The 55,073-nt window shown below is 65.9% G+C and carries 59 protein-coding genes (2 of these 59 running past the window's edge); 51 read left to right on the top strand and 8 right to left on the bottom strand.

Translation table 11 applies throughout. The annotated features are described in order from the left end of the window. From ACP159_RS08065 to murD, 43 genes are all read left to right on the top strand, one after another. Positions 1–192, top strand: the 3' portion of a protein-coding gene (locus tag ACP159_RS08065) for a holin-associated N-acetylmuramidase (protein ID WP_425099157.1). The gene continues 432 nt to the left of window position 1, outside the view; only the last 192 of its 624 coding nucleotides appear in the window; its start codon lies off the left edge, out of view; its stop codon occupies positions 190–192. Further along, positions 183–740 carry a 3TM-type holin gene (locus ACP159_RS08060; protein ID WP_425099156.1) on the top strand — a complete coding sequence of 186 codons (558 nt, stop codon included), beginning with the start codon at positions 183–185 and terminating at the stop codon, positions 738–740. The genes ACP159_RS08065 and ACP159_RS08060 overlap by 10 nt, the downstream gene beginning before the upstream one ends. 16 nt (positions 741–756) lie before the next feature. Continuing rightward, a complete protein-coding gene (locus tag ACP159_RS08055) occupies positions 757–1,104 on the top strand; it encodes a hypothetical protein (RefSeq protein ID WP_425099155.1) in 348 nt (115 codons plus the stop codon). Continuing rightward, complete coding sequence (locus ACP159_RS08050) at positions 1,101–1,430, top strand: DUF2730 family protein (protein ID WP_425099154.1); 330 nt, start codon at positions 1,101–1,103, stop codon at positions 1,428–1,430. Before ACP159_RS08055 ends, ACP159_RS08050 begins: the two co-directional genes overlap by 4 nt. Before the next feature lie 3 nt (positions 1,431–1,433). Further along, positions 1,434–1,733: a hypothetical protein gene (locus tag ACP159_RS08045; RefSeq protein ID WP_425099153.1), complete on the top strand. Its 300-nt coding sequence runs from the start codon at positions 1,434–1,436 to the stop codon at positions 1,731–1,733. 3 nt (positions 1,734–1,736) lie between these two features. Next, on the top strand, positions 1,737–2,303 hold the full coding sequence (locus ACP159_RS08040; protein WP_425099152.1) for a phage protein Gp27 family protein: 567 nt from the start codon (positions 1,737–1,739) through the stop codon (positions 2,301–2,303). Beyond that, the gene (locus ACP159_RS08035) at positions 2,300–2,527 is read left to right on the top strand and encodes a hypothetical protein (RefSeq protein ID WP_425099151.1); all 228 of its coding nucleotides are present in this window, start codon (positions 2,300–2,302) and stop codon (positions 2,525–2,527) included. The genes ACP159_RS08040 and ACP159_RS08035 overlap by 4 nt, the downstream gene beginning before the upstream one ends. Further along, positions 2,503–2,820, top strand: coding sequence for a DUF6527 family protein (locus ACP159_RS08030; RefSeq protein ID WP_425099150.1), 318 nt, complete (start codon positions 2,503–2,505; stop codon positions 2,818–2,820). The genes ACP159_RS08035 and ACP159_RS08030 overlap by 25 nt, the downstream gene beginning before the upstream one ends. Continuing rightward, entirely contained in the window at positions 2,820–2,996 is a 177-nt protein-coding gene (locus tag ACP159_RS08025) for a hypothetical protein (protein ID WP_425099149.1), read from the top strand. Before ACP159_RS08030 ends, ACP159_RS08025 begins: the two co-directional genes overlap by 1 nt. Beyond that, positions 2,993–3,271 (top strand): hypothetical protein, encoded by a 279-nt coding sequence (locus ACP159_RS08020; RefSeq protein ID WP_425099148.1) that lies wholly within the window; start codon positions 2,993–2,995, stop codon positions 3,269–3,271. Before ACP159_RS08025 ends, ACP159_RS08020 begins: the two co-directional genes overlap by 4 nt. Continuing rightward, positions 3,268–4,908, top strand: a complete 1,641-nt coding sequence (locus tag ACP159_RS08015) for a hypothetical protein (protein ID WP_425099147.1) — start codon at positions 3,268–3,270, stop codon at positions 4,906–4,908. Before ACP159_RS08020 ends, ACP159_RS08015 begins: the two co-directional genes overlap by 4 nt. A gap of 13 nt (positions 4,909–4,921) precedes the next feature. Then, entirely contained in the window at positions 4,922–5,308 is a 387-nt protein-coding gene (locus tag ACP159_RS08010; protein WP_425099146.1) for a DUF7681 family protein, read from the top strand. 11 nt (positions 5,309–5,319) lie between these two features. Continuing rightward, entirely contained in the window at positions 5,320–6,945 is a 1,626-nt protein-coding gene (locus ACP159_RS08005; RefSeq protein ID WP_425099145.1) for a DUF935 domain-containing protein, read from the top strand. Beyond that, a complete protein-coding gene (locus tag ACP159_RS08000; protein WP_425099144.1) occupies positions 6,938–7,756 on the top strand; it encodes a phage minor head protein in 819 nt (272 codons plus the stop codon). Before ACP159_RS08005 ends, ACP159_RS08000 begins: the two co-directional genes overlap by 8 nt. Then, the gene (locus ACP159_RS07995; RefSeq protein ID WP_425099143.1) at positions 7,753–8,283 is read left to right on the top strand and encodes a phage virion morphogenesis protein; all 531 of its coding nucleotides are present in this window, start codon (positions 7,753–7,755) and stop codon (positions 8,281–8,283) included. The genes ACP159_RS08000 and ACP159_RS07995 overlap by 4 nt, the downstream gene beginning before the upstream one ends. Positions 8,284–8,338: 55 nt before the next feature. Then, entirely contained in the window at positions 8,339–9,373 is a 1,035-nt protein-coding gene (locus ACP159_RS07990) for a phage protease (protein ID WP_425099142.1), read from the top strand. Positions 9,374–9,376: 3 nt separating this feature from the next. Next, the gene (locus ACP159_RS07985) at positions 9,377–9,811 is read left to right on the top strand and encodes a hypothetical protein (protein ID WP_425099141.1); all 435 of its coding nucleotides are present in this window, start codon (positions 9,377–9,379) and stop codon (positions 9,809–9,811) included. Positions 9,812–9,823: 12 nt separating this feature from the next. Then, positions 9,824–10,717, top strand: a complete 894-nt coding sequence (locus ACP159_RS07980) for a Mu-like prophage major head subunit gpT family protein (protein WP_425099140.1) — start codon at positions 9,824–9,826, stop codon at positions 10,715–10,717. A gap of 3 nt (positions 10,718–10,720) precedes the next feature. Then, a complete protein-coding gene (locus ACP159_RS07975) occupies positions 10,721–11,134 on the top strand; it encodes a hypothetical protein (RefSeq protein ID WP_425099139.1) in 414 nt (137 codons plus the stop codon). 95 nt (positions 11,135–11,229) lie between these two features. Further along, positions 11,230–11,658 (top strand): gp436 family protein, encoded by a 429-nt coding sequence (locus tag ACP159_RS07970; protein ID WP_425099138.1) that lies wholly within the window; start codon positions 11,230–11,232, stop codon positions 11,656–11,658. Then, positions 11,658–12,092, top strand: coding sequence for a phage tail terminator protein (locus ACP159_RS07965; RefSeq protein WP_425099137.1), 435 nt, complete (start codon positions 11,658–11,660; stop codon positions 12,090–12,092). Before ACP159_RS07970 ends, ACP159_RS07965 begins: the two co-directional genes overlap by 1 nt. Continuing rightward, positions 12,089–12,232 carry a hypothetical protein gene (locus tag ACP159_RS07960; RefSeq protein ID WP_425099136.1) on the top strand — a complete coding sequence of 48 codons (144 nt, stop codon included), beginning with the start codon at positions 12,089–12,091 and terminating at the stop codon, positions 12,230–12,232. The genes ACP159_RS07965 and ACP159_RS07960 overlap by 4 nt, the downstream gene beginning before the upstream one ends. 3 nt (positions 12,233–12,235) lie before the next feature. Next, positions 12,236–13,168, top strand: coding sequence for a phage tail tube protein (locus ACP159_RS07955; protein WP_425099135.1), 933 nt, complete (start codon positions 12,236–12,238; stop codon positions 13,166–13,168). Positions 13,169–13,183: 15 nt separating this feature from the next. Further along, positions 13,184–13,492, top strand: a complete 309-nt coding sequence (locus tag ACP159_RS07950; RefSeq protein WP_425099134.1) for a hypothetical protein — start codon at positions 13,184–13,186, stop codon at positions 13,490–13,492. A 101-nt stretch (positions 13,493–13,593) separates the two neighbouring features. Continuing rightward, the gene (locus tag ACP159_RS07945) at positions 13,594–13,842 is read left to right on the top strand and encodes a DUF1799 domain-containing protein (protein WP_425099133.1); all 249 of its coding nucleotides are present in this window, start codon (positions 13,594–13,596) and stop codon (positions 13,840–13,842) included. A gap of 1 nt (position 13,843) precedes the next feature. Further along, positions 13,844–16,234 (top strand): phage tail length tape measure family protein, encoded by a 2,391-nt coding sequence (locus ACP159_RS07940; protein ID WP_425099132.1) that lies wholly within the window; start codon positions 13,844–13,846, stop codon positions 16,232–16,234. Further along, the gene (locus tag ACP159_RS07935) at positions 16,231–16,650 is read left to right on the top strand and encodes a hypothetical protein (RefSeq protein WP_425099131.1); all 420 of its coding nucleotides are present in this window, start codon (positions 16,231–16,233) and stop codon (positions 16,648–16,650) included. Before ACP159_RS07940 ends, ACP159_RS07935 begins: the two co-directional genes overlap by 4 nt. Then, a complete protein-coding gene (locus ACP159_RS07930; RefSeq protein WP_425099130.1) occupies positions 16,647–17,171 on the top strand; it encodes a hypothetical protein in 525 nt (174 codons plus the stop codon). Before ACP159_RS07935 ends, ACP159_RS07930 begins: the two co-directional genes overlap by 4 nt. Further along, positions 17,168–17,569: an NlpC/P60 family protein gene (locus ACP159_RS07925; RefSeq protein ID WP_425099129.1), complete on the top strand. Its 402-nt coding sequence runs from the start codon at positions 17,168–17,170 to the stop codon at positions 17,567–17,569. The genes ACP159_RS07930 and ACP159_RS07925 overlap by 4 nt, the downstream gene beginning before the upstream one ends. Continuing rightward, positions 17,566–20,856: a TipJ family phage tail tip protein gene (gpJ, locus tag ACP159_RS07920; protein ID WP_425099128.1), complete on the top strand. Its 3,291-nt coding sequence runs from the start codon at positions 17,566–17,568 to the stop codon at positions 20,854–20,856. The genes ACP159_RS07925 and gpJ overlap by 4 nt, the downstream gene beginning before the upstream one ends. 9 nt (positions 20,857–20,865) lie before the next feature. Further along, the gene (locus ACP159_RS07915; protein ID WP_425099127.1) at positions 20,866–24,144 is read left to right on the top strand and encodes a phage head spike fiber domain-containing protein; all 3,279 of its coding nucleotides are present in this window, start codon (positions 20,866–20,868) and stop codon (positions 24,142–24,144) included. Continuing rightward, entirely contained in the window at positions 24,144–24,899 is a 756-nt protein-coding gene (locus ACP159_RS07910; RefSeq protein ID WP_425099126.1) for a hypothetical protein, read from the top strand. The genes ACP159_RS07915 and ACP159_RS07910 overlap by 1 nt, the downstream gene beginning before the upstream one ends. Beyond that, positions 24,900–25,208, top strand: a complete 309-nt coding sequence (locus ACP159_RS07905; RefSeq protein WP_425099125.1) for a hypothetical protein — start codon at positions 24,900–24,902, stop codon at positions 25,206–25,208. Positions 25,209–25,297: 89 nt separating this feature from the next. Beyond that, positions 25,298–26,122, top strand: coding sequence for a DUF5131 family protein (locus ACP159_RS07900; RefSeq protein WP_425099124.1), 825 nt, complete (start codon positions 25,298–25,300; stop codon positions 26,120–26,122). 16 nt (positions 26,123–26,138) lie between these two features. Continuing rightward, positions 26,139–27,035 (top strand): three-Cys-motif partner protein TcmP, encoded by an 897-nt coding sequence (locus tag ACP159_RS07895; RefSeq protein WP_425099123.1) that lies wholly within the window; start codon positions 26,139–26,141, stop codon positions 27,033–27,035. Between the two features lie 735 nt (positions 27,036–27,770). Further along, positions 27,771–28,283: a division/cell wall cluster transcriptional repressor MraZ gene (gene mraZ / locus ACP159_RS07890; protein ID WP_425099122.1), complete on the top strand. Its 513-nt coding sequence runs from the start codon at positions 27,771–27,773 to the stop codon at positions 28,281–28,283. Continuing rightward, positions 28,283–29,260, top strand: a complete 978-nt coding sequence (gene rsmH / locus ACP159_RS07885) for a 16S rRNA (cytosine(1402)-N(4))-methyltransferase RsmH (RefSeq protein WP_425099121.1) — start codon at positions 28,283–28,285, stop codon at positions 29,258–29,260. Before mraZ ends, rsmH begins: the two co-directional genes overlap by 1 nt. Before the next feature lie 3 nt (positions 29,261–29,263). Further along, positions 29,264–29,608 carry a cell division protein FtsL gene (ftsL, locus tag ACP159_RS07880; RefSeq protein ID WP_425099120.1) on the top strand — a complete coding sequence of 115 codons (345 nt, stop codon included), beginning with the start codon at positions 29,264–29,266 and terminating at the stop codon, positions 29,606–29,608. Further along, positions 29,605–31,410, top strand: a complete 1,806-nt coding sequence (locus ACP159_RS07875) for a peptidoglycan D,D-transpeptidase FtsI family protein (protein WP_425099119.1) — start codon at positions 29,605–29,607, stop codon at positions 31,408–31,410. The genes ftsL and ACP159_RS07875 overlap by 4 nt, the downstream gene beginning before the upstream one ends. Before the next feature lie 70 nt (positions 31,411–31,480). Further along, positions 31,481–32,995, top strand: coding sequence for a UDP-N-acetylmuramoyl-L-alanyl-D-glutamate--2,6-diaminopimelate ligase (locus ACP159_RS07870; protein ID WP_425099118.1), 1,515 nt, complete (start codon positions 31,481–31,483; stop codon positions 32,993–32,995). Further along, complete coding sequence (locus tag ACP159_RS07865) at positions 32,992–34,428, top strand: UDP-N-acetylmuramoyl-tripeptide--D-alanyl-D-alanine ligase (protein WP_425099117.1); 1,437 nt, start codon at positions 32,992–32,994, stop codon at positions 34,426–34,428. Before ACP159_RS07870 ends, ACP159_RS07865 begins: the two co-directional genes overlap by 4 nt. Before the next feature lie 11 nt (positions 34,429–34,439). Further along, positions 34,440–35,522, top strand: coding sequence for a phospho-N-acetylmuramoyl-pentapeptide-transferase (gene mraY, locus ACP159_RS07860; RefSeq protein WP_425099116.1), 1,083 nt, complete (start codon positions 34,440–34,442; stop codon positions 35,520–35,522). A 191-nt stretch (positions 35,523–35,713) separates the two neighbouring features. Further along, positions 35,714–37,111, top strand: coding sequence for a UDP-N-acetylmuramoyl-L-alanine--D-glutamate ligase (gene murD / locus ACP159_RS07855; protein ID WP_425099115.1), 1,398 nt, complete (start codon positions 35,714–35,716; stop codon positions 37,109–37,111). A gap of 117 nt (positions 37,112–37,228) precedes the next feature. On the opposite strand, the gene ACP159_RS07850 is transcribed toward murD, so the two are convergent. The 3 genes from ACP159_RS07850 to ACP159_RS07840 all read right to left on the bottom strand — a co-directional run bounded on the left by ACP159_RS07850 (position 37,229) and on the right by ACP159_RS07840 (position 42,656). After that, entirely contained in the window at positions 37,229–39,805 is a 2,577-nt protein-coding gene (locus ACP159_RS07850) for a putative PEP-binding protein (RefSeq protein WP_425099114.1), read from the bottom strand. 264 nt (positions 39,806–40,069) lie between these two features. Next, a complete protein-coding gene (locus ACP159_RS07845; protein WP_425099113.1) occupies positions 40,070–40,612 on the bottom strand; it encodes an SF0329 family protein in 543 nt (180 codons plus the stop codon). 247 nt (positions 40,613–40,859) lie between these two features. Continuing rightward, positions 40,860–42,656: a serine protease gene (locus ACP159_RS07840; protein ID WP_425099112.1), complete on the bottom strand. Its 1,797-nt coding sequence runs from the start codon at positions 42,654–42,656 to the stop codon at positions 40,860–40,862. Between the two features lie 466 nt (positions 42,657–43,122). Between ACP159_RS07840 and ACP159_RS07835 the strand changes: the two genes are divergently transcribed. From ACP159_RS07835 to glyS, 4 genes are all read left to right on the top strand, one after another. Next, on the top strand, positions 43,123–44,052 hold the full coding sequence (locus ACP159_RS07835) for a glycine--tRNA ligase subunit alpha (RefSeq protein ID WP_425099111.1): 930 nt from the start codon (positions 43,123–43,125) through the stop codon (positions 44,050–44,052). Continuing rightward, positions 44,049–44,567: a DUF6446 family protein gene (locus tag ACP159_RS07830; RefSeq protein ID WP_425099110.1), complete on the top strand. Its 519-nt coding sequence runs from the start codon at positions 44,049–44,051 to the stop codon at positions 44,565–44,567. Before ACP159_RS07835 ends, ACP159_RS07830 begins: the two co-directional genes overlap by 4 nt. A 69-nt stretch (positions 44,568–44,636) precedes the next feature. Beyond that, positions 44,637–45,494: a DUF1206 domain-containing protein gene (locus tag ACP159_RS07825; protein ID WP_425099109.1), complete on the top strand. Its 858-nt coding sequence runs from the start codon at positions 44,637–44,639 to the stop codon at positions 45,492–45,494. 90 nt (positions 45,495–45,584) lie between these two features. Next, positions 45,585–47,993: a glycine--tRNA ligase subunit beta gene (gene glyS / locus ACP159_RS07820; RefSeq protein WP_425099108.1), complete on the top strand. Its 2,409-nt coding sequence runs from the start codon at positions 45,585–45,587 to the stop codon at positions 47,991–47,993. Positions 47,994–48,029: 36 nt separating this feature from the next. On the opposite strand, the gene ACP159_RS07815 is transcribed toward glyS, so the two are convergent. The 4 genes from ACP159_RS07815 to ilvC form a co-directional block, all read right to left on the bottom strand. Continuing rightward, a complete protein-coding gene (locus ACP159_RS07815) occupies positions 48,030–48,935 on the bottom strand; it encodes a DMT family transporter (RefSeq protein WP_425099107.1) in 906 nt (301 codons plus the stop codon). 42 nt (positions 48,936–48,977) lie between these two features. Beyond that, positions 48,978–49,622: a hypothetical protein gene (locus ACP159_RS07810; protein ID WP_425099106.1), complete on the bottom strand. Its 645-nt coding sequence runs from the start codon at positions 49,620–49,622 to the stop codon at positions 48,978–48,980. 104 nt (positions 49,623–49,726) lie between these two features. Then, a complete protein-coding gene (locus tag ACP159_RS07805; RefSeq protein ID WP_425099105.1) occupies positions 49,727–50,320 on the bottom strand; it encodes an N-acetyltransferase family protein in 594 nt (197 codons plus the stop codon). An 88-nt stretch (positions 50,321–50,408) separates the two neighbouring features. Continuing rightward, positions 50,409–51,431, bottom strand: a complete 1,023-nt coding sequence (gene ilvC, locus ACP159_RS07800) for a ketol-acid reductoisomerase (RefSeq protein WP_425099104.1) — start codon at positions 51,429–51,431, stop codon at positions 50,409–50,411. A 137-nt stretch (positions 51,432–51,568) separates the two neighbouring features. Between ilvC and ACP159_RS07795 the strand changes: the two genes are divergently transcribed. Beyond that, positions 51,569–52,024, top strand: a complete 456-nt coding sequence (locus ACP159_RS07795; protein WP_425099103.1) for an Lrp/AsnC family transcriptional regulator — start codon at positions 51,569–51,571, stop codon at positions 52,022–52,024. Then, positions 52,021–52,476, top strand: a complete 456-nt coding sequence (locus tag ACP159_RS07790; RefSeq protein WP_425099102.1) for an Lrp/AsnC family transcriptional regulator — start codon at positions 52,021–52,023, stop codon at positions 52,474–52,476. Before ACP159_RS07795 ends, ACP159_RS07790 begins: the two co-directional genes overlap by 4 nt. A 100-nt stretch (positions 52,477–52,576) precedes the next feature. Here ACP159_RS07790 and ACP159_RS07785 read toward each other — a convergent pair whose 3' ends face one another. Continuing rightward, entirely contained in the window at positions 52,577–53,347 is a 771-nt protein-coding gene (locus tag ACP159_RS07785; RefSeq protein WP_425099101.1) for a hypothetical protein, read from the bottom strand. A 150-nt stretch (positions 53,348–53,497) separates the two neighbouring features. On the opposite strand from ACP159_RS07785, the gene ACP159_RS07780 reads away from it, so the two are divergent. After that, positions 53,498–54,625, top strand: a complete 1,128-nt coding sequence (locus ACP159_RS07780) for an aminotransferase class V-fold PLP-dependent enzyme (RefSeq protein WP_425099100.1) — start codon at positions 53,498–53,500, stop codon at positions 54,623–54,625. Positions 54,626–54,733: 108 nt separating this feature from the next. Continuing rightward, positions 54,734–55,073: the start of an FAD-binding oxidoreductase gene (locus ACP159_RS07775; protein ID WP_425099099.1), read on the top strand. The gene runs 1,079 nt beyond the window's last position; only the first 340 of its 1,419 coding nucleotides appear in the window; it begins with the start codon at positions 54,734–54,736; its stop codon lies off the right edge, out of view.

Genomic DNA, 55,073 nt, shown 5'->3' with positions numbered 1-55,073 from the left:
CGGGACATCTACGGCATCGCCCGTCGCAGCTATTACCTCTCGCTCGCTGACAAGCGCCCAGCGTCCCGCAAGTACGCCCGAACCCGTGCAGGCGGCAAAGGTGGCTGGATCAAGCGGGCCGAGGAGTTCATCGATCCGCGCTACCACATGACGGACGCCGAGTTTCAGGCGCGGGTGGCGGCATGGGGCTGACAGCGATCCTCGCCAGCCTGTTCGGCGGCAATCGCAATGTCGTGCGCGAGGTCGCCGAGGTGTTCAAGGTCAACGCCGAGGCGGCGGATGCCAGAGGCAACAGCCTCGACAGCGCGGCGTTGGAGCAGTTCGCGGCCGAGTTCGCGGCGCGGGCCAATCGCACTTGGTGGGACAGTCTGGTGGACGGCCTGAACCGGCTGCCGCGCCCGATCATGGCGCTCTGGGCGATCTGGGTTCTGGCCTGGACGCCGGTCAACCCGGCCTTCATGTCGGAAGTCTTCGCCGCCTGGGCCATCATTCCGAACGTGGTTTGGGGCGTGATCCTGACGATCGTCACCTTCTTCTTCGGTGGACGCAATCAGGTCAAGGACATCGACTTCCAGCGTGAGGTGATCGGGCAGGTCGCGACGACGCAGGCGGTGATCGCCCGTCGTGCCGAGCTTCGGGAGATCGCCGAGACACCCGAGACCATCCCCGACCCCGAGCCAATGGACGACGGCGATCCGGATGCCAATGCCGCGCTCGATGCCTTCCTCGCAACCCGCTGACCAAAGGAGCACCCTGATGTCCTGGACGAGACAATTCCTCACCGCTCTAGCCACTTTCGGGCTGTTGCTCTGGCTGGCGCTTTGCATCCTGCTCGCCGTGCTGCCGCTGCCTGCCGCCGCCCAGGGCGCCCAGGGCGCCCCGCGGGACATGGTGATTTCCCGCCTAGCCGAGAAATACGGCGAGACGCGTCAGTCCATGGGGCTCGGATCGAACAACAACATGATGGAAGTCTTTGCTTCCTTGGCGACCGGGAGCTGGACGATCACCGTGACTACCCCCCAGGGCGTGACCTGCCTGGTGGCCAGCGGCCAAGCATACGAGGAACTCGCCGAAGTGCTGCCGCCGAAGGGTGACCCGCTGTGAATTACTACGAACTGATCAAGATCCTGCTGGATGGCGGCTCATTCTTCCTCGCGATCGCAGCCATCATCATTGCGTTCTTTCGCACCCGGCAGTCGAAGATGGACGAGCGTCTCAAAGCTGGGTCCGACCGCATGGACCAACACGAAGGCCGGATCAAGGACCTGGAGAACCAGGTGCGCCAGATGCCGACGAAAGACGACTTCCACGCCCTGGACAAATCCGTGCAGCACTTCGGCTCGATCATGGAGGCCAACCAGGAGCGGATGGCCTCGATCGGGGCGGCGCTGACCCGGATCGAAGATTACCTCCTGAAGGCGAAAGGCTGAGCAATGAGCTACGCGAAAGAACTGCAAGAGCACGCCCGGCTCAGCATCCTGCGGATGCTGGAGGATGCCCCGCGCTATACCTCGAACGTGTCGATCATGACCGACCTGCTGCCCCAGTTCGGGATCAGCTACACCCGCGACCAGGTGGTGACCGAGGTCCACTGGCTGCGGGAGCAGGGCATGGTCGAGCTGGAAGAGTTGCCGGGCGGCTTCATCGTTGTCACCGGCACCACGCGCGGCGTCGAAATCGCCCAAGGCATCGCCAAGCATCCCGGGATCCAGCGTCCTCGGCCGAGGAGCTGATCCATGCCCTCTCCCAAAAAGCTGGACCTGATCCCGGAGGAATTGCGCCGGTGGCTGGCGGAGGAGCTGCGCGACCGCGGCTTTGCGGACATCCTGGCGGTGACCGAGGCCCTGAACTTCCGCCTGCAGGAGGAGGGGCTCGAAGTTCGTGTCGGCAAGACTGCCGTCGGTGACTTCTCCAAGGCGCTGAAAGATCAGCGTGAGGCGTTTGCAATCGCCGAGACGCTGCTCTCGGACATGGACATCGAGCAGGAAGGCGAGCTGCACAAGGTACTGATGCAGATGATCGCCACAAGCGCGATCCAGATGATCAACGCGGTGCGGGCAAAAGATGGTCACCTCGATCCGAAGGACCTGATGAGCCTCGGCCGCATGCTCAAGGACCTGATGAGTTCCGCCGGTATGCGAGAGAAGCTGCTGGCGGACGAACGTGCGCGGATCGTGCGCGAAACCCGGGAGCAGGCCGAGGCCGAGATGGCAGAGGCTCTGGAGGTTACAGCCAAGCAGGCCGGTCTCGACAATGCCATGCTTGATCGGCTCCGCAAGGGCGTGCTGGGGCTGCGGTCATGATCGCCAACCGCCGCCCGCCCGACCTCGAAAACGCCGTCCTGCTCGTCGGAGATCACAACTGGCGCAAGGGTCCGAAGTGGAAGGCCGCGCTCGCCTGGCTGTTCGGGGAGCGGGAGCTGTTCCGCACGCACAAGGGCGACGTCGCCGAACTCTCCTGGTGGCGGGGTGAGCCGTTCCTGATCACATTGGAGGATGACCCATGGGCGATCTCGTCCGCGCCATAGCCTTCGACAGCCGCAAGGCACAGCGCGAGGCGAACCTGCCCGGGTCCGTGTTCTTCACCGATCCAGGACAGGGCCGGGTGTCGGCCATGTGGTTCCTGTGCCCCTGTGGCTGCGGCCTCGTCCAGCGCATCACGGTGGGGATCGGCTTCAAACCCGTCCTCAGCACGCCGACATGGAACTGGAACGGGTCGATCATGGCGCCGACGCTGGACCCTTCGGTCAACATCCCGAAGACCACGATTTGCCCGGGCTGGCACGGCTGGCTGCGCGGTGGCTATTGGGAGGAGTGCTGATGCCCCGGGTCGATTTGCGATCAGCCATCGCCGAAAAGGAAGAAAGAGACGGCGACATTTGCCGTTCGTGTTCCGCGTCGGCGGACCCCGAGTGGGAGCCGTACTGCTTCCAGTGCGGCAGCTATTGGCGTGATGTCGATGACGGTCTCTTTGCGGACCAGGAGTTTGAACATTGACCGCCAGCCCCGCCCAAATTGCCAACGACATGGCCGCGCATGCGGACTACTGGGAGAAGCGTGACAAGCACATCGCGCGGACCTGCCGGGATGCGCGAGATCAGATCCGCGCCCTGCTGGCGGGTGAGCACGTCGATGGACGGAGCTGGGGCGGATTGCATCGCCGCTTGCTCAACTGGGAAACACAGGAAGGTGCCCGGCACTATCAGGGCTTCCCGCAATTCTGTCGCGCCCGTCTTTGCCTGGAACAGCTGCGCCGGGAGGCTGGCCTGTGACCTCTCCCGTCCTTTCCCGTGACCCGAACCAACTTCCCGATGACCTGCCCCGCGGCGGTGAGCTGCCCGATGACCTGAACCCGCTCGAAGACGGCATTCTGATGGAGCATCAGAAGACCTGGCTGGAAGACGAGAGCGAACTGAAGATATGTGAGAAGGGTCGCCGGACCGGGATCACCTTCGCGGAGATGCTGGGGCAGACCCTGATCGCCGCCGCCAGTCGCGACGCGGGTGGGCAGAACTGCTTCTACATCGGCGATACCAAGGACAAGGGGCGCGAGGCGATCGGGTACGTTGCCCATTTCGCCAAGGTCATCGCAGGCGAGACCGGCAAGATCGAGGAGTTCATGTTCCCGGACGAGCAACCGGACGGCTCGACCAAGTTCATCAGCGCCTACCGCGTCCGCTTCGCCAGCGGTTTCCGTGTCGAGGCGTTGAGTTCAAACCCAGCGAACATTCGCGGCCTTCAGGGTACCGTCTGCATCGACGAGGCGGCGTTCCACAAGGACGTGCGCGAAGTGATCGACGCAGTCAACGCCATGCTGATCTGGGGCGGCCGGGTGCGGATCATCTCGACCCACAATGGCCACCTGAACCCGTTCAACGAACTGGTCCGGGAAGCGCGGGCAGGCAAGAACGCCTACGCCGTCCACCGCTACACGTTTCACGATGCTGTCGAGAACGGTTTGTTCCATCGCGTTTGCCTGATGAGGGGTGTGCCGTGGACGCAGGAGGCGCAGGACGCCTGGGAGGCCAAGCTGCGCGGCTCCTACGGCGCACGCACGGCTGCCATGGAACAGGAGCTCGACGCGGTGCCGTCCGAAATGGCCGGGTCCGCGCTGACCCGCGTCCAGATCGAGGCCTGCCTCGTCGACGGGATACCGTTCATCCGGATGGTCAAGCCCGATGCCTTCAAGGACGCCCCGGCCGAGACCCGCGAGAACGAAGTGAAAGACTGGATCGAAGAGCACTTGAAGCCAGTGTTCAAGACGCTCGAACCGAACCGCCAGCACGTCCTCGGCGAAGACTTTGCCCGGAATGGTGACGCCACGGACATCGTCGTTCTGGAGATCGGGGAGGACCTGCGGCGGCGCTGCAAGATGATCGTCGAGCTGCGCAATGTGCCCTTCGCCCAGCAAAAGCAGATCGCCTTCGCGATCGGGGATGCCCTGCCCAAGTTCCGCAAGGGGGCGGTCGACAAGACGGGCAACGGCGCCTACCTCGCCGAAGAGTTGGCCATGCGCTACGGCTCGAAGATCGAGGAGATCGCCTTCAGCCGCGCCTGGTACGAAACCGAGATGCCCCCTTACATCGAAGCCTTTGTCGATCGCTCGATCGAATACCCGCAGCACGAGGATGTCTTGCGCGACCACCAGGCGCTGCAGTTCGTCGACGGGATCATCCGGGTGCCGAAGGACTTCCGGTTCAAGGGCAGTGATGGGCTCGATCGACACGGTGACAGCGCCGTCGCCGGGGCTCTGGCCTTCTATGCGTCCAACCAAGAGGCTGAGGAGTTCGGCTATGAGCCAGTGCGAAGTGCCCGGCCGGGGGCACTCGACGCTCCTGACGATGATGACGAGAGCCGCGACTGGTGGCGACCGCCGCTGGGCGCGCGGCTTGCCGGACAGGTGATTTGAGGAGAGCCAAGACATGGCAGACAAGGCAGCCGATTTTCAGGAAGACGTCCGTCGCCGTCTGGCTGGCGCGATTGAGGCGTTGGCAATCGAAAGAGGCGTCACGCCGGAGGCGATGATGGCGACCGCCGCCCAGGTGCTCTCTGAAGCGCGGGAGGTGCCCAGTTCATCCGACGCCGGGACGGTGAACAACAGCGCCCGCCAGAATTACCGGGTTCCGAACGAGATGGAAAAGGCGCAGGTCGACGGCGTGAAGGAGCTCGGCGACATGTTCATCGACCTCTGCCACGAGATCGGCGGAACCGATCCGGACGGCGAACGAGCCGGATCCCGGAACTTGTCCCTCGCGATCACCCACATCGAGGACGCCGTGATGCGCGCCGTCCGCCACATCACGAGCTGAAGGAGCACCTTATGCCGGTCCTCGACCAATTCGGACGCCCCATGCGGACCCGCGAGCTGACGACGGAGTGGGCCGCGCCGACGATCTCCGGCGTGCGCTCGCCGCTTGCCGGGCATCCCGGCGACAATCTCGATCCGCGCCGCCTGGCGATGATCCTGCGCGAGGCCGAGGCGGGCGATCCGATCCGGCAACTTGAGCTCGCCGAGGTCATCGAGGAGCGCGATCCGCACTATCTCGGGGTACTCGGCACCCGGCGTCGTTCCGTCAGCCAGCTCGACGTCACGGTGGAAGCTGCGAGCGATGATGAGACCGACAAGAAGGCGGCGAAGGAACTGGAGACCTGGCTGCGCCGTGACGAGCTCGAAGACGAGCTCTTCGACATGCTGGACGCGATCGGGAAGGGCTACAGCTTCACGGAGATCATGTGGGAGCAGTCCATGGGCCAGTGGTGGCCCGGAAAACTGGAGTACCGCGACCCGCGCTGGTTCCGCTTCGATCGCCGCGATCTGACGACGCCGGTGTTGATCGGCGAGAGCGGCGAAGAGGTCGCGCTTCCGGCCTTCAAGTTCATTCATCCGCGCATCAAGGCCAAGTCCGGGATCACGCCACGGTCGGGTCTCAGCCGGACGATCATGTGGGCGTACCTCTTCAAGAAGTTCTCGGAGCGGGACTGGGCGATCTTCACCCAGACCTATGGCCAGCCGCTGCGCCTCGGCAAGTTCGGCCCGGGTGCCAGTGAGGCGGACCGGGCAACGCTGATGCGTGCGGTCGCCAATATCGCGGGGGACTGCGCGGCGATCATCCCGGAGGGCATGACGATCGAGTTCGTCCAGACGGGCAGCATCTCGGCCTCGGGCGATCTCTACAAGGATCGCTGCGAGTATCTCGACAAGCAGATCTCCAAGGCGACCCTTGGCCAGACCGCGACCACGGACGCCGTAACAGGCGGATTGGGATCGGGCGCCGAGCACCGCCTCGTCCAGGAGGACATCGAGCGGGCAGACGCGAAGGCCCTCACGGCCTCGATCAACCGCGACCTGGTCGCGCCGTTCATGCACCTGAACTATCCGGGGCACCCGCGCATGCCCCGGATCAAGATCGCCCGTCCGGAGGCCGAGGACCTCAAAGCCTTCGCCGACGCCATCAGCCCGCTCGTCGATCGCGGATTGCCGGTTTCGATCGCTGAGTTGCACCGCAAGTTCAACCTCAGCGCCCCGAAGGCAGGGGAGGCAATCCTGCGTCCGAGCGGTCCGTCCGGCGCTCCGATGCAGCCGGTAAGCGGGCGAACGGACGGGAATGGCTCTGGGAGCGCCGTTAAACCCCCTTTCAATACCCTTCCCGGCGATCCGGGGACAGTTGCCGCCTTGGCAGCCGAAGGCCCCTCAGCGGCGATTTCTGCGGCTCTTTCCGAAGCGGCGGATCAACTGGGCGAGAAGGCCGCTCCGGAAGTGGCAGCGATGATCACGCGGATCGAGGCGATGACCGCGTCGGCGGGATCGCTGGAAGAGCTGCGCGAGATGCTGGTCGCGGGCTTCGATGACATCCCCGTCGATGGTCTCGCCCGGATCATCGCAACGGGGATGATGGCGGCGCATGCCGGGGGCCGGACGGTGGTGAAGGAAGAAAGTGATGGCTGACGAGCTGGCGCTTACCTTCCGCCGTCCCTTCGCCGAGCAGATCGCCGCCTGGCGGTTGCGCATGGGAAACCTGATCCCGACGGCGCGCTGGGATGACATCTGGAAGGGGCAGCACGATCGCGGTCTAATGGTCGCCGGTGCGATGAAGGCAGACCTGCTGAATGATCTTGCCGAGGCAATCGACAAGTTCATCGTCGGGGGGCAGTCGCTGGACGAGTTCCGCCGCGACTTCCGCAAGATCGTCGAGGAGCGCGGCTGGCACGGCTGGACCGGCGAGACCAGCTCGGCCGGACAGGCGTGGCGGACCCGGGTGATCTACCGCACCAACATGCGGACCACCTACATGGCCGGTCGTCATGCCCAGCTCGTTGCCGGGAACTTCAAATACTGGGTGTACCGGCACGGCGGATCGGTCGAGCCGAGGATCGAGCACCTGGGCTGGGATGGTCTGATCCTCGAACCGGATCATCCGTTCTGGGCGACGCACTTCCCGCCGAATGGCTGGGGCTGCAGCTGCTACGTGGTCGGGGCACGCTCGATGCGCTCGGCAATCCGCCGCGGCGGCAAGGCCGATCTGAAGCTGCCGCCCGATTGGCGGGATCTGGACGGAAAGACGGGCGAGCCCGGAGGGATCGATCGAGGCTGGGGCTATGCGCCTGGGGCGAGCGTCGTCCAGGACATCAACCGGATCGCTCAGCAGAAATCAGAGGTCCTGCCTGATTTGCTTGGGGAAGCTCTGGCGCGCTGGGCCGCTGATCTCATAGCCGGAGACGGTCCAGCCGTCCCGCCGATCCCGGGGGGCACCGGATGAGCGATTACCTCGCGGTCAAGGTCACCACGGACAGCATCACAACGGCTCTTGCGGGTCTTGCCGCAGCCTACGACGATCTCATGCCGCTCTTTCATGACATCGGCGAGGAGATGGTCAACTCCAGCCTGGAGAACTTTCGCGAGGGCAGCGGTCCGGACGGCACCGTCTGGGCGCCCCGCAGCCAGACGACGCTGGATGCCTACGCACGCCGCAAACCGCCGTTCGTGCCCTCGGGTGGTCCCCTGATTGGCGAGAGCAAGTCTCTTTCGACGACGATCAGTTACGAGGCGACTGGCGACGGCGTGCTCTGGGGATCGAACATGATCTACGCCGCCGTGATGCAACTCGGCGCGAAACAGGGTGAGTTCGGCGCGCGGATCGGCAAGAACACCAAGGGCCGCGACTTTTTCATGACGATCCCCTGGGGCGATATTCCGCCACGGCCATTCCTCGGCATCGGGCCGGACGACGAGACGGCCATTCTGGAGATTGTCGAGGACTTCCTGGCGGATGCTGCCGGGGTTTGAGGGTTTGACAACCTCCGCTCCGTTTTAAGGGGTTTTCCGGGGGCATTTTGCCCCCATGAACAACTCGCTCAACACCGTTGCGCTCAGCGCCGTTGCTCTGCCGGATGCCGCCGTTGGCGCGGTACCCGAGTGGATCCGCCTTGTCCCGAAGGGCGGTGCCGTGGCCTATGACGGGCGCGGCGGTTTCACCTACCGCGATGCGGCCAAGGTGATCGAGGCCAGCTTCGCCTTCTCCCCGCGCATCCACATCGATGTGAACCACGCGACCGAGACGGCCGCGAAGGCCGGGCTCGCTTCCGAGGCGCAGGGCTACATCCTTGAGATGGTCGAGCGCGAGGACGGGATCTGGGGCAAGGTCGACTGGAACGCCTCCGGGCAGGCCCTCATGGCTGACCGGCGTTACTGGGGCGTGTCCCCGGTGCTGTTCCACAACAAGGACACCAAGGAAATCGTCGCGATCAAGAACGTCGCGCTGACCAATGACCCGGCGGAGCGTCGCCTGGTTGTATTTTCCGCAAAGGAGACTGACGGGATGGATATCCTCGCAGAACTGGCCGAGATGCTCGGCCTGCCGTCTGGCGCGTCCGCTGACGACGTCAAGGCAGCGATCAAGAAGATGAAGGGCGGCGGCGACAGTGAAGCCACAGCCGCCCTGCAAGCGGTGGCCACGGCGCTGGGTGCGCAGGATGGCGCAGGTCAGGCCGAGCTGGTGACGATGGTCGCCGCTCTGCAGGCCAAGACCGATCAAGTGGTCGCGCTGCAGGCCCGTGTCGAGCAGCTGGAAACCGACGGCAAGGCTGCGGCGTCCGAAGCCTGGCTGCAGTCCATGCTTCAGGCGGGCTACGGCATCCCCTCGACCCAGCACGACACGCTGCGCGATTTGCATGCCCAGGACGCGGCACGGGCCGATGGTCTGGCAAAGTCGTTCCCCAAGCTCGGCAAGGCGGAACTCGCCGCCCGCGCTGCGCCGCCCGCGACTGAAATCAGCGCGCTCAGTGCCACTCAGAAGGGGATCGCCCAGGCCATGGGCGTCTCCGAAGAAACCTATCTGGCGCGGCTGCAGGCCGAAGCCAAGGCAGAGGAGGTGTAAGCGATGGCTGCACTGACCAAAGACCGTAATACGGCTCGTTTCGAAGACGGGCTGCGCCGGGGCGACGTCGCCGCCGCGACCCTGATCTATGCCGGGGCGATCGTCATGCGCGACAGCTCCGGCAACCTGATCGAGGGCCAGACCGCCACCGGGCTCGTCGGTGTCGGTCGTGCCGAAGAGCGGGTCGACAACTCGGCGGGATCGGCAGGTGATCTGACCTGTGATTACCGGATGGGTGTCTTTGCCTACGCCAACTCGGCATCCGGTGACCTGATCACCAAGGCCGACATTGGCAACGTCTGCTACGCGGTCGATGACCAGACCGTGGCGAAGACCAACGGCTCGTCCACCCGCTCGCCCGCCGGGATCGTCGATTACGTCGACGCCCAGGGCAATGTCTGGGTTCGTTTCGACGAAGCCCTCACCAACGCATCGTAAGGAGGCTGACAGATGCTTGTGAACGCAGCAAACCTCAATGACCTGCGCGTCGGCTACTCCGCGGCGTTCCAGGGTGGGCTCGACCAGGCGGCAAGCCAGTGGCCCCGCGTCGCGACCGAAGTGCGCTCGACGCAGAAGGAGCAGAAGTACGGCTGGCTCGGCAAGATGCCGAACGTGCGCGAGTGGGTCGGTGATCGCGCGGTGCAGAACCTGCAGCAGCACGACTATGCGATCAAGGAGAAGAAGCTCGAACTGACCGTGGCCGTGGACAAGGACGACGTCGAGACCGACAACCTCGGTATTTATGGCCCGATGTTCACCGAAATGGGCCGCTCCTCGGGCAGCTATCCCGACACGCTGATCTTCGGGCTGTTGAAGCTGGGCTTCGCAACCGAGTGCTACGACGGCCAGTATTTCTTCGACACCGATCACCCGGTGCTGGACGCGGATGGCGACGAGATCACCGTCGCCAACACCGATGGTGGGTCCGGAACCCCGTGGTTCCTCATGGACACCTCCCGGGCGTTGAAGCCGCTGATCCTGCAGAAGCGCAAGGACTTCGTCTTCGTCGCCAAGGACAAGCTGACCGACGACAACGTCTTCGACAAGAACGAGTTCGTCTACGGCACCGATGCCCGGATGAATGCGGGCTTCGGTTTCTGGCAGATGGCTTGGGGCTCCAAGCAGACGCTGAACGCCGCCAACTACGCCACCGCGCGCGCCGCGCTGACCGGCATGAAGGGCGACTATGGCCGTCCGCTGGGCCTGATGCCGAACCTTCTGGTCGTTCCGCCGAGCCTCGAAAGTGCAGGTCGCAAGCTGCTCAACAGCGAGTACGCCAGCGGCGGCGAGACCAACGAGTGGAAAGGCACGGCCGAGCTGCTCGTCGTGCCGTGGCTGGCCTAAGCCATGGCCGGGAAGAGCAAGTCCCGCCAGGCGCTGGAGGCCAAGGCAACCGGGCTCGGCCTCGTCTTCGATGACGAGACCACCAGCAAGGATCTCGGCGACGCGGTGAAAGCCGCAGGGGAGGCACAGCGCTCGGCTGAAAAGCCGGACGCTCAGGGGGATAACCCGCCCGAGACGGTCGCGCAGAGCGACCAGCACCAGGAGGGGGCGGCGCAGGTCGCCCTCTCCGACCAGCCCGAACCGGGCGCAGAGGGCGCTCTGATCGTGATCGGTCCAAAGAAGGGCCGCTGGCGGGCCGGACGGCACTTCACGAAGGAGCCGGTGGTTGTCCTGGTCTCCGAACTCGAAGCGGGCCAGCGCGAGATGATCGAGGGTGACCCTGTCCTCCAGGTCGAGTTCCTCCCGCCCGAAACCTGATACTGCCGCCGCGCCTTCCATCACCGCGGGCGTGGCCACTTCCCCGGCGGCGGACATGGGCGCTGCCGGGGCCTTAATCCCACCCGGAGCCGATCATGGCCTACAGCACCCAAGCCGATCTCGAAAAGCACTACGGCACCGCCCTGCTGGTCAACCTGACCGACCGGGGTGAGCTGGCCAGTGGCGTGATCGACGCAGATGTGGTCACCCAGGCGATCGCCGATGCCGACGCCATGATCGATGGCTACATCAAGACCCGCTACACGCTGCCGCTGGACGGGGTTCCCGATCCGATCGGCGTCCTGTCGCGGCGGATCGCGATCTACAACCTGCATGTCTTCGAGCCGTCTTCGAAGATTGTGCGGGACTATGAGGGCGCCATCGCCACGTTGAAGGACATCGGCAAGGGCATCGTCCAGCTCGACGCGGACGGCGTGACGCCCGAGACCTCCGGTGGCGGTGGGGCGCAGCTGGCGGAAGGCATCGTTGCCGGGATCAAGTCCGATATGGGCGGGTTCGTCTGATGCTGGAGGCGGTCAAGACACGGCTGGAGACGCAGGTTCCGGAACTCTTCGGGCGCGTCGGGCTGGCGCTGGACTTCGCCAGGCTGCGCGAGAGCGGCGCAGCGCCCACCGCAGGGGTGACCTGTTTCGTGCTGCCGTCCGGCGTGTCTGGCCTGCCGGTCGAGACCATGGGCACCGGTCTTTTCATCCAGAATATCCGCCAGGGCGTTTCGGTGGTCACGATGCTGCAGTCGACCGATGCGACCGGCCAGCGCGCTCTGGGACGGATCGACGGGTTCCTGGGGGACATCCGGACCGCAATCTGTGGCTGGAGCCACGGCGACACCGTCGGGCTTTTCGAGCTTCAGGCCGAACGCCCGATACCCGGTGAGCGCGGCGTTCTGGCCTTCATCTCCGACTTCCGGATCAACGATCAGCTGAGGATCACGACATGACCAAACCGGTACTTCCGCAAGGTGGCGGGTCCTGGACCCGCGACGACAAGGGCGAGCTGAAGCAAGTGCAGGCTCCGACCAAACCGGCCGAGAAGGCGAAACCCGCCCCCAAGGCCCCCGCCAAGAAGAAGGAGGGCTGATCCATGGCCAAGTTCTGGCGCAAGAAGGTCGTGACCTTCAAGATCGAGAGTGCATACGGCACCAACGCCACGCCGACTGGCGCGGCCAACGCGGTCCGGGCGATGAACGTCTCCTGGAACCCGATGGAAGGTCAGGACGTGGAGCTCGGGCACGAGACGCCCTGGCTTGGCAATCAGGGCACCGTCGTGGCCGATCAGCATGCGACGCTGAGCTTCGAGCTTCCCCTTGTCGGCTCGGGTGCTGCAGGGACCGCGCCGGAATGCGGCCCGGTGCTGCGGGCCATGGGGCTGGCCCAGACCATCGTCGCCAGCACCTCGGTAACCTACAACCCGATCAGCTCCGGCTTCGAGAGCGCGACGATCCAGCTGGAGATCGACGGCGTCCTGTTCCAGACCGTCGGCGCCCGGGGCGACATGGACATCGTCGCCAATGCCAGCGGGATCCCGGTGCTGATGTGCCGGTTCACCGGCCTTTGGGTCGCGCCGAGCGATGCGACCATCACGTCGCCCGATATTTCGAACTGGCTGGACCCGAAGGTGGTCTCCAACGCCAATACGCCTGTGTTCACGATCGACGGCGACGATCACGTCATGCGCAGCTTCAAGCTGGCGCTCGGCAACGATCTGCAGACCCGCTTCCTGGTGGGCGTTGAGGAGATCGTCATCGTCGATCGCGCCGAGATGGTCGAGACGCAGATCGAGGCGACGGCGCTCTCGGTCCTCAACCCCTATACCCTCGCCGCGGCGGGCAGCGATGTGCCGATCGTCCTGCAGCACGAGGCGGTGGCGGGGCGGATCGTCACGCTCAATGTGCCCAAGGCCAAGATCATGCGCCCCGGCGCGCCGACCGAGGCGCAGGGCATCATGGAATGGCCGCTGAGCTTCAAGCCGCTGCCGGACACCGGCAACGACCAGTTCACCATCGTCTTCACCTGATCAAGGACCTCTCCCATGCCCCTGAAGATCTCCAAAACTCGCACCTTCACTCGGACCTGCACCGCTGCCGATGGCTCCACCTTCGAAGCGACCTTCAAGGCGCTATCCGATGACGAGGTCGATGGCCACGACTTCACCTCGCTGGCTGGCGAGAAGGCCTTCCTGCGGGACGTCGTGAAAGGCCTTGGCGACATCATCGATGACGAGGACAAGCCGCTGCCTTTCGAGGCCGCACTCGACTTCGTCCTCGGCGCGGCCGACCTGCGCAAGCCGCTGCTGGTGGAGTACCGCCTCGGCGTGATCGGTGCCCGCACGGGAAACTGACATGGGCCGGGCGGGCGATAGTCACGGGGCGCCTGTGGCAGGAGACCCGCCCGGCCGACGAACTGGACCAGGACGCGGCCTTCTGGGGCATCCCGCGAGAGATGCTGGGGCCGGTGGACGAACAGGACGGGCTCTGGGCCGAGCATATCCCGGCAGTGGAGGCCTACCTCGCGATCGGCAGTCAGTGGCGCACCTTGCCTCAGTTCGGCGCACCTCCGCGTTGGCTGGGGCTGGATTACACGGCGGCAGAGGCGGGCCTGCGCCTCGCCGGGTTCGCCATGACACCGGAGCTCTGGGCCGAGGTGCGGCTCATTGAACAGGGGGCCAAAGCGGCCTTGAACGGGGACTGACATGACCTTGCGGTTTCACGCGGAGCTCACGGCGGATGGCAAACAGGCCAAGGCCGAGGTGCGCGCGACAACCGAGGAGCTGCAGCGTCTCGACAAGGGGCTGAAGGACGTCAGGACCGACAGCCAGGGCACCGGCGCGGCACTCGACAAACTGACGACTGTGACGGACGGGGTCGGGCGCGAAGCGGACCAGGCGACCGAAGAGTTCGAGCAGCTTGGGCGGGAGCTCAAGGGCGTCAGCGTCAACGTGAACCTCGCAATCGACGGGTTCGAGAAGCTGAAGGCGCGGTCGGACAGCGTCGGTGCCGGGATCCGCAGAACGGGTGTCGATGCCCGCGCTGCCCGCAACGAGTATACCCTCGCGGCTGGCTCAGTCGGAAACCTGACATCGCAGTTCAACGACATTGGCGTCATGCTGGCGGCGGGTCAGAACCCGCTGCAGCTCGCCCTGCAGCAAGGTACGCAGATCACTCAGGTCTTTGGACCCATGGGTGCGCAAGCGGCGCTGAAGGCGACCGGCGCGGCAATTCTCAGCATGCTCAGCCCGATCAACCTGATCACGATCGGGTCCATCGCGGCGGGCGCGGCCTTGTTCAACTGGCTGACCAAGGCGGACGAGGCGACGGACAAGCTCAACGAGGGTCTGGATCGCGCCAGGGAGAAAGTCGACGACGCCAAGCTGAAGCTGCGCGTGAGGGAAGAGGGGGCGCTCGACCCGGAACACCTTGCACGGCTGGACGCTGAACAGGAGGCGCTGCGGAACCTTCAGATCGAGGAAGCCCGCCTTGCCAAGGCGAGGGGTTCGCAAATCCCCGCCATGGAGGAGCGCGTCGCCAGAGCCAAAGAGGAACTGGAGCGGCAGCGGGAACTCGTCGCGGAATACGAGAAGACCATCCCAGCTGCCGAGCGCCTCTCCCAGATCGACAAGGATCGCGCGACAGCAGGCGACATGCTGGAAAGCCTGCGCAACGAGATCGAGTTGCGCCGGATCGCCATAGTGCATGGCGAAGACGGCGTCGAGATGACGAAGGCGCGGGCCGATCAGGAGCGCGTCGCCTTCGAAGAGATGCTCGCGACGCTGGACGTGTCGGCCGAGCTTAAGGACGAGTTGCGCGCCGCCTTCGAAGAGGCGCAGTTGCTGGCATCCGTCGATGTGCAAAGCGGCCTCTGGGGCGCAGCTTCGGCGGCTTCCCAGCTTGCCGCGAACCTGTCCCGCGCAGCGGCTGAAAAGGCGGCGCTCGGGAGTATTTCCGGTTCGGTTGCCAGCGCGTCCCGCGCACGGATCATGCTTGACACGGTGGGCAACCCGGTTGGCAGGGCCGGGGCGCTCGCCGCTGATGACTTCCAGCGCGGGCTCGACGACGGCGGTTACGGCATGATTGCGTCCGGCCAGGTCGGCAAGCTCATGCAGATGGAAAGCAACGTCCGTCAGGCTGCCGAAGAGGCTGCCGCGCTGGAAGAGCAGGCGAAGGCTGCGGATCGTGAATACGCCAAGCTGCAGCGGACCCTCGCAGGCGGTGGGAAAGGCGGCAAGGGCGGCAAGGCCAAGAGCAAGACCCGGGAGGAACGGGACGAGGTCGAGGCGCTGATCAAACGGTACCAGGAGCAGCTCGACCTTCTGGAGGAGAACGATCCGGTCCAGAAAGAGATGATCCGCAACCGCGAGGCACTGAGGGACGCGACAGCGGCGGAGCGGGCGCAGGTCGAAGGACTGATCACCTCGATCGAGGCCGAGAAGCTGGCAAAGGAGCAAGCGGCCGAGGCTGGAGATTTCCTGCGCAGCAACGGCATGGACCTCATTCCGGCTCTGGTCCGGGGTGGCGATGACGCTGCCAGCGCCTGGGAGCGGTTCGCGCGGGCTCTGGAGGACGCGGCCTGGCAGGCGCTTCTTCTGGGTGAGGGGCCGCTCATGGCTCTGCTTGGGGGCGGCGGGGGTGGCTGGGCCACGGGCGGCGGGGTCTTCGGTTGGCTCGGTGGGCTGTTCGGTTTCGCGGACGGCGGCATGCACTACGGGCGCGGCGGCACCCGCGATGACAAGGAACTCGTGCGTGTCAGCCCCGGCGAGTTCCACGTCAACGCCGATGCCACCTCGAAGCACCGCGCGCTCCTCGAAGCCATCAACGCGGGGGCACCGCTGCCGGGCTTTGCGAATGGCGGCTATCACGGGACAGGCGGCTTCGCGACCGGCGTCACGATCAACCAGCAGTTCGTCGACAGGACCGGGCGCGGCGTCGATGTGACCACCCGCGAGACCGAGGGGCCCGACGGCTCGCGGCTCCTGATCCATGAGCTGGCGGATCGCGTCGGAGAGGTCCTCACGAAGCCGGGCAGCACCGCGCAACGTGCCCTGAAATCAGGCTACGGCCTCAGACCGACAAGGCCCCTGCGATGATCGAGACCTGGCCGACAACCTTGCCACGCCCATTCCGGGACACCTACACCGCCCAGGCGGCGGACGCGCTGCGCCTGCGCCAGTCCGACAACGGCCCGCCCCGGCTGGCCCGGCGGATGACCTCGATCTACGAGACGGTGGCGCTGAAGGTAGCGCTGGATCGCTATCAACGGCAGGTCTTCGACACGTTCTTCAAGGTAACCTTGAAGCATGGGTCCTTGCCCTTCTACATGCCGGATTTCACGAACGACGGCTGGCAGCTCCTGGACGAGAGCGGCACGCCGCTGGTCGATGAAAACGACGATCCGCTGCTCGACAGCGCGACGTGGCTCTGCCAGTTCGGCAATGGCACGCCGGTGGAGACCCTGCAGGGGCAGACCTTCTTCAAGCAGTTCACGCTCACGGTGCTGCCATGAGCCGGGTGTCCCTGAATGCCCGCAGGCAGCAGGAGGCGGAGCACACCGATGAGGTCGAGGTGGTGCTGATGCAGTTCGAGCATGCCTCGCTCGCTGCCCCGATCCGTGTCTCGACCGACCCGACCGAACGGATCTCGGCGGAGCCGCTGCTCTACGGCACCCGCAGCCGCTGGCTGGACGCCGATCCCGCGACGGAGCCGTTCCTCGCGCTCTCCGCCTACATCGAACTGCCGGGCGACCAGGAGCAGGCCCCGGCCGGTGCCAGGATCACGCTGGAAGTCACGAACGCCGAGCTGGTGACCGCGCTGCGCGGGATCACGACGCGGGCCATCGCCCACCTGTGCGTCGTGCTGGCCTCGGCCCCGGACGAGGTCGAGCTGGAGTTCCGCGACCTGCGCCTGATCGACGTGTCCTATGACGCCGGGTCCGTCTCGCTGGTCATCACCCGCAACCCGATCGAAGACGAGGGCGTGCCCTGCGACCGGATTACGAAAGAGCGCTTTCCGGGGCTGTTCCGATGACCGACTGGACCAAATACGTCGGGATCCCGCAGCGGGACCATGGCCGGGACCGCAGCGGCGTCGATTGCTGGGGCCTGTTCCGGCTGGTCTATGCCGAGGAGCTGGGCATCGTCCTGCCGGGGTACGACGGCGACTATGCCTGTGCCCAGGAGGGGCAGGAGAACGCGGCGGTGATTGCGGGCGGTCTGGTTACCGGGCCGTGGCGGCGGGTCCTGACGGCCGAGACGTTCGATCTGGTGGTCTTCTTGCGCGGGCGCCATGCCTGCCACGTCGCCTGTGCCGTCGATGCCAACCATATCCTGCACACCATCGGCAGCGACAGCTCGGTGATCGACCGTCTGGACAGCCGCTGGAAGGCGCGCCTTGCTGGCATCTACCGCCACGAGGCCCGGACATGAGCGTGCGCGTCGTCAGTGCCCCGGCGCCGGTCCCGGAGATCGCCCGCCGCTGCTTCGACCTCGATGTCAGCCTGACCCTGGCCGAGATCATCGAGAAGGCCATGCCCGGCGCGTCCGAGGACGTGCTCGGGCATCTGCGGGTGACCCTCGTGAGGGGCGATCAATCGGCAGTCATCCCGCGGGCCATGTGGGGCCGCGTCCGGCCGCACAGTGGGACCGTGGTCATCCTGCGCGTTACAGCCGGGTGGACGGCAATCATCCAGGCCGCAGGCGCCCTGACCAATGCGCTGGTCGGTCTGGGAGCCTCGGTCGCCGTGACCAACGCCGTGTTCTACGGCTCGGTCATCGCGATCTCTTCGCTTGGCGTCGCCGCGCTCAATGCCCTGATCCCGCAGCCCAAGAAGCCTTCGGAGCTGAAGGACCCGGAGGAAACCTGGTCTCTCGCGGGCTGGCAGAACCAGGCGACGCCCGGCGAGCCGGTGCCGCTGCCCATGGGCAAGATCCGCGTGGCCCCGGTTTTCGCGGCGCAGCCTTATTCCGAGATCGTCGGCGACGAACAATATGTCCGGGCGCTGTTCCTCTTCGGCTATGGCCGTCTGAAGATCAGCGACCTGCGGATCGGCGAGACCTCGATCGACGACTTCGACGGCGTGACGGTGGAATTGCGCGAAGGGCAGGACAGCGACCAGCCGGTGACCATCACCCGAGAGCAGGTGCTCGAAGAGCAGGTCGGGGTGGAGCTGATCCGGCCCGAGCCGCGCGATGCGTCCGGACAGGTGATCAGCGGGCCGAACGTCGAGACGCCGGTGGTCCGCCGCACGGCCAGCAATGCCACGAAGGCGAGCGTGATCCTCAGCTTCCCGGGCGGTCTGTTCAAGATGGACGCCAACGACGGCAGCGTGAACTACACCGAGCAGGAAGTGCGCATCCGCCAGCGCCTCGTCGGCGGCTCCTGGTCGGGCGTGACGACACTCTACTACCGCGAACGCAAACGCAGCGCATTCTTCCGCCAGTACAGCTGGGACCTGCCATCGCGCGGCACCTGGGAGATCGAAGTCACCCGGATGATCGATGACGACGACGATCCGCAGCGGTCCCGGGTTGTCCAGTTCTACGCGCTGCAGTCGATCCGCCCCGAGTACCCGATCAACATGGACAAGCCGCTTGCCCTGGCGGCGGTGCGGATCAAGTCGAGCTACCAGCTCAACGGCACGCTCGATCGCCTCAACGCCCTGGTCGAGCGATACGCTGACGACTGGGATGGCAGCAGCTGGTCGGAAGACCTGCCGCGCAACCCGGCCGCGCTCTACGCCTATGCGCTGATGGGGGACCACAACGCCTTCCCGGTGACCTCGGTCGAGATCGATTGGGAGGCGCTTCAGGACTGGCATGCCTTCTGCGAAGACAAGGGGCTGCATTACGACCGAAACCACACCGGCCAGCAGAGCCTCCTCGAAATGATCTCGGACATCGCCGCCGCGGGCCGCGCGTCTCCCCGCCATGACGGCGTCAAGTGGGGTGTGATCATCGACCGGCCGCGCGAGCATCCTGTGGGCCTGATCTCGCCGCGCAACAGCCGCGAGTTCAGCGGCTCGCGGTCCTTCTTCGACCCGCCGCACGGGGTCCGTGTCCGGTTCTTCGACGAGACCAGCGACTACGAGCAGACCGAGCGCGTCATTCCCTGGCTGGGCCACAGCGGGCCGATCGACCTCACCGAAGAGATGTCCATGCCGGGCAAGACCGATCCGGACGAGATCGAGATCGAGGTGGTGCGGCGGATGCACGAGGCGGACCTGCGCCGCGACCGCTGGACCGTCATCATGGACGGGGCCGCCCGGGCCTTGATCCGGGGTGACCGCGCACTGCTCTCGCACTTCGCGCTGAGCGACGTCCAGGTCGCGGCCTATGTGCGGGCGGTGGACGGCGACGATGTCACGCTCGACGAGGAAGTCGAGATCGAGGACGGCGTCTCCTACGGCCTGACCTGGCAGGTCTACGACGACGAGGATCCCGTCGGCACGGCGGTGGTCGCGGCGGTCAATGCCGCGACAGTCTCCGGTCGGGTGCTGACCCTCGACGGCGTGGTGCGTCCCGCCGTCGGCACCCATGTCGCCTTTGGTCCCTTCGACGAGGAGACCGAGGACGTGATCGTCCTCGACGTCGAACCGGCTGCCGACTTCTCCGCGCGCCTGACCCTGACCAATGCCGCGCCGGAGATCGACACGCTGACCGATGCGCATGTTCCGAGCACCTGGGATCCGATCATCGGCAGCGTGGCGGTCTACGACTTCCCGGCACCGCAGCCGCCGCTCTTCGATGCGATCTCGTCCAGCCGGACCAGCAGCGGTGCGGTCAAGTTCACCGTCTCGGTTATCCCGGCGCCGAACGACACGGTGCCGATCGAGAGCATCCGGCTCGAACACCGGGAGAGCGGGGGCAGTTCCTGGGCGGTGCGGACGGTCTCCGCCTTCGGCTCGGCCGAGGACCTGTCGGGCTACGGTGACGGCACTGTGGTCGAGCTGCGCGCGGCGTCTGTCTCGATCGACGGCGACCTCAGCGCCTACACCGCCACTGTGACCCACGAGGTCGGGTCCGGCAACGTGCCGCTGGCCACCGCCCTCGATGTCCAGCAGATCAGCATCACCGGGCGCCTCGGCCGTGCGGAGATCGCCGTGGCTGTCTCCGACGCGAACACCGCCAAGGTGCAGGTCTACCGGGTGCCGGACGGCGACACGCTCGATGTGGACGTGCACGCCGTGGGCAGCCCGTTGACAGTCGCCAATGGCCAGACCACGACGATCATCGACGGCGATGCAACGCGCATCAACCTGCTGTCGAACGGCACCTTCGACAGCGGCTCCGACTGGACGGCGGGCGGCGGGTGGAGCATCGCCGGAGGCGAGGCCGCGCACACGGCCGGGTCTTCGAGCACCTTGACCCAGGGCATCGCTCTGGCCTCGGAGAAGGCTTACCGCGGCGTCCTGCTGGTCTCCGGCGTCACGGCGGGCACCGTCACGCCGAGCTTCACCGGGGGCGCGACGGTCTACGGGGACGCGATCACGGCGGACGGCCTTGCGCTGTTCGAGATCACGGCTGCCACGGGGGGCAACACGGCTCTGGAGTTCCTCGCAAGCGCGACCTTCGACGGCGCGCTCGACAACGTCCAGCTCTACTACGTCACGCCCGCCTCGGCTCCGCAGGGCGTCTTCCAATATTACCTCGCGGCCCTGAACAGCGACGACATCGCGGCGGCCGTGTCGGGGCCGATCGAGACCACCATTTATTGAGGCACATGCATGGCAGGCAACCAGACCATCCTGAAATCCACCACCGCGCTTTGCGATTACGTCCTGGTCCACCGCGACCGGGCGCTGATGCAGCAGGCGATCTCGGACCTTGCCCAGCAGCTCGTCAACACCGGGCCGGTGGCGCAGGCCATCGGCCGGGTCGAGGGACTGGTGACGGCGGGCAACCTCTCGGCGGAGACCTGGGCGCAGCTGCAGACCTTCACGCCCGCCGATGACGGCGCGGGCGGCGAAGTGCTGGACAGCGACACCGGCACGCACCTTGCGGCCAGCGCCACGGGCTATGACGGCGCCAGCGTGGCCAATGCGGGAAGGTACCGCTGGAACGCGACCTGGTCCCGCTGGGTGCGCATCGGGGGTACCGGGATCGCCGGGCGGCTCTCGGCCTCCGCGAACCTTTCGGATGTGGCCAATCCGGTCACCGCGCTGGCCAATATCGGCGGCGTTTCCCAGGGGGATTTCAACGACGGCCGCTATGCCGCGACGATCATCGCACGCGGCCAGCTCGCGGCCATGACGGCAGGGTACGAGGATCCCGCGCAGCTGGCTTCCATGGCCGTTGAAGGCGGCTTTATCGACCCTCTGAACGGTGACTTCCTGATCGGCGGCGAGACCGCCACGGCGCTGGACCGGCTGCCGACGGCGAGTGTGTCGCGGGCTTCTGTGGCTTATGCGCTCAACGCGGCCGGGGTCTACGAGGCCTTTGCCGTGGACGAGCTGCGCTGGACCGATCGCGGTTACCTGATCGAAGGGGCGGCGACGCAGCTCCTTGCACAGCCCACAAACTTCACGCATGCGGCATGGTCAAAGACTGGCTGCACCATTTCCGCTGCGGCGGGCGAAGCCCCGGACGGCGTCGGCACCGCCTATGACGTCGTCGAGAGCGCGACCGGCTCGGGGATCTCGGGCATCTATCTCAACATCGCACTGCCTGCGAGCGTCGATGCCTGTTCGTCTTTTGTCGTCGAGCGAGGTGCCAACCGCTACGTCATGCTCCGCATGCATGTGGCTTCCTCGACCACGGCCATCGTTCTCGATTTCGACACCGGCACCGTCGTCACCGCAGGCAGTGCCGTCCCGCCCAAGTACCTGGGCGTCGAAGCGCTGGCTGGCGGGCGGTTCCGGTTCTACCTAACGCGCCAGCCCACCACGTCGACGACCTGGGAGATCGGGCTCTACGGCTGCAACAACACGACACTGGCGTCGCGCACATACACCCGCACCTCCGGCAACGTGCTGGCCCGGGTCAGCTGGGCGCAGGTCGAGGCGGCGGCCGCGCCGTCGAGCCCGATCCTGACCGGCTCCGCCACCCGGCCTGCCGACGCCTTCTCGATCGACTATCCCGGCACCGGCGCGGATGGGGATGCCGTGCGCGTGACCTACGAGGGCGGCTCATCCAGCTTCACCCGCGCCGACTTCAACACCGCTGACGTCGCCGATCTTGCCGCCGATGGCGGCACGCCCTGGCTCGGCAAGTACATCAGCCAGATCCTGCTCGTCCCCGCCCTGGGCGCCGCCGGGGCCGCGACCGCGACACCCTATCCCGGTGCGATCGAACCCATACGCCATGCCCTCTCGCGCGCCATGGCGGCCAGCGGTCTCGGGCCGGTACGCAGCGCCATTCCCGCGACGGTTCCGGCCATCACGGACAACGGCTGTGCGCCGTACCTCTACTCGGACGGCAGCACCTTCTTCTTCAACGGGGCACATTACGCGGCCGAGGCGGCAATGCTGTCCGCTGCCGGCGGGTCTCTGGTCAGCGGTGTCCGGACCTTCGGCCGCCACGTCAGCGACGTCGATCTGCTTGGCGGGCTGACCTTCAACAGCGACACAGGTGGCTTCGAACCGGTTGGCGCCGACCCTCTCCTGGTCGCGACAGGCGGCGAGTTGCGGTTCACGTCAACCAACACCCCGGACGTCTTCGCTCGGCTGATCCAGGGCTTCGGAGCCCGGGCGTTCCTCTACTCCGGGACGGCGAGAGTGGGCACGGCCGGAAACGTCCAGGCAGCGACCTCCCGCTATGACGAGAACATGGGCACCGGCACCTTCAGCGCCGCGATCACATCGACCTCGGACGTGGCCTTCGAGATCGTCACGACGACGGGCCTCGGCAACCAGTTCTGGATCGGCGGCAAGCAGGTCGGCGGCACGCCGGGGACCAGCTTCTTCGATGACCTGAAGCTCTTCGAGGTCTGGCCCGCGCCGGGCTTCCCGAACGGGAACATGACGATCACGCTCTCGGGCACGCTGGCGGGCAGCCTGCCGGGCAGCACGGAGGTACTCTGGCAGGGCGACACCGGCGATGACCGGGACCTGGTCCGCCTGGAGCTCCTCTCGGATGGCTCGATCGTCCTGCGCCGGTTTTTCTACAAGGGCACCGGCGCACAGAACCTCGTCACGCTCGACAGCGGCGTCGATCTGGTCGGTGGCGCGACCTTCCGCATTGCCGTCTCGCTCTCGCGCTCGCGCCTCGTCCTGGCGGTCAACGGCACCGTCTCGGAGGTCGATCTCGGCGGGATCCCGGGCTTTGCGTATTTCCGGGTTGGCAGCTCCTTCGACGGGCTGGATTTCGGGGGCACGATCGACGCCTATGCGGTCTATGCCGGGGCGGAGGAGCCTACGTGGTGCCGCCGTTGGTCGCTGCCGGTCGCAAGCCTGCCCGCGCCGTTGATCGCGGCAACAGGCAACAAGCTCGTCCTTACGGGGGACAGCTATGCCGAGGCGGGCGACGATGGCATCGGCCCGATGCTGGAGGACCTCGGCTACGACGTGATCAACATCGCGGTGGGCGGCAGCTCAACAGCGCAACAGCTCGCGACCTATCTTGCTCGCACTGACCTGCATCATCTGCCGTCGATGTGGTGGGATGGTTCGCCCAACGGCTTCGTCAACCAGGCGACGGCGCAGTCGGAGATCGACGACTGGGTCGGGGCCATGGCAACGGCCGGGCATGGCGCTTTCCTCTATGTGCGCTCGGGCCAGATATTCACCGCCAGCGGAAGCGACTACAGCGAGATGTCTACGCTCTATGCCTATGTCTGGAACACCTACGGACAGGATCGTGTCTTCGACGCCCAGCCCACCGTGGCGGCACGGGCGATCATCGATCCCGCCGCGACAGGCTACGCCGATGACCAGACCGACCTGAGCGCCGGTCGCTATCCGCGCAGCCAGATGAAGGTCGACAACATCCACCTCGAATTCGCCCCGCGTCGCGACGTCGTCCGTGCCGCGGCCTCCAGTATCGACCGCATGCTGAGGCTTATCTGATGCCGATCACCTACATCGGCGAAGTCGCGGCGGCGGGGGCCGGATCGTCCGCGGATGTCTCCGGCCTCGGGTTGCAGGAGGGCGACGTGCTGCTTTGCGCTTGGTTCTGCGCCTCGAACGCCGATCGCGGTCTGACGATCAGCACTGGTATGGACGAAAAGGCGGAGCACCTGATCTCGGACGGTCTCGTCGATACCTCCGGCGCAGTCGGCTATCTGACGGTCGGGGCGACCGCGCCGGGCACCATCGAGTTCGGAGGCAACATTGTCACCGGCAGCTCGACGGCGTTCCTGGTCCGGGCCTATCGCAATGTCGCGGCGGTCAGCTTCGATACAGCGACGGCGGGCGGAAATAACCCGATCCGCCCGGCGCCGGTGACCGTCGCGGAGGACGGTTCGCTGGTGGTCATCATGGCTGGACTGACCCACCAAACCGGCATTGGTACCCTGAGCAATACCGACATGGTCCGCGAAACTCAGAGGGCGCAGAACAGCACCTATGACCTTGTCGGATACCTCGGTGAGGTCACACGGGACGCGGGGGCGTTTCAGCCTGCAGATTTCGTCGCAGAGATCATCAATCCGAAGACGTGGATCCTCTGCACGGTCGAACTCTCACCGCAACCTGACGAACCGGCACCGGAGCCCGTGGCCACATCCGGCCTCGTCGGCGCGGCCGGGCCACGCAGGGTTTCGGGGGAGGCTGGCCGCCACAACATCGCCGGTTCGGCCGGTCCAATCGTTCTGGAGGAATAGATGACCACACGAGCAGACATCACCTACAAACCCGGTTCCGCTCTGGAGATCGAGGCGACACTGACCTGGGATGGCAGCCCGGTCACCAGCGGTACCGTGATGCTGTATGTTTCTTCCCGGCCGGGGCTTTCGGCCGAGATCAGCGCGGCGCTCACCCACGGCTCCGGCGGCGTCTGGTCTGCGACCGTTCCGGCAGCGACCATGGAAGCGCTGGAACGCGGGATGGGGTGGTACGAGATCTGGGATACGGACAGCGACCGGGCCTTCCTGGAAGGCGAGGTGGCGGTGGGGCTGTCGCTCCGGCCATGACCCGCCGGTATTGACGATAGGCAGAATTTCTCCTTTGCCCATATCGGCAGGTGTGCGAGTCTCTTTCGCAAAATAATCAGGAGGCGGTGATGGGTGAGAATACGAAAATCGAGTGGGCGACGCATACCTTCAACCCGTGGTGGGGATGCACGAAGGTGTCCGAAGCTTGCAAGCATTGCTATGCGGAAGCCTGGGCCAAGCGGGTGGGGCAAGACGTCTGGGGACCCAAACCGGCCCGCCGCACGATGAGCGAGCAACACTGGGCTCAACCCGTCACATGGAACCGAAAAGCCGCCGGGCTGGCGGAGCGGCCGCGGGTTTTCTGTGCCTCTATGGCAGACGTCTTTGAAGATCGGGACGAACTGCTCCCGCACCGGGCGCGTCTATTCGATCTGATCGAGGCGACGCCGAACTTGGACTGGCTTCTCCTCACGAAGCGCCCGCAGAACGTTGCCGGTCTGGCCCGTTGGGGGCAGGAATGGCCCGAGAACGTATGGCTGGGGACGACGGTCGAGTTGCAGGCCCGGGCAGAGGAGCTCCTGCCGTATCTCGAAGCCGTCCCGGCCAAGGTTCGGTTCATCTCGGCCGAGCCGCTGCTCGGGCCGCTGTCCATTGAACGGTGGCTTCAAGGCACCATCAACTGGGTGATTACTGGCGGTGAAAGCGGACCCAAAGCCCGCCCGGCGAGCCCGGAGTGGTTTAGGTCGCTACACTTGCAGTGCATGCAAAACAGCGTAGCATTCCACTTCAAGCAGTGGGGCGACTGGGCGCCGGGTGACGGGATCAACCTTCCCGCCCGCAAGGTCCAGTCTGCTCCGGATGGAACTGTGATGGTGCGCGTCGGAAAGAAGGCCGCAGGCCGGGTGCTCGACGGGGCGGAGTGGGACGAACTCCCGATGGGGGTCGCGATCTAACATGTGAGGTGCGAGTGTGAGCAGTCATTCAAAGAGGGAAGTTGGTCCCTGGGCTCGTCAGAAGCTCGACGCACTGCAAGCATACATCGAAGCCTACATGTTGGTTATGAAGAACAAGACAAGGTTCGAATTGACCTATATCGACGGGTTTGCCGGAGCCGGAACAGTGAAGGTTCGAGGTTCTGGGGATGACGGACAAGATATTTTGACCGGTCTGGACCCGTCCGACCTTTTGGCACAGGAAGAGTTCATAGCTGGATCACCCAGAAGAGCACTGGAGCTTCAGCCAGGGTTCAAACGACACTTCTTCTTCGATCTCGATCCTGTTCGAGCCGAACTGCTCGAAAGCCTGAGTGAAGAATACCCGGAAAAGAAACTCGTCGTGCGTTGCGGCGATGCGAACCACTACATTCAGATGCTGGCCCCGAAACTGGAACCTTGGAACCAGAAGGCAGTGGCATTCCTTGACCCATACGGAGCCCACCTGCACTGGCGAACCGTGGAAGCCTTAGGGCGGACGGGGAATGTCGACGTTATCATCAACCTGCCAATTGCCATGGCTATCAACAGGCTGCTTCAGAAAGATGGTACCGTGAGCGACAAGGCCAAACAGCAGCTAGACGATTGCTTTGGCTGCAACGATTGGTACGACCTTGTATACCATCAACCGGAAGACCTGTTCGGGTCTCAGCTGGGGAAAAGGGAGCAAGCTGAACGGTTGCTCTTGGAACTTTATACCGATCGTTTGAAGTCAGTGTTTAAGGCGGTGTCCAAACCAAGCCTCATCCGAAACACGCGCAAGGGACCGCTCTATTATTTGATCTGGGCAGGTCATCCGACGGGCCTCGGCATTGCGAACCACATCCTCACCCTCGGCGAGAAGATCAGCCTGCCGCGAACTCGCCGCCGCTGAAAATCGCGTTGCTGTAAAGAAACGCGTAAATCACTGCAAAAAATCGCGTCACGCTACAAAGTGGGGCTTGGATGCAACGGAGGGGCAGTCATGGGAAACCATGGGAGGCGGTATGGGAAATCATGGGCCAAGTATGGCCCCGGCTGCTCCCGAGGGGTGATTCCGAATCGCGAGGCCGTGAGTCGAGTGTGATTATGGTGTGAATCCCTGAGATTCTGGGTTGAGTACGGTTCCAAAACCACACGCAACGCCGATGGGTGTGAAAAAAGTTGGGATTTTGTGGGACGGGGTTTGCCCCGGTTTGCTCACGAACCGGTTACCATATGTGGTGAGAACATTTCGGAACAAATACCACATAAGCTGAAATCTGCCGATCCATGCCCGCAACATGTAGTTATCCACAGCCCCTGTGGACAAGATGATGTGCCGTTTTCCCGCAGAAAACTGTTGATTACCATGAATTCCCATGGCATCCCTATGTCACACGATGAGGAGCGGTAAGGGGCACAAAAGACCCCGCACCAAGTTCCAAAGATAAAAACAAGAGCAGGTATCATACAGGCACCGCTTTTCATCGTGACAAAGGATCCGGCGCGCGGGCGAGCAGACATCCCCCCAGGTGGCGCGCGCAGTCGGAGATACCCGCATCGCGGGTCAGCGGCGGGTTGATCAGTGGCAGCAGATCAACCCGCCGCATTTCGTTTTCGGGGGCGGTACAGAGGGGCTGACGGGACAGTGAGCCGCAGGCTGAGGTTCAGAGGCGAGTTCACCAACAAGGTGGACGGCAAGGGCAGGGTGAGCATCCCGGCCCCGTTTCGCCGTGTGCTTCAGGCCGGTGACCCGGACTGGTCCGAGGGTCTGAACCCCAACTTCGTCATCGTCTACGGCGATCCCAAGAAACCCTATCTCGAATGCTTCACCATCCAGGAGATGGAAGCGGTCGAAGACCGCATCGCCGCCCTGCCGCGTGGTTCGAAGAAGCGCAAGCTCCTGGAATACATCTATTCGACCCAGTCCGTGACCACCTCCGTGGACGAGACCGGGCGCATCGTGCTTTCCGCCGCCCTGCGCAAGAAGGCCGGGATCGACGGGGAGGCCTATTTCGCCTCCAACCTCGACACCTTCCAGATCTGGCAGCCCGAGGCCTTCGAGGCCGAGAAGCGGGCCGATGCGGAGGCGGTGCTGGACGATCTTCCGGAAGACTTCGACATCGCCCAGCTGCTCGACGAGGAAGACGAGGTGCTGTGATGAGCGTTCAGGGCGCGCCGCATATCCCCGTCCTGCTGCGCCCGCTCCTCGATGCGGTGGCGCCCGTGCATGGCACGTGGATCGACGGCACCATGGGCGCCGGGGGCTATACGCGCGGTTTGCTGGATGCGGGGGCGGAGCATGTGCTCGCCATCGACCGCGATCCGCTGGCGCATGAGATGGCCTTCGACTGGATCGGGCCGTATTCGGACCGCATCACGCTGTTCGAGGGCAATTTCTCCGGCATGGACCGCTGCGCGGAAGCCGTGGACGGTGTCGTTCTGGACCTTGGCGTCTCCTCGATGCAACTCGACCGGGCCGAGCGCGGCTTTTCCTTCATGAAGGACGGGCCGCTCGACATGCGCATGGCGCAATCGGGGCCGTCCGCCGCCGATCTGGTCAACACGCTGCCGGAGGAGGAGATCGCCGACATCCTCTATCACTACGGCGAGGAGCGGCAGTCGCGCAAACTCGCGGGCCGGATCGTGCGGGCGCGGGCGGAAAAGCCGTTCGAGACGACGCTGGAACTGGCTTCGCTGATCGAAAACACCATCGGCCGCACGAAGCCGGGGCAGGCGCATGCCGCCACGCGCAGCTTTCAGGCGCTGCGGATCGCGGTCAACGAGGAATATCAGGCGCTCTGGCAGGGGCTTCTCGCCGCCGAGCGGGTGCTGCGCCCCGGCGGGCTGCTGGCGGTGGTGACCTTCCATTCCGTCGAGGACCGCATGGTCAAACGCTTCTTCCAGCTGCACGGCGAGGCGAAGCGGCATGTGAACCGTTATTCGGACGAGACGCCGGAGGCGACCGCCCCCTTCGACATCGTCACGCGCAAGGCCGTTGGCCCCGATGCGGACGAGCTCAGGGCCAACCCCCGTGCCCGCTCCGCCAAGCTGCGGGTGGGGCGGCGGACCACCGTGCCGGCCATGGAGCTGAGCGCTGAGGACATTGCAACCCCCGATCACCAAAGGAGAAATTGACCCATGCGCAGCCTGCTGTTTCTTCTGACCGCGCTGGCGGTGATCGGATCGGGCTTCTGGGCCTACCGCGAGAACTATGCCACGCAGGCGGAACTGGACCGCGTGCAGGGTCTGCGTCAGGAGATCGGCGCCGCCCGCGAGCGGCTGGCCATCCTGCGCGCCGAATGGGCCTATCTCAACCGCCCCGACCGGCTGCGGGACCTTGCCGACCTGAATTTCGAGCGTCTCGGCCTGCTGCCGCTGCGCCCCGACCAGTTCGGGCGCGTCGACCAGGTGGCCTTCCCTATGCCTGACAAGATCGACATCAGCCAGCCCATCGACGTCACCAGCGCGGGAGCCGCAGAATGATCCGCACACCGCTCCGCCCGCTCGCCCGCATCCTCGACGCCCGCCAGAGGGGCGAGAATCCGGACGCCATCGAACGCGAGAACCTGCGCATCCGCCACGAGCAGATGCGCGACAAGAGCCGGGTGCGCGCCGAGGGGCGGCTTCTGGTGCTGGGGCTGACTTTCTTCTGTGCGTTTTCGGTGATCGGCGCCCGCATGGGCACGCTGGCGGCGACCGAGCCGAGCGAGCCGCGCGCCCATGCCTCCGGCAACTCCATCATTGCCAGCCGTGCGGATATCGTCGACCGCCATGGCCGGGTGCTGGCCACGAACATGTCGACGCACAGCCTCTATGCCCACCCGCACCAGATGGTGGACCCGGCGCGGGCAGCGGAGGAGCTGCTCAAGATATTTCCGGACCTGAACCGCGAGCGGCTGATCCGGGATTTCACCGGAGGCAAGCGCAAGTTCCTGTGGGTGAAAAAGAAAATCAGCCCCGAGCAGATGCAGCAGGTGCATGACATCGGCGAGCCGGGGCTGCTCTTCGGCCCGCGTGAGATGCGCCTCTACCCCAATGGCGCGCTCATGGCGCATGTGCTGGGTGGGGCCAGCTTCGGCCGCGAGGGAGTGCATGCCGCCGAGGTGATCGGCACGGCAGGCATCGAGCGGTATCTCGATGAGACGCTGCGCGATCCGGCCCGAGAGGGCGCTCCGCTGGAGTTGTCGCTCGACCTGACGATCCAGTCGGTGACCGAGGAAGTGCTCGACATCGGCATGAAGCTGATGAACGCCAAGGGCGCGGCCTCCGTGCTGCTGGACGTCCACACCGGCGAGGTCATCGCGCTGGCCTCGCTGCCGGATTTCGATCCCAACAAGCGCCCGCGTGCGCTGCTCGAAGGCAGCCCGTCGGACAGCCCGCTGTTCAACCGCGCGGTGCAGGGGGTCTACGAGCTGGGCTCGACCTTCAAGATCTTCGCCGCCGCGCAGGCGATGGACCTCGGGCTGGTGAACCCGAACACGGTGATCGACACCAATGCGGTGCTGAAGGTCGGCGGTCACAAGATCGGCGAGTTCGAGGGCCACCGTTATGGCAACATCTCGGTCGAGCAGATCATCGTCAAGAGTTCCAACCGCGGCACCGGGCGCATGGCGCTGGCCATCGGACCGGCTCGGCAGCAGGAATTCCTCAAGGCGCTTGGCCTGTTCGATCCGACCGGGCTGGAAATCGTCGAGGCAGCGGGGGGCAAGCCGCTGATCCCGGCGCGCTGGACCGACCTTTCCGCCGTGACCATTTCCTACGGACACGGGATTTCCACCTCGCCGCTGCATCTGGCCGCCGCCTATGCCACCATCGCCAATGGCGGCACGAAGGTGACGCCGACGCTGCTCAAGCAGACCGGCCCGCGGCCCGGCCCCCGGGTGCTCTCGGAGCAGACCTCTGCCAACGCCCGGTCCATGCTGCGCAAGGTGGTGACCGAGGGCACCGCCTCCTTCGGCGAGGTTCCGGGCTACTTCGTCGGCGGCAAGACCGGCACGGCGGACAAGCCCAAGGAAAAGGGCGGCGGGTATTACAAGGACAAGACCATCACCACCTTTGCCAGCATGTTCCCGGCCCATGATCCGCGCTACGTGCTGGTGGTGACGCTGGACGAGCCGGTGGAGACCTCCGGGACCAAGCCGCGCCGCACCGCGGGTTGGACCGCCGTTCCGGTGGCCGCGCAGATGATCGAGCGCATCGCGCCGCTGCTGGGCCTGCGTCCGGACGTGTCGCGGCTGCAGGTCGAGCGGGTGATGCAGACCTCGGCCCCGGCGATCGACGACTAGGGGCGCACCACATGCCGACACCTGGGCGCGTCCTGCCGGAACCATATGGCAACCCGGTCCGGGATGCCGTATGGAGCAGCGCAACGTGAGCAAGGGGGCGCATATGGGTGTGGCAGCCAAGAGTCTGGCGGAACTGGGTCTGACGGCCCGGGGTGGGCGCGAAGCGCGGATCACCGGTCTTGCCGTGGACAGCCGCGAGGTGCGGCCCGGCACGCTGTTCGCCGCCATGCCGGGCACCAGGGTACACGGCGCGACCTTCATCGAGACCGCCCTGAAGGCCGGGGCCGTGGCCATCCTGACCGATCGCAAGGGCGCGGAGATCGCCGAAGAGGTCCTCGCGGCGTCGGAGGCTGCGGTGATCGTCGCCGCCGATCCGCGGCAGGCTCTGGCTTTCACTGCCGCGCTCTGGTTCGGCGGGCAGCCAGAGGTGATGGTCGCCGTCACCGGCACCAACGGCAAGACTTCGGTCAGCACCTTTACCCGGATGATCTGGCAGGCGCTGGGCATTCCGGCGGTCAACCTCGGCACCACCGGGGTGGAAGGCGACTGGCATGCGCCGCTCAAGCACACCACGCCCGAGCCGATCACGCTGCACCGCATGCTGGCAGGGGCGCATGAGGCGGGGATCGAATATGCCGCGATGGAGGCCTCCTCGCACGGGCTGGAGCAGCGCCGCCTTGACGGGGTGACCCTACGCGCCGCCGGTTTCACCAACTTCACGCAGGATCACCTCGACTACCACGCCAGTTTCGAAGCCTATTTCGACGCCAAGGCCGGGCTCTTCGCCCGCGTCCTGCCGGAAGACGGCACGGCGGTCATCAACATCGACGACCCGCGCGGCGTCGACATGCTGGCCATCGCCCGGGCGCGGGGGCAGGAGGTCATCACCGTGGGCCGCCATGCCGCGGACCTGTGCCTCGAAGGCCAACGGTTCGACGCGACAGGGCAGGAAATCCGCCTGTCCTTCAACGGTCTGGTGCGGCAGGAGCGGCTCAACCTGATCGGCGGCTTCCAGGCGGAGAACGTGCTTCTGGCCTGCGGTTTGGCGATTGCCTGCGGGGCGGACCCTTCCGATGTCTTCGACACGTTGCCGGGGCTCGGCACCGTGCGGGGCCGGATGCAACTGGCCGCGACGCGGGACAACGGCGCGGCGGTCTTCGTCGACTATGCCCACACGCCGGACGCGGTGGAGACCGCCATTCAGGCGCTGCGCCCGCATGTCATGGGCAAGCTCGTTGCCATCGTCGGCGCGGGCGGCGACCGGGATACCTCCAAACGTCCCCTGATGGGGCAGGCGGCGGCGGAGCATGCCGATCTGGTGATCGTGACGGACGACAACCCTCGCAGCGAGGACCCCGCCCTGATCCGTGCGGCGGTCAAGGCTGGCGCCCCGGAGGCGCTGGAAGTCGGTGACCGGGCGGAGGCGATCCTGCGCGGCGTCGATGCACTCGGACCAGGCGATGCGCTGCTTGTGCTCGGCAAGGGGCACGAGAGCGGGCAGACCGTGGGCGACACGGTCTATCCCTTCGATGACGTCGAACAGGCAAGCCTCGCCGTGGCGGCGCTGGACGGGAGGATTTCGTGATGCTCTGGACGTCTGACGAGGCGGTGGCTGCCACGGGCGGCCGGGCGCTGGCGCCCTTCACCGTCAATGGCGTGTCCATCGACACCCGCACGATTGCGCCGGGCGATCTGTTCGTTGCGCTGAAAGCCGCTCGCGACGGCCATGACTTCGTGAAGCAGGCGCTGGAAAAGGGCGCGGGCGCCGCGCTGGTCAGCCGCATTCCGGAGGGTGTGGCCGAGGATGCGCCGCTGCTGCTGGTGGACGATGTGCAGGCGGCTCTGGAAGACCTCGGCAAGGCTGGCCGCGCCCGGTTCGAGGGCCGCCTCGTTGCCGTGACCGGCTCCGTCGGCAAGACCTCGACCAAGGAGATGCTGCGCACCGTCCTTGGCGCGATGGGCACGGTCCACGCCGCCGAGAAGAGCTACAACAACCATTGGGGCGTGCCGTTGACCCTCGCCCGGATGCCGAAGGACGCGGATTTCGCCGTCATCGAGATCGGCATGAACCATCCCGGCGAGATTTCCCCGCTGGCCCGCTTCGCCCGTCCGCATGTGGCGATGATCACCATCGTCGCCCCTGCGCATCTGGAGGCGTTCGAAAGCCTTGAAGGGATCGCCCGCGAGAAGGCGGCGATCTTCGACGGTCTGGAGCCGGGCGGCACCGCCGTGCTGAACGGCGACCTCGTCGTCAGCCCGATCCTGCGCGCGGCGGCCGAGGCAAAGGCCGCGCAGGTCCTCGTATTCGGCGAAAAGGCGGAGAACGCCTACCGCGTCACCGATGTCACGCTGCATGACAGCGTCACGGTCGCACACGGCGAGGTCGGCGGGCAGTCCGTGCTGTACAAGGTCATGGTGCCGGGACGGCACTTTGCCCTCAATGCCATGGGCGTACTCGCCGTGACCGACGCGCTGGACCTCGACCGCGCCGAAGCGGTGATGGCGCTGGCACAATGGCACCCCGGCGCCGGGCGCGGTTTGCGCGAGACGGTGGTCTTCGACATCGCCCGCCCCGAGCTCTCGCTCGAACTGATCGACGACGCCTACAACGCCAACCCGGCTTCGCTGGGCGCCGCGCTGGAGGTGCTGGCCGCGGCGCAGCCGGTGAACGGTGTCGGGCGTGTAGGCCGTGGACGGCGGATCGCCATCCTTGGCGACATGAAGGAACTCGGGCAGGGCGAGGCGGCGCTGCACGCCGCCATCGCGGACCTTCCCGCCATGGCCAACATCGCCCGCGTGCACTGCATCGGCCCGCTGATGCGCCACCTCTGGGAGGCGCTGCCGGACGACAAGAGGGGCCGATGGGAGCCGGATTCGGCCGCCATGGTCGAGGGCCTCGCGCACAAGCTGGACGCGGGCGACGTGGTGCTGGTCAAGGGCTCGCTCTCCATGGGGCTGGCCCGTGTGGTTGACGCAATCCGCAAAATGGGCCAAGCCCCCGCGGATCAGGACGGATAAGGACGACGGCAATGCTGTATTGGCTGACGGAATTGAGCGACGGAGGGGATTTCTTCAACCTTTTCCGCTACATCACCTTCCGCGCGGGCGGTGCCTTTCTCACGGCGCTGGTGTTCGGCTTCCTCTTCGGCCTGCCGCTGATCAACGTGCTGCGCAAGCGGCAGGGCAAGGGCCAACCGATCCGCACCGACGGGCCGGAGGGCCATTTCGTCAAGGCCGGCACGCCGACCATGGGCGGCCTGCTCATCATCGGGGCGCTGACCACTTCCACGCTGCTCTGGGCGCGGCTCGACAACCCGTTTGTCTGGATGGTGCTGTTCGTCACCGTGGCCTATGCCGCCATCGGCTTTGCCGACGATTACGCCAAGGTGAAGAAACAGAACACCGCCGGGGTCTCGGGGCGGGTGCGCCTGCTGCTCGGCTTCCTGATCGCGGGCCTCGCGGGCTTCTGGGCGGCCCATTACCATCCCGCCGAGCTGACCAATCAGCTGGCCATGCCGATCTTCAAGGACACTCTCATCAATCTCGGCTATCTCTTCGTGCCGTTTGCGGTGATCGTGATCGTCGGCGCGGCGAATGCGGTGAACCTGACGGATGGCCTCGACGGACTCGCCATCATGCCGGTGATGATCGCGACCTCGACGCTGGGCGTGATCGCCTACGCGGTGGGGCGGGTCGACTTCACCGAGTATCTCGACGTGCACTACGTGCCCGGCACCGGGGAAATCCTCGTCTTTGCGGCGGGGGTCGTCGGCGGCGGCCTCGGCTTCCTGTGGTACAACGCGCCGCCCGCCGCCGTCTTCATGGGGGACACCGGATCGCTGGCCCTCGGCGGGGCTTTGGGTGCCATCGCCGTGGCGACGAAACACGAGCTGGTGCTGGCCATCGTCGGCGGGCTTTTCGTGGTCGAAGCGCTCTCGGTCATCATCCAGGTGCTCTACTTCAAGCGCACCGGCAAGCGGGTCTTTCTGATGGCGCCGATCCACCACCACTACGAGAAGAAGGGTTGGGCCGAGCCGCAGATCGTGATCCGTTTCTGGATCATCTCGCTGATCCTCGCCATCGTCGGCCTCGCCACGCTGAAGGTGCGCTGAGACTGACCACACGGAGCGCCTGCGGCGCGCTTTGCTCTCGTCCTTTCGCCTTCGGCGACGTCCTCGGGTGGGCGCCCGGTGCGGGTCGTTCGGGTCCAGGCGAGCGGGAGTGCTTGTGGCGGGCAAGGCGATGGGTATTTTGACCAAGAAGAAACAGGGGGCGCGTGCCCCCGTCACCCGTGGGGGATGCAATGATTCCTGTTGTCGGTTTCGAAGGGCACCGCGTGGCGGTCCTGGGCCTCGGGCGCTCCGGCCTGTCGGCGGCGCGGGCGCTCAGGGAGGGCGGCGCGGAGGTCCTCGTCTGGGACGACAACCCGGCGGCGCGGGAGGCCGCGGAGGCGGAGGGCTTCGCCGCGTGTGAATTCAAGCGGGTCGAGGCGTTCGAGGGCGTCGCCTCCCTGATCGTCTCCCCGGGCATTCCGCATCTCTACCCGACCCCCAATCCGGTGATTGCGCTGGCGATGGAAGCCGGGGTGCCGGTGGACAACGACATCGGCCTGTTCTTTCGATCCATGGGGCAGGGCTGGGAAGTCTTCGACCGTACGCCGAAGATCGTCGCCGTGACCGGCTCCAATGGCAAATCCACCACATCGGCGCTGATCCACCACCTGCTGCACGCGGCGGGGCGGGACTCGCAGCTGGCCGGCAACATCGGGCGCGGCGTTCTCGACATCGACCCGCTGGAGGACGGTAGCGTGGTGGTGCTGGAACTCTCCAGCTATCAGACCGACCTGGCACGGGCGCTGACCCCGGACGTCGCGGTCTTCACCAATCTCAGCCCCGACCATCTCGACCGCCACGCAGGGCTCGGAGGGTATTTCGCCGCCAAGCGCCGACTGTTTGCCGAAGGCGGCCCAGACCGCGCGGTGATCGGTGTCGACGAGGTGGAAGGGCGCTACCTGGCGAACCAGATGGCGGAAGGACCGGGCGATGACCGGGTAATCCGCATCTCCGCCGCCGCGAAACTCACCGGCCCGGGTTGGCAGGTCTTCGCCCGCAAGGGGTTCCTGACCGAATGGCGCAAGGGACGTCAGGTCGCCTCCATCGACCTGCGCGAGATCGGCGGCCTGCCGGGCGCGCACAACCACCAGAACGCCTGCGCCGCCTACGCCGCCTGCCGCGCGCTCGGGCTTGGCCCGCGCGAGATCGAGGCAGGGCTGCACAGCTTCAAGGGCCTGCCGCACCGCAGCCAGACCATCGCCGAAGCCAAAGGCGTGCGCTATGTCAACGACAGCAAGGCGACCAATGTGGACAGCGCGCTGAAGGCGCTGCAAGCGTTCCGGAACATCCGCTGGATCTGTGGCGGGCTGATGAAGGAGGGCGGCCTTGCCGGCCTCGCGCCGGGCCTGCCGAACGTGACGAAAGCCTATGTCATCGGCCGCGAGGCGCAGACCTTCGCCCTCGGTCTGCCGGGCGTGGAGGCGGAGATCTGCACCACAATGGACCGCGCCGTCGCCGCGGCCATGGCCGAAGCCCAGCCCGGGGACATTGTCCTGCTTGCCCCCGCTGCGGCCAGCTTCGATCAATACGACAACTTCGAGAAGCGTGGGGACGACTTCGCGGAGCATGTGCGCAGCAAGCTGGCGTAGGGTGCGCTCCGGTCTTCTTTGGTCTTCAAATACCTGGGGGCTCCGGGGGCAAAGCCCCCGAACCAAAATTTTGTCCCGGCAAAATTTTCTTCCACTTCACATCGCGACCGGGACAGATCAGACGTTTTCGCCCAGACGGTCCCGGATCGCCAGCTGCGCCGCCGCCAGCCGCGCCACCGGCACCCGGAAGGGCGAGCAGCTGACGTAGGTCATGCCCAGGGCCCGGCAAAACTGGATGGACTCCGGGTTGCCGCCATGTTCGCCGCAGATCGACAGGGTGATGTCCCGCCGGGCCTGCCGTCCGCGTGCCACGCCGATCGCCACCAGCTCGCCGACCCCGTCCACGTCCAGAACGTGGAACGGGTCCTCGCTGAACACCCCCTGCTGGACGTAGGCCGACATGAAGCGCCCGGCGTCGTCGCGGGACAGGCCATAGGTCATCTGCGTCAGGTCGTTGGTGCCGAAGGACAGAAAATGCGCGTGCTGTGCGATCTCGTCGGCGCGCAGGCAGGCCCTGGGCGTCTCCGCCATGACGCCGAGCCGGTAGGTGAACTCCGCCCCGCGCTCCGCCCGCACCGCCGCCGCCACCGCGTCGATGCGGGTGCGCAGGATCTCGACCTCGCGCTTGGCCGAGACCAGCGGCAGCATGATCTCCGGCACCACCGGCGCGCCATCCCGCGAGGCGTCGAGGGTCGCCTCGAAGATCGCCCGTGCCTGCATGTCGTAGATTTCCGGCACCGTGATCCCGAGCCGCACGCCGCGCATGCCCAGCATCGGGTTGTATTCGCCCATGGCCTCCACACGGCGGGTCACGTCCGACACCGGCAGGTCCAGCGCCTCTGCCAGATCGCGCTGTCCGGCGCGGCTGGTGGGCAGGAACTCGTGCAGGGGCGGGTCGAACAGGCGGATGCAGACCGGCAGCCCCTCCATGATGCGGAACAGCTCGGTGAAGTCCTTGCGCTGCATCGGCAGGAGCATGGCCAGCGCCGCCTCCCGGTCCTGCGGGCTGTCGGCAAAGATCATCTCGCGCATCGGCGTGAGCCGGTCTTCCTCGAAGAACATGTGCTCCGTGCGGCACAACCCGATGCCCTCGGCGGCGAAGTTGCGCGCGGTGGCCGCATCCGCCGGCGTGTCGGCATTGGCACGCACGGCGATGTCCCGCGCCTCGTCCGCCCAGGTCATCAGCGTCTGGAAGCTGTCGTCCAGCACCGGCTCGATCATCTCCGGCGCCCCGGCCAGCACCGCGCCATGGGTGCCGTCGATGGTGATCACATCCCCTGCGCGGAACGTCCGGCCATCCTCCGCCACCAGTTGCTTGCGGCGCATGTTGAATTTCATCCGCGCCGCGCCCACGACGCAGGGCAGGCCGAGGCCGCGCCCGATCACCGCCGCGTGGCTGGTCATGCCGCCGCGTTCTGTCAGCACCGCCACCGCGGCGTGCATGCCCCGGATGTCCTCCGGCGCGGTCTCCCGGCGGACGAGGATACAGGGTTCGTCCCGCGCCGCGCTGGCCTGTGCCTCGTTGGCGGAAAAGACGATCTTGCCGGTCGCCGCGCCCGGGGAGGCGGCGATGCCCATGCCGATCACGTCGCGCGGCGCGTCCGGGGCGACCTGCCGGTGCAGCAGCTCCGACAGCGAATGCGGATCGACCCGCATCAACGCCTCCTGCGGCGGGATGATGCCATCCTCCGCCAGCCGTACCGCGATCCGCACCGCTGCCCGGGGTGAGCGGGCCACGCGGACGCCGTCGAGAATGTGCACATGGCCGTTCTCGAGCGTGAACTCGATCTGCATTTCCGCCCGCAGCCTGCGCCGCATCACCTCGGCGTGGGCCTTCAGCGCTTCGAAGGCCTCCGGCGCGAGCTCCTCGAGCGACGGGCCGCGCGGGTCCCGCGTCAGGTAGAGGCTCTGGCCCTTGCGCTCCAGCGCCTCGCGGCCCTGACTCTGGCTCAGGTAGCGCCCGGTGATCTGCCGCAGGCCGGTGACACTGTCCACCAGTTGCAAAACGCCCGAGCCGCATTCGCCCTTGCCGCCGAGGCCGAGCGCCATCTCCTGCACCACGAGGCCGAGTCCGGCATCCGCCGGTGCACCTCGCGCCTGCCGCAGCAGTCGCGCCGTGGTGCCTTCCCAGGCCCGCGCCATGGAGCGCAGCACCTCGCGCAGCTGCTCGGCGGGGTCCTGGGGGAAAGGCTCCTCGGCTTCCTCCTCATAGGCGGCGAGGGCGGCGGAGAGGCCGGTCTGCCCGACCTCCTCGATGTCATCGAACATGTCCGGGTCGAGCCGGGCCACGTGCACCGCGTAGCCCTGCACGAAGCGCAGGTAGAGCGAGGCGGCGGCCTCCGCGCCGATGCGGTCCGACAGTTCGACGAAGCGGGCGTCGTTCATGCCGATGTTGAGGATCGCGCCGGGGCCACCCCAGTCCGGATCCTCCGAGGAGGGCCGCACGCAAAGCAGCGCGGTTTCCGGGAAACTGCGCACCATGGCGTCGACATCCGGCATCTCGCCCGCCGCGATGCGGTGGACCGCGTCGAAGGAGAGCGCCACGGTGTGCGGCACCGGCAGATCGAGTCGCACCAGGCGCTGCAGACACTTCGCCCGCCCGCCATGGCTCGACGGAGTCATGGGCGAGGTGGCGGTGATGATGGTCACATCCGGGCTGTCAGGCGCCGGTTTCTGCGGTGCGGCGTGAGTCATGCAGCGAACCATACCCGGAAGCGGTTAACAGACAAGCCGGAATTCGGTCGCGGGTGGAAAGTGGATAAGGAGCGGCTAGTCCCGATCAGGGTGCGGGGCAGAGCCCCGCCCTACGAACGCGCCGCGCAAGGGCGCAAACAAGCCGCTTGTCAGGCTGGATGCCCGGCCAGACGGGGCATTGAAGGCCTGCTCTCGATGCGATGATCTGCCAGACGGTTGACCGGTTTGAGCCCGAAGTTACGAATGCTGCACCCGCTATCTATGTCAGCTTTCCGGTTTCGCGATCGGACGTAGTCGGAGCCCTTCGAAGGCGCAACGAACACTAAAAAAGCCCTGTATAAGGCCATGTTCCCCGGAAACGTCCATGGAGGCCAGACGACGCTTGCCAAGTCGCTTGTCGAACATTCCCAGTGCTCGAACGATCATTTGGTCTGACGTCAAGACCTGCTCTAAAGACATATTTAGATAGTCAAACAGGGCGTCGTTGAATTCCCAAAGAGGTATTACGCCCTCTTCTCGCAGTTGCATTTCAACTTCTTTTTGAGCCTCGCGATAGCCGACAATCTGCTCGCGATCCCGGTAGTCCAGACAGTTGCGGTCTTCTTGCAGTTGGCGACTTCTTTCGTAAAACTCGATCATCTGCGTAATCGAGCCCATGCTATGAACACGTTGCCCATCAATCGTTATCCAAGCTTCGCCTTCTTGGTCGTGCGCCTTACGATAACGAGTAGTCCAGACTTCAACGCGCCCCTTAGCACTGTCGGCAAGACCTTCTTCAATTCGCTGCTTCAATTTGCTCCATCTCATGGCCAGATATTTTAGCGGCGCGTTCGCGAAGTCAATGCCGCTGAACCGAAAGCAGCCGTTGAGGCTAGACTGATCAACGGCGGCAAAGTCCGCATTTCAGCCATCCCGGACCCGGCTATTGCACAACGGAGTTCCGAAAGGCGGCCGGTTTCTCGCCACCCTCACTCCTGCCAGCGTCACGCGCCTTTTCGCAAACGGGACGTGCGGGGCATACCCTCAGGCCGCCCCGCTCCCTTGGGCCAGCCGCTTACCAGCAGCTGACCAGAACCGTCATGTCCTTGCCAAGGGCGGTCAGATCCTCCGGCGCCAGCGGGCTGGCGGTGCCGCGGGCCACGGGCTGGATGCCCTGACCGCGCAGGAAATTCAGGATTTCCACCGGCTTGGCGGCGAAGTTCACGCCCTCGGGTAGACGTCGTGCGCCGCCCTCGTCGCCCCGGGGCAGCAGCATCCCGACCACGGTGCCGCCAGTGTCGAAGACCGGGCCGCCGACGTCGCCGGGCAGGGTGGCCATCGCCAGCCGTTTCAGCTGCGGCTCGCCGCCCAGCCCCTGCAGGTCTTCCAGCGTGCCGAAGGTCAGCGAGGGGGCGCCAAGCACGCCGCCGAAGGAATAGCCGGAGACCGCGACTTCCGATTGCAGCCGGGGCGTGTCCACGTTGAACTGTGCCACCTTCCGCGGGGCGAGAGTCGCCTCGGGCCGCAGGATCGCCACGCCGAGCGCGGCATCGGAGGCGACGACGCGGGCGTTGTAAGCGCCTTCCAGCGTCACGCGCTCGCAGGAGGCCACGCTCTCCGCGCTGGTCAGCACGGTGCCGCGGGTGTCGATGAAGAAGCCGGACGCGGTGCCCTTGGGCTTGCGCACCTTGAGGCCGGAGACGAGGTCCACGGACTGGCCCTGATCCGTCACCGTCGCCGGGTCCAGCACGCCGTCGATGCGCTCGAAACTCGCCTTCATCAGGCCGAGCACCCGAGTCCGCCGCTCCTCGTCGCCCGCGGGCCAGACAAGAGTGAAGCCCTTCAGCGCGCCATCCCGCAGGCCAACCTCGGTGTGGCTGACGATGCGGTCGTTCTCGCCGATCAGGGTGAAGCCGTTCGCCTCGCGCGTGCGCTCGCCCTCGAGCGGCACGATTTCCAGCGTCTGCAGGATCTCGTACAGGCCGTTCATGGTCTGACGGTCGCCGGGCTGCGAGATCAGCAACACCTGCGCGCCGAGGTCGGTCCTGGACTTGAACAGCGCGAAGGGCGCTTCGTAACGGTCGAATTCCACCACGCCGAGCGGCAGCTCCATGCGGATCCCCGCGCGGGTGTCGGACACGGTCCGCAGGTCCATGCCGTCGAGGATCGCGTAATACTGGCCCAGCAGCTGCGCCCTTTGGCGGGTGGTCAGCACGCCGGTCGCCTCATGGTCATAGGCCGCCTGCCAGGCCGCCATGGCCCGGCGGGTGCCCGCGCCGAAGGCGCCGTCGATGCCGGAGTTGTAGAACCCGGCCCATTTCAGCGCGATCTGCAACTCGTCGCGCTGCGGGCGAGTCAGCTCGGCTTCGGATTGTCGGGCCTCGCGCACCGTCTCCTCGGGTTCCGGCTCGGGCTGCGGGGCAGGGGCAGGGGCAGGGGTAACCACGGGCGCAGGATCGGCCTGGGCCACGACCGGCGCTTGTGGCTGTGGCGCTGCCGGGGCGGGGTCCGCCTCGGGCTGGACTACATCGGTCTGGCCGATCCGGGCGCCCACCGGCCAGAACTGCTGGCCATAGGCGCCTTCGCTCTCGATGTAGGAATCGCGCGGGATCGCGCCGGTGCGGACCAGCTGGCCGAGCCGCGCCTCCGCATCGGCCCGGCTGTAGGGGCCAAGCGCCACGCCATACCAGCCACCACCGAGCGCGAAGCCGTTCACGTCCTGGAATTCGCCGGAGAAATTGCGCACGCTGTCCTGCGCCCCGCTCAGACTGGTGCGCGCCTCGACCTGGATGTAAACCCGCTCTTCCTGCGCAAATGCCGCACCCGCGACCATGTTCGCCGCCACGAGGGCTGCAAATAGACTTGTCTTCATTACCAACCGGACCCCTGGGCCTTAAAGTTCGATGTCTCTCAGTACAGTCCTGTGTAACAGATGCCCCGGGGGGTGCACGTCAAAATATCCTGACCTTTTCAAAACCCGGTGAGGTGTGTACCGATTGCACTTCCGGGCAGGGGTATGCGGCGATGTCCGGGTCGATCTGGGGAGCAAGGGACGTTTGACGCGACGCAGTCCCGGACCTGATCCGGGACCTCCGCGATCCGCCGGGAAGGCTGCTTGCGCCTGGCCCATCCGTGGCTCCGCCCGTTCGCGCCTCAAACTCTCCGCCGGAGAGTTTGTCGGCTTCGCCGGACCGGCGTTCCCCGGGCTCCGCCCGTTCGTGCCTCAAACTCTCCACTGGAGAGTTTACCGGCTTCGCCGGACCGGCGCTCACCCCCCCGCTTGATCTTCGCCGTCCGGATGCATAATCAGACGCCAACCGAATACCGGGAAGGACGCCATGGCCGAGACGACCACCAAACCGCGCAGTTTCCAGGAGATCATCCTCCGGCTCCAGACCTACTGGGCCACCAAGGGCTGCGCCGTTCTGCAACCCTACGACATGGAAGTCGGCGCGGGCACCTTCCACCCGGCCACCACCCTGCGTGCCCTCGGGACGCAGCCCTGGGCCGCCGCCTATGTCCAGCCCTCCCGCCGCCCCACCGATGGTCGCTATGGCGAGAACCCGAACCGGCTCCAGCACTATTACCAGTACCAGGTCCTCATCAAACCGTCGCCGCCGGACCTTCAGGCCCTGTATCTGGGCAGCCTGGAGGCCATCGGCATCGACCTCGGCCTGCACGATGTGCGCTTTGTCGAGGACGACTGGGAAAGCCCGACCCTCGGGGCTTGGGGCCTTGGCTGGGAAGTCTGGTGCGACGGCATGGAAGTCTCGCAGTTCACCTATTTCCAGCAGGTCGGCGGCCATGACTGCACCCCGGTCTCGGGCGAGCTGACCTACGGTCTCGAACGACTCGCCATGTATGTGCTTGGCGTCGATCACGTCATGGACATGCCGTTCAACGATCCAGCTTCGCCGATCCCGCTGACCTACGGCGACATCTTCCGCCAGACGGAGGAGGAATACTCGCGCCACAACTTCGACGTCGCCAACACCGAGAAGCTCCTCAAGGACTTCGAGAACGCCGAGGCCGAATGCGCGTCGATCCTCGCGCAGGAGCACATCGACCCGAAAACCGGCAAGCGCATCATCATGGCGCATCCGGCCTATGACCAGTGCATCAAGGCCAGCCACATCTTCAACCTGCTCGACGCCCGCGGCGTCATCTCCGTGACCGAACGGCAAGCCTACATCGGCCGGGTCCGGGCGCTGGCCAAGCAATGCGCGGATGCGTTTGTCCAGACCACGGCAGGGGGCTACGCGGCGTGATCGGCAAACTCATGGCGGGGGCCATCGTGATCAGTGCCTTGATCTTCGGCGCGGTGGTCTACTACGCGCAGGTCTACCAGTACTATGAGACCGTCGAGGCCAATGGACAGACGGATGTGCTGCTGACCAATCTCGTCACCGGCGAGCCGGAACCCATCGTCTATGACAGCTTCACCGCCATCGACGCGGACAGCTCCCCGATCCGCTACCGCGCCTGCTTCACCACGACGCTCTCGCTGCCGATGATGACCGAGACTTACGCGCCATACGAGGGCGCCGAGCCGCGCCTCGCCCCCGACTGGTTCGACTGTTTCGACGCCGAGGCCATCGGAGACGCCATCGCCGCCGGCAAGGCCCTCGTCTTCACCGGCCAGCGCAACATCGAATTCGGCATCGACCGGGTCGTGGCCGTCACCGAGGACGGGCGCGGCTATGTCTGGCAGGAAATCAACGACTGCGGCGCGAAGGCCTATGACGGCACGCCGCTCGGCGACGATTGCCCGGTGCGAGAGTAACACCGCCTCACGTTACCGGGAACCAAACCGCCCCTTCATGCGCTGACTCCTCAACCGAGGAGATCAATCATGTCCGACAAAGCCCCCGCCTGGGTCACCCCCGTCATGCGCGCCGGATACTTCGCCCGCGCCGCGGTCTACACCGTCGTCGGCGGCCTCGCGGTCACCGCCGCCATCCGGGGTGGCTCCGCGCAGGGCACCACCGACGCGCTCGCCGACCTCAAGTCCCAGCCATGGGGCAGCCCGCTGCTCTTTGCCATCGGCCTCGGGCTCATCGCCTACATGGTCTGGCGGCTGATCGACGCATGGATGGACCTGGAGGATTACGGCACCGGCGCCAAGGGCACCATCGCCCGCACGGGCCTGATCGTCACCGGGCTGATCCATGCGGCCATCGGCGCCTCCGTCATCGGGCTGGCCCTCGGGCAGTCCGGCAAGGACGAGGGCACGCAAGGTTTCGTTCAGACCGTGCTGCAATGGCCCTATGGCACATGGCTGGTCGTCGGCGTCGGCGCGGCAACCATCGGGGCGGGCATCTACTACGCCTACAAGGGCTTCGCCGAGAAGTACAAGGAACACATCCGCGTCACCCGCACCACGCGCCGCCTTGATCCGGTGCTCAAATTCGGCTGCATCGCCGAGGGCGTGGTGATCGGCATCATCGGCATGCTGATCGTCTACGCCGGGTACACCGCCAACCCCGAGCAGGCGGGCGGCGTTGGCGAGGCGCTCGGCGAGATCCGCTCCTTCGCCTTCGGACGCATACTGCTGGCCATCGTCGGTCTGGGCCTCATCGCCTTCGCGGTGGAGAACGTTATCGAGGGCGTCTATCGCATCATTCCGCGCCGCGCCGGTTCGGACGTCATGTCCATGGCCCGCCGCGCCAAACTCAAGGCCGAGGGCAAGCTGCGCGAAGTCACCGCCTGACCGCTTGCTCCCCGGGGCGTTGCCCGGTAATCACCCCTGCAAACCGACCCCCGCTCGCGCCCCGGCGCGGGCGCATTTGCAGGTGAGACGATGCCCGACCTTCTGATTGAACTCTTCTCCGAGGAAATCCCCGCCCGCATGCAGGGCAAGGCCGCCGAGGATCTGAAGAAACTCGTGACGGACGGGCTGGTGGAGGCAGGTCTGACCTATGCCGGGGCCGCCGCCTTCTCGACGCCGCGCCGCCTGACGCTGACTTTGGAGGGGCTGACCGCCGAAAGCCCGACCCTGACGGAGGAACGTCGCGGCCCGAAGGTCGGCGCACCGGAGCAGGCGCTGGAGGGCTTCCTGCGCGGGGCAGGGGTGACGCGTGAGCAGCTGGAAGAGCGGGAAGAGAAGAAGGGCAGCTTCTACTACGCGAAGGTGACGACCCCGGGCCGCAAGGCCGAGGCCATCGTCGCCGAAGTGCTGGAAAAGACCATCCGCAATTTCCCCTGGCCGAAGTCCATGCGCTGGGGCTCTGGCTCCCTGCGCTGGGTCCGGCCGCTGCATTCGATCCTCTGTTTGCTGGTGACCGAGGCCGGGGCGGAGGTGGTCGATCTCGACATCGACGGCATCAAGGCCGGGCGCTCCACCGAAGGCCACCGCTTCCTGAGCCATGGCCGCTTCGATGTCTCGTCCTTCGAGGATTACGAGGCCAAGCTGAAGAAGGCCAGGGTCATCCTCAACCCCGCCGAACGGGCCGACGCGATCTGGCAGGAGGCCACTTCGCAGGCCTTCGCACAGGGCCTTGAAGTCGTCGAGGATCAGGGTCTTCTGCGCGAGGTGGCTGGCCTTGTCGAATGGCCCGTGGTGCTCATGGGGAGCATCGCGGACACCTTCCTCGGCCTGCCGCCGGAGGTGCTGCAAACCTCGATGAAGGAGCATCAGAAGTTCTTCTCCGTGAAGAACCCCAAGACCGGCCGCATCGAGAAATTCGTCACCGTCGCCAACATCGAGACGGCGGACAACGGCGCGACGATCCTCGCGGGTAACCAGAAGGTGCTCGCCGCGCGGCTCTCGGATGCGAAATTCTTCTGGGAGAACGACCTGCGCGTGGCGAAGGGGGCCGGGCTGACCGCATGGACGGACCGGCTGTCGAACGTGACCTTCCACAACAAGCTCGGCTCGCAAAAAGCCCGCATCGACCGCATCGCGGCGCTGGCCCGCGAGATCGCGCCGCTGATCGGGGCCGATGTGGAGCGCGCCGGGCAGGCGGCAGAGGTGGCCAAGGCCGACCTGTCGTCCGAAATGGTCTACGAATTCCCGGAATTGCAGGGTCTCATGGGGCGGTATTACGCCGAAGCCGCAGGTCTTCCGGCGGATGTGGCTGCGGCGTGTCAAGAGCATTACTCGCCCCTCGGCCCGTCCGACGACGTGCCCACCGCGCCGACCTCCGTCGCCGTGGCGCTGGCCGACAAGCTGGATACCTTGACGGGGTTCTGGGCGATTGACGAGAAGCCCACGGGGTCCAAAGACCCGTTTGCGCTGAGAAGGGCGGCGCTGGGGGTTATTCGGTTGGTTGTGGGGAATGGGCAGCGGCTCTGCTTGCAAAGGATATTGTTTTCTTCGTTAAAGGAGGTGCTCATGTCCGCCGACTTTTCCGGTATGCATTCCAATCCATTCGGGGAGTTCGTAGACCACGAAGAAGAAATGCAAGCGCTCACGAGCATTCCTGCCAACGGACAAATAAGCATGATCCTGCGTTCGGATAAGGCGTTCGACATATACTTGAAAAGAAGTCGGGAGGGATATTATTTTTCTGACCGAGACGCCTATTTTTCAGACCGAAAAGCAGCTTCTAGTTTAATTGAAGAAATCAGTTGCTATAAAGATCAATTGCGGTTCTTGTCTGGCAAAGACGAAATTGCAGCTTGGGGCGATGCACAGCAAGACGCCGCTGAGGAACGTTTTTCCCCGGCTTTCGGGTCGGTGTCAAACGACCTCCTCTCCTTCATCCACGACCGCCTCAAGGTCTTCCTGCGCGATCAGGGCATTCGCCATGACGTCATCGACGCCTGCCTTGCCATGCCGAACGCGGATGACCTGACGATGCTGGTCAAGCGGGCACAGGCGCTTCAAGGCATGGTCGGCAGCGAAGACGGCACGAACCTCGTGCAGGGCTTCAAGCGGGCGAACAACATTCTGTCTCAGGCCGAAGCCGCCGATGGTGTCGAATACTCCTTCGGCGCGGACATCAAGTTCGCCGAGGAAGACGCGGAAAAGGCGCTGTTCTCCGCGCTGGAGAAGGCCGATGAGATGATCAAGCCCGCCATGGCGGAGGAAGACTTTGCCAAGGCGATGGAAGCCATGGCCGCGCTGCGCGGTCCCATCGACGCTTTCTTCGAGGCGGTGCAGGTCAATGCGGAGAACCAGATCGTCCGCCGCAACCGCCTGAACCTGCTCGGCAGCATCCGCAAGACCTGCTCGCAGGTGGCGGATCTGACCAAACTGGACGGGTGAGACAGTGCGCCCCGGGCCTGACCCGGGGCTTCCCGCTCAGCGCCCGAACAGCCGTCTGAGCGCCCCCCACTGGCTCAGGAAGACCCCGACGAGGATCAACACCAGGGCGACAAGCAAACTCGGGTGCAGCGGTTCGCCCAAGAGCAGCACCCCGAGGAACACGGACCAAAGCGGCACCTGGTAGTTCGTCAGGCTCATGAAGACCGGCCCGGCGCTGCGGATCACCAGCACGCGCAAAAGGTTCGCCCCCGCTGTCGGCAGCAGCCCCAGAACCGCCACCACCAGCAGCGTCTGCCCGTCCGGCAGCACCGGCGCCCCCTCCTGCAGCCAGGCCAGCGGGATGACAAAGGCGGTGCCGATCACCAGCGGCACCGCCGCGAGACCGAAGCTGTCCACCGGCGGCATCCGCCGCATGGTCACACTGGTCACCGCGTAGCATCCCGCCGCCGCGATGCAGGCCAGCCGCCCAAGCGGCTCCAGCGCCTCGCCCGACTGCGCCAGCGCCTCCGGCCCGATCAGCACCGCCACCCCGGCGAACCCGATCAGGAAACCGATCAGCCGCCGCAGGGTCATCCGCTCTCCCGGCACGAAGACGTGCGCCAGCGGCAGCACCATCAGCGCCACCGCCGCCATCGACACGCCCGCGAAGCCCGAGGTCACGTATTGCAGCCCCCAGGACAGCAGCACGAAGGGCACCGCCGTGCTCAGCAGGCCGACGACGATCAGCGCCCCCCAGGCCCGCGCCTCCGTCAGCCAAAGCCGACCGCCGAGCATGAGCCAGACCACCACCGTCAACGCCATGGCAAAGCCGATGCGCCCGGCGGCGAGCCAGACCGGGGTGATGCCGCGCAGGGCGATTTCCATGAAGAGGAACGTGGCACCCCAGACAAAGCCGAGCGCCAGAACCATGGCCCAGCTGCGGGGCGTGATGTCGGGTGTCATGCGGGGGGCGTAGACCGAAAGCCCGCCCCCCGCAAGAGCCTCTCAGCCTGCCTTGCGCCGCCGCACCGCCAACGCCCCGAGCGCCCCCAGAAGCAGCAGCCCGCCCGCCGGAAGCGGCGCGGCGGCGATGGGCGATTCCATGGTGAATACCCGTACGTAATCCCCCGGCGTCCCGGCACTCCAGTCGTAGTTAAGACGGTAAGGATTGCCGCTGTCGATCCACACCAGATCCCCGGCCTCCAGCCCGCGCAAACTCGGGTTGAGGTAGGTCACCGTGTTGTTGATCAGGTAGTCGGAGTTGGCGAGGTTGGTGGTCGAGGTGGCGACGCCGTAGATCATCGCGTCGAACAGCACGTATCCAATGGCGCTTTTCCCGCCGGTGCCGGGCGGATCGTAGAAGACATAATGGCTTGCCACCACGTCTCCGGTGGTCGGAGACGTGCCCACGTCGACGGTGATCGGCGTGGTAATCGTGATGTTCTGGTCCTCGTTGAAGGCATAGACATTGTTGTCGTTGAACGTGTCATTGCCGACGGAAAGACCGGTCAGGGCGCCGCCGGTCAGAATGTTGAACGACCCGCCCGCCGTGAAGGCCGCGCCGCCTGTCAAGGTGCCGCCGGTCACGACGGCCGAGGCCTCCGAGGCAAGAAAAAGAGCCGCGCAGGCAGCAATTGATAAAGTCTTCATTTGGACCCCCTCAGGTCTGGAAAAAACTTGGAAGCCCAACGATCCTATACCAAAGAGGGGGATTTGTCCAAACGACTCGCCCTTGGCGCGTGTGTGTGGCGGTCTCAGCGTGTGAGCCAGGCCAGCAACGCGACCGGCAGCAGCAGCGCGAGCGCCGCAACGAGTTCCGGAGGCAGGCGCCAGCGGCGGCGCGGCAGGGTCACGCCCTTGCGCGGGTGCACCAGGATGTGAATGCGCCGCCCGTCGTCTTTCACGCCGTGGTTGCGCCAGTCGAGGAACCCGGCACGGCGGAAGGCGGCGGTGCTGGCGGTATTCCAGTCGGCAATCGTCCCGGCGAGGAAGTCCCAGCCAGCCTTCTCCTGCAGCCGGATCGCCTCCGCCAGCAGCGCCGGGGCGATCCGGCGGCCGCGTTGCCGCTCGTCGACCCAGATGTCGTTGACCATGGCCAGCGACTGGCCCTCTTCCGGTGCGCTGAGCAGCATGTACCCGGCGAATTGCCCCTCGCGAAACGCCGCCAGCACCGCGTGGCGGGGGCTGCCCTGCAAGGCCTCGTTCAGCCATTCATGGAGGATGGAGTCCCGGAACGGACCGGAGGGCTCCCCGGCACGATGGGTGTTGTGCAGCTTATACGTCGTCTCCGCCGCCCGCAGCACCGGGCCCAGCAGAGCCGTATCGGCCGGAAGAATGTCGACGGTCATGCGTTTCCTTACCCGGCGTTCGGTCTGCCCAATAAAAAGGGGCAGCGCAAGACTGCGCCGCCCCCCGGAACCGGACCGATCGTCGCGATCAGTTCTTCGTCTTGTCGACCATCTTGCCGGCGGAGATCCACGGCATCATGTCGCGCAGCTTCTTGCCGACCTGCTCGATCTGGTGTTCGTCGTTGGCGCGGCGCGAGGCCTTGAGGGTCGGCTGGCCGACGGCGTTCTCGAGCATGAAATCCCGCACGAACTTGCCGCGCTGGATGTCCTCGAGGACCTCTTTCATGCGGGCCTTGGTCTCGGCGTAGGGCAGGATGCGCGGGCCGGTGACATACTGGCCGTACTCGGCGGTGTTGGAGATCGAGTAATCCATGTTGGCGATGCCGCCTTCGTAGATCAGGTCGACGATCAGCTTCACCTCGTGCAGGCACTCGAAATAGGCCATTTCCGGCGCGTAGCCGGCTTCCACGAGGGTCTCGAAGCCCATGCGGATCAACTCGACAAGACCGCCGCAGAGCACGACCTGCTCACCGAAGAGGTCGGTTTCGCACTCTTCGCGGAAGTTGGTCTCGATGATGCCCGAACGGCCGCCACCGATCGCGGAGCAATAGGACAGACCGATTTCCAGCGCCTTGCCGGTGGCGTCCTGATGCACCGCCACGAGGCAGGGCACGCCGCCGCCCTTGACGTATTCGCCGCGCACGGTGTGACCCGGGCCCTTCGGCGCCATCATGATGACGTCGACGCCTTCCGGCGCCTCGATCAGGCCGAAGTGCACGTTCAGGCCGTGGGCGAACGCGATGGCGGCGCCCGGCTTCAGGTGATCCTTGACGTGCTTGCGATAGGTCTCGGCCTGCAGTTCGTCGGGCATGGTGAACATGATGACGTCGCACCAGGCGGCCGCCTCGGAGATGCCCATGACCTTCAGGCCCTCGGCCTCGCACTTCTTCGCGGAGGGCGAGCCTTCGCGCAGCGCGATGACGACGTTCTTCGCGCCGGAGTCGCGCAGGTTCAGCGCGTGGGCGTGGCCCTGGGAGCCGTAGCCGAGGATGGCGACCTTCTTGTCCTTGATCAGGTTCACGTCGCAGTCGCGGTCGTAGTAAACGCGCATGTCTCTATCCTTCCTGGGATGGTTTGTTGATTGAGGGGCACTCTAGCGGGGGCGGGGCGAGAGTGTTTGCGTTCTTCGGGTATTTTTGCCAAAGAGAAGCAGAGTTATTCTCCAAATCGACGTTTGGCGGTTTTTTCATGCTCGATGACACCGATCGGCGCATTCTGCGCTACTATCAGTCGGACCCGGAGGCGGCGGCTTCGGTGCTGGCGGAGCGCGCGGGTGTGACTGCCTCGACGCTGGCGCGGCGGCTGGAGCGGCTGCGCGATCTCGGGATCCTGCGCGGGGTACGCGGCGTGATCCACTGGCCGTCGCTGGGCTATGAGGTGGAGGTGTCGCTGCGGGTGACGCTGGACAAGACCGTGGCGCGAGCCTTCGACGATTTTCTCGCCGCCGCCCGGCTGGTGCCGGAGGTGCTGGAGATCCAGACCTTCCTCGGACAGGTGGACGTACGGCTTTCGGTGATTGCCCGCGACATGGCGCATTACCAGCGTCTATACCGTGAGAAACTGCTGACCCTGCCGCATATCGCGGATGTGGAGGCGCTGATGCATGTGGCCAAGCTCAAGGCCGAGGAGACCCTGCCGCTGTGATTTCCCTCGACGACATCGACCGCGCCTTGGTGCGAGCGCTGGCGCAGGATGCCACGGCGAGCGCTGGCGCCTTGGGGCGGGCGTTGGGCCTGTCGCAACCGGCCTGCTGGCGGCGCATCAAGCGGCTGCGCGAGGCTGGGGTGTTCCGCACAGCCCGGCTCGATGTGGACGCGGCGGCGCTGGGGTTTGGCGTGACGGTCTTCCTCGGCGTGAAGCTGGCGGCGAAGGGGCGTGTTTCGCTGGACGACTTCGAGCGCGCGGTGACGGCGATCCCGGAGGTGCAGACGGTGGAGCATGTGCTTGGCGCCTATGACTACCGGCTGCGGGTCGTCGCGCGGGACATTTCCGATTTCGAGCGGGTGCTGCGGCGGCGGATCATGACGCTGCCGGGTGTCGGCAATCTGGACGCTAACGTGCTTCTGAGCGAGGAGCGGCTGGCGGGGCCGGTCTGAGGCGTGATCTTACCCGTGGGTAAGGTTTTCGTTCCGTATCAATGGCTTGTTAATCTTTTGGCAATTTCGGTGAAGCCATCCTTGCCAGATCGCACGGCGCTCATGCCCCCGGGAAAATCGCCTTCATCTCCCGCTCGAACCGCGCCCAGCTCATGGTTGCCGCATTCCCCGCGACGCCGCTGTAATGCGACTTGCCGGAGGAATTCGGCAGCCCTGCCCAGATCTTCGCGATATTGTTCATGAAGTCCCGCCGCCCGAGCCGCCCGGCGACGAGGCTCTCGAAGCCCGCCTCCGCCAGCAATTGATCCGCGAGCCGGTCCTGCAGCTGCGGCGAAAAGCGCGTGCGCGGATCGACCCCGAGCGTGTTCACCAGCCGCCGCAGCGTCGCCGGAATGAACTGGTAGCGGCCAATGGCGTGGTGCTGGCCCGGGGTCGCCTTGATCCAGTCGTAGATTTCCTGAACGGTCATCGCCGTGGGCCGCTTCGGCGTCTTGATCTTCGCCGACCAGACCACCGCGTCGTAGCCCATCGGCCCGGCCTCCGCCTTGGCGATCAGGTGGCGCAGGCGCTCCGCCTGGGTGCCGCCGATCAGGGGCGCGTCGAAGCGGGCGGGGGCAAAGCTGCGCTGCGTCGGGGTCCGGTCCCTCGGGGGCAGGGGGGCAAAGAGGCTGCCGCCGCTCTGGCCGGTGAACAGGCTGGCAGCGCGGGTGTCGCCGCTGTCCTTCTGCCGCGGAGACAGGTCGACCAGCGCTCGCGCACCACCACCTTGCAGGAAGACTGTGGCGGCCTCGGCATGGCTCCCGCGCGGCAGGCCCGCAAACACCAGAATACTCATCAAGGCGGCCAGCGCCGCGCGGTACACCACAGGCATTCTGCCCTCATTGTCGTCACATCCGGCACCCACTGTGACGCATCGGGGTTGAGATTTCCTTGCCGGTGCCGGAAATTCCGCATTTCGCCCTGTACCCGCCCCGCCGCCCTGCGCTACCCCTTTGGCAAAGCCGCAATTTGGGAGGATGCCATGGGTGCCTTGCTTGAAACGGTCGATCCGTCAGGGATGGACGAATTTTCCGTGGTCTTCACCGACCGCTCGCTCAATCACATGTCGAAGGACTTCCAGCAGGTGATGCGGGACATCTCCGCCATGCTGCGTGAAGTCTACCACGCGGATGGCGTGGCGCTGGTGCCCGGCGGCGGGACCTATGCCATGGAGGCGGTGGCGCGGCAGTTCGCCAAGGGCCAGGACGTGCTTGTCGTGCGCAACGGCTGGTTCTCCTACCGCTGGAGCCAGATCGTCGAGACCGGCGGGCTGACTGCCTCGGCGACGGTGATGAAGGCGCGGCAGACCGGCAACGCCAAGGACGCGCCGTTTGCGCCCTGTCCGATCGAGGAGGTCGAGGCGAAGATCGCGGAGATCAGGCCAGCGGTGGTCTTTGCCCCGCATGTGGAAACCTCCGCCGGGGTGATCCTGCCGGACGACTACATCACGCGGATGGCGGCGGCGGCGCATGGCGTGGGCGCGTTGATGGTACTCGACTGCATCGCCTCGGGCTGCATCTGGGTCGACATGCGGGCGACGGGCGTGGACGTGCTGATCTCCGCGCCGCAGAAGGGCTGGTCCTCCACCCCCTGCGCCGGGCTGGTGATGCTCTCCGAGCGCGGCATGGCGCGTCTGGCGGAGACCACCTCCGACAGTTTCGCGGTGGATTTGAAGAAGTGGCAGCAGATCATGGCCGCCTACGAAGGTGGCGGTCATGCCTACCATGCGACCATGCCGACCGATGGCCTCAAGATGTTCCGCGATGCCATGGCGGAGACGAAGGCCTATGGTTTCGCCCGGCTGAAGTCGGCGCAATGGGAGTTGGGCGAGAAGGTGCGGGCGATGTTCGCGGCCAAGGGCGTGCGCTCGGTGGCCGCCGATGGCTATGGCGCACCGGGGGTGGTGGTGAGCTACACCAGCGATCCCGAGGTGCAGTCCGGCCGGGCCTTTGCCGCGCGGGACATGCAGATCGCCGCGGGCGTGCCCTTGCAATGTGACGAGCCGGAGGGCTTTTCGACCTTCCGGATCGGGCTGTTCGGGTTGGACAAGCTTTATGACGTGGACGGAACCGTATCGCGTCTCAAGCGTGTGGTAGACGCGGTGCTGTAACGCGCGACATCGTCTCGGGTCTGACCCGGGACCTCCTGCCTCGATGACCCCGAGGCCCCGGATCAGGTCCGGGGCCGTGTTTCTCCAGAGACTGCCCGCGAACCCGACATGCCCCTCAATCCCGCCGACACCGCTTTCCTCGACACGCTTGCCGCAGAGTTGCCCGAGGGCATGCTACGGCCTGCGGAGGCGCGCTATCTCGAAGACCCACGCGGGCGCTGGGGCAGCAATGCCACCCATGTCGCCCTGCCGCGCACGGTCGATGAGGTGGCCCGCATCGTGAAGGCCTGCGCGGCGGCGCGGGTCGGGCTTGTGCCCTACAGCGGCGGCACGGGTCTCGTCGGCGGGCAGATCCCGCGCGAGACGGCTGTGCCCCTGTTGCTGTCGCTGGAGCGGCTGAACGCGGTCAGGGCGGTCTATCCGGAGGAGAGCGTGCTGGTGGCGGAGG

It is taken from the genome of Tropicibacter sp. S64 (assembly GCF_049803835.1).
Classification (GTDB): Bacteria; Pseudomonadota; Alphaproteobacteria; order Rhodobacterales; family Rhodobacteraceae; genus Pacificoceanicola.
Note: the sequence above shows the minus strand (reverse complement) of the source record. Positions and strands in the feature narration are given on the sequence as shown.

Bases quoted from the DNA above. Each gene is read 5' to 3' on its own strand.
- ACP159_RS08060 (WP_425099156.1), top strand. From the start codon at position 183: ATGGGGCTGACAGCGATCCTCGCCAGCCTGTTCGGCGGCAATCGCAAT.
- ACP159_RS08055 (WP_425099155.1), top strand. From the start codon at position 757: ATGTCCTGGACGAGACAATTCCTCACCGCTCTAGCCACTTTCGGGCTG.
- ACP159_RS08045 (WP_425099153.1), top strand. From the start codon at position 1,434: ATGAGCTACGCGAAAGAACTGCAAGAGCACGCCCGGCTCAGCATCCTG.
- ACP159_RS08040 (WP_425099152.1), top strand. From the start codon at position 1,737: ATGCCCTCTCCCAAAAAGCTGGACCTGATCCCGGAGGAATTGCGCCGG.
- ACP159_RS08035 (WP_425099151.1), top strand. From the start codon at position 2,300: ATGATCGCCAACCGCCGCCCGCCCGACCTCGAAAACGCCGTCCTGCTC.
- ACP159_RS08030 (WP_425099150.1), top strand. From the start codon at position 2,503: ATGGGCGATCTCGTCCGCGCCATAGCCTTCGACAGCCGCAAGGCACAG.
- ACP159_RS08025 (WP_425099149.1), top strand. From the start codon at position 2,820: ATGCCCCGGGTCGATTTGCGATCAGCCATCGCCGAAAAGGAAGAAAGA.
- ACP159_RS08010 (WP_425099146.1), top strand. From the start codon at position 4,922: ATGGCAGACAAGGCAGCCGATTTTCAGGAAGACGTCCGTCGCCGTCTG.
- ACP159_RS08005 (WP_425099145.1), top strand. From the start codon at position 5,320: ATGCCGGTCCTCGACCAATTCGGACGCCCCATGCGGACCCGCGAGCTG.
- ACP159_RS08000 (WP_425099144.1), top strand. From the start codon at position 6,938: ATGGCTGACGAGCTGGCGCTTACCTTCCGCCGTCCCTTCGCCGAGCAG.
- ACP159_RS07995 (WP_425099143.1), top strand. From the start codon at position 7,753: ATGAGCGATTACCTCGCGGTCAAGGTCACCACGGACAGCATCACAACG.
- ACP159_RS07990 (WP_425099142.1), top strand. From the start codon at position 8,339: ATGAACAACTCGCTCAACACCGTTGCGCTCAGCGCCGTTGCTCTGCCG.
- ACP159_RS07985 (WP_425099141.1), top strand. From the start codon at position 9,377: ATGGCTGCACTGACCAAAGACCGTAATACGGCTCGTTTCGAAGACGGG.
- ACP159_RS07980 (WP_425099140.1), top strand. From the start codon at position 9,824: ATGCTTGTGAACGCAGCAAACCTCAATGACCTGCGCGTCGGCTACTCC.
- ACP159_RS07975 (WP_425099139.1), top strand. From the start codon at position 10,721: ATGGCCGGGAAGAGCAAGTCCCGCCAGGCGCTGGAGGCCAAGGCAACC.
- ACP159_RS07970 (WP_425099138.1), top strand. From the start codon at position 11,230: ATGGCCTACAGCACCCAAGCCGATCTCGAAAAGCACTACGGCACCGCC.
- ACP159_RS07965 (WP_425099137.1), top strand. From the start codon at position 11,658: ATGCTGGAGGCGGTCAAGACACGGCTGGAGACGCAGGTTCCGGAACTC.
- ACP159_RS07960 (WP_425099136.1), top strand. From the start codon at position 12,089: ATGACCAAACCGGTACTTCCGCAAGGTGGCGGGTCCTGGACCCGCGAC.
- ACP159_RS07955 (WP_425099135.1), top strand. From the start codon at position 12,236: ATGGCCAAGTTCTGGCGCAAGAAGGTCGTGACCTTCAAGATCGAGAGT.
- ACP159_RS07950 (WP_425099134.1), top strand. From the start codon at position 13,184: ATGCCCCTGAAGATCTCCAAAACTCGCACCTTCACTCGGACCTGCACC.
- ACP159_RS07945 (WP_425099133.1), top strand. From the start codon at position 13,594: ATGCTGGGGCCGGTGGACGAACAGGACGGGCTCTGGGCCGAGCATATC.
- ACP159_RS07940 (WP_425099132.1), top strand. From the start codon at position 13,844: ATGACCTTGCGGTTTCACGCGGAGCTCACGGCGGATGGCAAACAGGCC.
- ACP159_RS07935 (WP_425099131.1), top strand. From the start codon at position 16,231: ATGATCGAGACCTGGCCGACAACCTTGCCACGCCCATTCCGGGACACC.
- ACP159_RS07930 (WP_425099130.1), top strand. From the start codon at position 16,647: ATGAGCCGGGTGTCCCTGAATGCCCGCAGGCAGCAGGAGGCGGAGCAC.
- ACP159_RS07925 (WP_425099129.1), top strand. From the start codon at position 17,168: ATGACCGACTGGACCAAATACGTCGGGATCCCGCAGCGGGACCATGGC.
- gpJ (WP_425099128.1), top strand. From the start codon at position 17,566: ATGAGCGTGCGCGTCGTCAGTGCCCCGGCGCCGGTCCCGGAGATCGCC.
- ACP159_RS07915 (WP_425099127.1), top strand. From the start codon at position 20,866: ATGGCAGGCAACCAGACCATCCTGAAATCCACCACCGCGCTTTGCGAT.
- ACP159_RS07910 (WP_425099126.1), top strand. From the start codon at position 24,144: ATGCCGATCACCTACATCGGCGAAGTCGCGGCGGCGGGGGCCGGATCG.
- ACP159_RS07905 (WP_425099125.1), top strand. From the start codon at position 24,900: ATGACCACACGAGCAGACATCACCTACAAACCCGGTTCCGCTCTGGAG.
- ACP159_RS07900 (WP_425099124.1), top strand. From the start codon at position 25,298: ATGGGTGAGAATACGAAAATCGAGTGGGCGACGCATACCTTCAACCCG.
- rsmH (WP_425099121.1), top strand. From the start codon at position 28,283: ATGAGCGTTCAGGGCGCGCCGCATATCCCCGTCCTGCTGCGCCCGCTC.
- ftsL (WP_425099120.1), top strand. From the start codon at position 29,264: ATGCGCAGCCTGCTGTTTCTTCTGACCGCGCTGGCGGTGATCGGATCG.
- ACP159_RS07875 (WP_425099119.1), top strand. From the start codon at position 29,605: ATGATCCGCACACCGCTCCGCCCGCTCGCCCGCATCCTCGACGCCCGC.
- ACP159_RS07870 (WP_425099118.1), top strand. From the start codon at position 31,481: ATGGAGCAGCGCAACGTGAGCAAGGGGGCGCATATGGGTGTGGCAGCC.
- mraY (WP_425099116.1), top strand. From the start codon at position 34,440: ATGCTGTATTGGCTGACGGAATTGAGCGACGGAGGGGATTTCTTCAAC.
- murD (WP_425099115.1), top strand. From the start codon at position 35,714: ATGATTCCTGTTGTCGGTTTCGAAGGGCACCGCGTGGCGGTCCTGGGC.
- ACP159_RS07850 (WP_425099114.1), bottom strand. From the start codon at position 39,805: ATGACTCACGCCGCACCGCAGAAACCGGCGCCTGACAGCCCGGATGTG.
- ACP159_RS07845 (WP_425099113.1), bottom strand. From the start codon at position 40,612: ATGAGATGGAGCAAATTGAAGCAGCGAATTGAAGAAGGTCTTGCCGAC.
- ACP159_RS07840 (WP_425099112.1), bottom strand. From the start codon at position 42,656: ATGAAGACAAGTCTATTTGCAGCCCTCGTGGCGGCGAACATGGTCGCG.
- ACP159_RS07835 (WP_425099111.1), top strand. From the start codon at position 43,123: ATGGCCGAGACGACCACCAAACCGCGCAGTTTCCAGGAGATCATCCTC.
- ACP159_RS07825 (WP_425099109.1), top strand. From the start codon at position 44,637: ATGTCCGACAAAGCCCCCGCCTGGGTCACCCCCGTCATGCGCGCCGGA.
- glyS (WP_425099108.1), top strand. From the start codon at position 45,585: ATGCCCGACCTTCTGATTGAACTCTTCTCCGAGGAAATCCCCGCCCGC.
- ACP159_RS07815 (WP_425099107.1), bottom strand. From the start codon at position 48,935: ATGACACCCGACATCACGCCCCGCAGCTGGGCCATGGTTCTGGCGCTC.
- ACP159_RS07810 (WP_425099106.1), bottom strand. From the start codon at position 49,622: ATGAAGACTTTATCAATTGCTGCCTGCGCGGCTCTTTTTCTTGCCTCG.
- ACP159_RS07805 (WP_425099105.1), bottom strand. From the start codon at position 50,320: ATGACCGTCGACATTCTTCCGGCCGATACGGCTCTGCTGGGCCCGGTG.
- ilvC (WP_425099104.1), bottom strand. From the start codon at position 51,431: ATGCGCGTTTACTACGACCGCGACTGCGACGTGAACCTGATCAAGGAC.
- ACP159_RS07795 (WP_425099103.1), top strand. From the start codon at position 51,569: ATGCTCGATGACACCGATCGGCGCATTCTGCGCTACTATCAGTCGGAC.
- ACP159_RS07785 (WP_425099101.1), bottom strand. From the start codon at position 53,347: ATGCCTGTGGTGTACCGCGCGGCGCTGGCCGCCTTGATGAGTATTCTG.
- ACP159_RS07780 (WP_425099100.1), top strand. From the start codon at position 53,498: ATGGGTGCCTTGCTTGAAACGGTCGATCCGTCAGGGATGGACGAATTT.